General features: G+C 38.8%; 56 protein-coding genes (2 of these 56 only partly in view). 32 read left to right on the top strand and 24 right to left on the bottom strand.

Annotation, left to right across the window (positions count from 1 at the left end):
* On the top strand, positions 1-610 hold the final stretch of the coding sequence (locus tag DBR40_RS15150) for a sensor histidine kinase (protein WP_124560593.1). 1064 nt of this gene lie to the left of the window's left edge; 610 of the gene's 1674 nt are visible here — the last part of the coding sequence; its start codon lies beyond the left edge, outside the window; its stop codon occupies positions 608-610.
* 157 nt (positions 611-767) lie between these two features.
* Positions 768-1457, top strand: coding sequence for a response regulator transcription factor (locus DBR40_RS15145; protein ID WP_124560592.1), 690 nt, complete (start codon positions 768-770; stop codon positions 1455-1457).
* Between the two features lie 85 nt (positions 1458-1542).
* Here DBR40_RS15145 and DBR40_RS15140 read toward each other — a convergent pair whose 3' ends face one another.
* The 4 genes from DBR40_RS15140 to DBR40_RS15125 form a co-directional block, all read right to left on the bottom strand.
* Positions 1543-2799, bottom strand: coding sequence for a metallophosphoesterase (locus tag DBR40_RS15140; RefSeq protein ID WP_124560591.1), 1257 nt, complete (start codon positions 2797-2799; stop codon positions 1543-1545).
* 78 nt (positions 2800-2877) lie between these two features.
* Complete coding sequence (locus DBR40_RS15135; protein WP_124560590.1) at positions 2878-4365, bottom strand: sigma 54-interacting transcriptional regulator; 1488 nt, start codon at positions 4363-4365, stop codon at positions 2878-2880.
* A gap of 222 nt (positions 4366-4587) precedes the next feature.
* Positions 4588-5685: a vWA domain-containing protein gene (locus tag DBR40_RS15130; protein ID WP_124560589.1), complete on the bottom strand. Its 1098-nt coding sequence runs from the start codon at positions 5683-5685 to the stop codon at positions 4588-4590.
* A 122-nt stretch (positions 5686-5807) separates the two neighbouring features.
* Positions 5808-6686, bottom strand: coding sequence for a carbohydrate kinase family protein (locus tag DBR40_RS15125; RefSeq protein ID WP_124560588.1), 879 nt, complete (start codon positions 6684-6686; stop codon positions 5808-5810).
* A 94-nt stretch (positions 6687-6780) separates the two neighbouring features.
* Between DBR40_RS15125 and DBR40_RS15120 the strand changes: the two genes are divergently transcribed.
* A complete protein-coding gene (locus DBR40_RS15120; RefSeq protein ID WP_124560587.1) occupies positions 6781-7206 on the top strand; it encodes a YybH family protein in 426 nt (141 codons plus the stop codon).
* Between the two features lie 84 nt (positions 7207-7290).
* On the opposite strand, the gene DBR40_RS15115 is transcribed toward DBR40_RS15120, so the two are convergent.
* From DBR40_RS15115 to hemW, 6 genes are all read right to left on the bottom strand, one after another.
* Positions 7291-7905, bottom strand: coding sequence for a sugar O-acetyltransferase (locus DBR40_RS15115; protein WP_233603904.1), 615 nt, complete (start codon positions 7903-7905; stop codon positions 7291-7293).
* A gap of 94 nt (positions 7906-7999) precedes the next feature.
* Positions 8000-8878, bottom strand: coding sequence for a cupin-like domain-containing protein (locus DBR40_RS15110; protein ID WP_124560586.1), 879 nt, complete (start codon positions 8876-8878; stop codon positions 8000-8002).
* Between the two features lie 127 nt (positions 8879-9005).
* Positions 9006-9833 carry a DUF3050 domain-containing protein gene (locus DBR40_RS15105; RefSeq protein ID WP_317125531.1) on the bottom strand — a complete coding sequence of 276 codons (828 nt, stop codon included), beginning with the start codon at positions 9831-9833 and terminating at the stop codon, positions 9006-9008.
* A 387-nt stretch (positions 9834-10220) separates the two neighbouring features.
* Positions 10221-10772, bottom strand: coding sequence for a fasciclin domain-containing protein (locus tag DBR40_RS15100; RefSeq protein ID WP_124560585.1), 552 nt, complete (start codon positions 10770-10772; stop codon positions 10221-10223).
* A 241-nt stretch (positions 10773-11013) separates the two neighbouring features.
* Positions 11014-11796 (bottom strand): SDR family oxidoreductase, encoded by a 783-nt coding sequence (locus tag DBR40_RS15095; protein WP_124560584.1) that lies wholly within the window; start codon positions 11794-11796, stop codon positions 11014-11016.
* Between the two features lie 104 nt (positions 11797-11900).
* Positions 11901-13031: a radical SAM family heme chaperone HemW gene (gene hemW / locus DBR40_RS15090; RefSeq protein WP_124560583.1), complete on the bottom strand. Its 1131-nt coding sequence runs from the start codon at positions 13029-13031 to the stop codon at positions 11901-11903.
* A gap of 97 nt (positions 13032-13128) precedes the next feature.
* On the opposite strand from hemW, the gene DBR40_RS15085 reads away from it, so the two are divergent.
* The 6 genes from DBR40_RS15085 (at position 13129) to gldN (ending at position 19783) form a co-directional block, all read left to right on the top strand.
* Positions 13129-14106 (top strand): DUF4271 domain-containing protein, encoded by a 978-nt coding sequence (locus DBR40_RS15085; protein WP_124560582.1) that lies wholly within the window; start codon positions 13129-13131, stop codon positions 14104-14106.
* A gap of 14 nt (positions 14107-14120) precedes the next feature.
* Positions 14121-14891 carry a uroporphyrinogen-III synthase gene (locus DBR40_RS15080; protein ID WP_039471348.1) on the top strand — a complete coding sequence of 257 codons (771 nt, stop codon included), beginning with the start codon at positions 14121-14123 and terminating at the stop codon, positions 14889-14891.
* A gap of 226 nt (positions 14892-15117) precedes the next feature.
* Positions 15118-16443 (top strand): SUMF1/EgtB/PvdO family nonheme iron enzyme, encoded by a 1326-nt coding sequence (locus DBR40_RS15075; RefSeq protein ID WP_124560581.1) that lies wholly within the window; start codon positions 15118-15120, stop codon positions 16441-16443.
* 40 nt (positions 16444-16483) lie between these two features.
* Positions 16484-17290, top strand: coding sequence for a gliding motility protein GldL (gldL, locus tag DBR40_RS15070; RefSeq protein ID WP_124560580.1), 807 nt, complete (start codon positions 16484-16486; stop codon positions 17288-17290).
* 41 nt (positions 17291-17331) lie between these two features.
* A complete protein-coding gene (gene gldM / locus DBR40_RS15065; protein ID WP_124560579.1) occupies positions 17332-18864 on the top strand; it encodes a gliding motility protein GldM in 1533 nt (510 codons plus the stop codon).
* Between the two features lie 7 nt (positions 18865-18871).
* Complete coding sequence (gldN, locus tag DBR40_RS15060) at positions 18872-19783, top strand: gliding motility protein GldN (RefSeq protein WP_199748355.1); 912 nt, start codon at positions 18872-18874, stop codon at positions 19781-19783.
* Between the two features lie 276 nt (positions 19784-20059).
* On the opposite strand, the gene DBR40_RS15055 is transcribed toward gldN, so the two are convergent.
* From DBR40_RS15055 to DBR40_RS15035, 5 genes are all read right to left on the bottom strand, one after another.
* A complete protein-coding gene (locus tag DBR40_RS15055) occupies positions 20060-21430 on the bottom strand; it encodes a DNA/RNA non-specific endonuclease (protein WP_124560577.1) in 1371 nt (456 codons plus the stop codon).
* A gap of 38 nt (positions 21431-21468) precedes the next feature.
* A complete protein-coding gene (locus tag DBR40_RS15050; RefSeq protein WP_124560576.1) occupies positions 21469-21867 on the bottom strand; it encodes a nuclease A inhibitor family protein in 399 nt (132 codons plus the stop codon).
* Between the two features lie 133 nt (positions 21868-22000).
* Positions 22001-23803, bottom strand: a complete 1803-nt coding sequence (gene uvrC, locus DBR40_RS15045) for an excinuclease ABC subunit UvrC (protein WP_124560575.1) — start codon at positions 23801-23803, stop codon at positions 22001-22003.
* Between the two features lie 184 nt (positions 23804-23987).
* Positions 23988-26207, bottom strand: coding sequence for a transglycosylase domain-containing protein (locus tag DBR40_RS15040; RefSeq protein WP_124560574.1), 2220 nt, complete (start codon positions 26205-26207; stop codon positions 23988-23990).
* Positions 26208-26436: 229 nt separating this feature from the next.
* A complete protein-coding gene (locus DBR40_RS15035) occupies positions 26437-29127 on the bottom strand; it encodes a tetratricopeptide repeat protein (protein WP_233603903.1) in 2691 nt (896 codons plus the stop codon).
* Positions 29128-29304: 177 nt separating this feature from the next.
* On the opposite strand from DBR40_RS15035, the gene DBR40_RS15030 reads away from it, so the two are divergent.
* The 8 genes from DBR40_RS15030 (at position 29305) to atpG (ending at position 35485) form a co-directional block, all read left to right on the top strand.
* Complete coding sequence (locus tag DBR40_RS15030) at positions 29305-29529, top strand: AtpZ/AtpI family protein (protein WP_124560572.1); 225 nt, start codon at positions 29305-29307, stop codon at positions 29527-29529.
* A 298-nt stretch (positions 29530-29827) separates the two neighbouring features.
* A complete protein-coding gene (locus DBR40_RS15025; RefSeq protein WP_233603902.1) occupies positions 29828-30097 on the top strand; it encodes a hypothetical protein in 270 nt (89 codons plus the stop codon).
* 14 nt (positions 30098-30111) lie between these two features.
* Positions 30112-31281, top strand: coding sequence for a F0F1 ATP synthase subunit A (gene atpB, locus DBR40_RS15020; protein ID WP_124560571.1), 1170 nt, complete (start codon positions 30112-30114; stop codon positions 31279-31281).
* Positions 31282-31323: 42 nt separating this feature from the next.
* On the top strand, positions 31324-31536 hold the full coding sequence (gene atpE / locus DBR40_RS15015; protein WP_025144011.1) for an ATP synthase F0 subunit C: 213 nt from the start codon (positions 31324-31326) through the stop codon (positions 31534-31536).
* 90 nt (positions 31537-31626) lie between these two features.
* Positions 31627-32121 (top strand): F0F1 ATP synthase subunit B, encoded by a 495-nt coding sequence (locus tag DBR40_RS15010; RefSeq protein ID WP_090983248.1) that lies wholly within the window; start codon positions 31627-31629, stop codon positions 32119-32121.
* Between the two features lie 120 nt (positions 32122-32241).
* Entirely contained in the window at positions 32242-32781 is a 540-nt protein-coding gene (atpH, locus tag DBR40_RS15005; RefSeq protein ID WP_124560570.1) for an ATP synthase F1 subunit delta, read from the top strand.
* Positions 32782-32930: 149 nt separating this feature from the next.
* Entirely contained in the window at positions 32931-34505 is a 1575-nt protein-coding gene (gene atpA, locus DBR40_RS15000; protein ID WP_124560569.1) for a F0F1 ATP synthase subunit alpha, read from the top strand.
* Positions 34506-34591: 86 nt separating this feature from the next.
* A complete protein-coding gene (gene atpG / locus DBR40_RS14995) occupies positions 34592-35485 on the top strand; it encodes an ATP synthase F1 subunit gamma (protein WP_124560568.1) in 894 nt (297 codons plus the stop codon).
* 306 nt (positions 35486-35791) lie between these two features.
* On the opposite strand, the gene DBR40_RS14990 is transcribed toward atpG, so the two are convergent.
* Entirely contained in the window at positions 35792-36499 is a 708-nt protein-coding gene (locus DBR40_RS14990) for a hypothetical protein (protein WP_124560567.1), read from the bottom strand.
* Positions 36500-36641: 142 nt separating this feature from the next.
* On the opposite strand from DBR40_RS14990, the gene DBR40_RS14985 reads away from it, so the two are divergent.
* The 3 genes from DBR40_RS14985 to DBR40_RS14975 all read left to right on the top strand — a co-directional run bounded on the left by DBR40_RS14985 (position 36642) and on the right by DBR40_RS14975 (position 38874).
* Positions 36642-37406 (top strand): 5'-nucleotidase, lipoprotein e(P4) family, encoded by a 765-nt coding sequence (locus DBR40_RS14985; RefSeq protein WP_124560566.1) that lies wholly within the window; start codon positions 36642-36644, stop codon positions 37404-37406.
* Positions 37407-37464: 58 nt separating this feature from the next.
* On the top strand, positions 37465-37683 hold the full coding sequence (locus DBR40_RS14980) for a hypothetical protein (RefSeq protein WP_124560565.1): 219 nt from the start codon (positions 37465-37467) through the stop codon (positions 37681-37683).
* Between the two features lie 294 nt (positions 37684-37977).
* A complete protein-coding gene (locus tag DBR40_RS14975) occupies positions 37978-38874 on the top strand; it encodes a DUF4349 domain-containing protein (protein ID WP_233603901.1) in 897 nt (298 codons plus the stop codon).
* A 106-nt stretch (positions 38875-38980) separates the two neighbouring features.
* On the opposite strand, the gene ruvC is transcribed toward DBR40_RS14975, so the two are convergent.
* Positions 38981-39577 (bottom strand): crossover junction endodeoxyribonuclease RuvC, encoded by a 597-nt coding sequence (gene ruvC, locus DBR40_RS14970; RefSeq protein WP_124560564.1) that lies wholly within the window; start codon positions 39575-39577, stop codon positions 38981-38983.
* 41 nt (positions 39578-39618) lie between these two features.
* On the opposite strand from ruvC, the gene DBR40_RS14965 reads away from it, so the two are divergent.
* Genes DBR40_RS14965 through DBR40_RS14955 form a run of 3 tightly spaced genes read left to right on the top strand, consistent with a single transcriptional unit; the run spans position 39619 to position 42852 of the window.
* Complete coding sequence (locus DBR40_RS14965) at positions 39619-40596, top strand: lysylphosphatidylglycerol synthase domain-containing protein (protein ID WP_124560563.1); 978 nt, start codon at positions 39619-39621, stop codon at positions 40594-40596.
* On the top strand, positions 40574-41710 hold the full coding sequence (locus DBR40_RS14960) for a glycosyltransferase family 2 protein (RefSeq protein ID WP_124560562.1): 1137 nt from the start codon (positions 40574-40576) through the stop codon (positions 41708-41710). Before DBR40_RS14965 ends, DBR40_RS14960 begins: the two co-directional genes overlap by 23 nt.
* Positions 41710-42852, top strand: a complete 1143-nt coding sequence (locus DBR40_RS14955) for an ABC transporter permease (protein ID WP_124560561.1) — start codon at positions 41710-41712, stop codon at positions 42850-42852. Before DBR40_RS14960 ends, DBR40_RS14955 begins: the two co-directional genes overlap by 1 nt.
* 121 nt (positions 42853-42973) lie before the next feature.
* Here the strand turns inward: DBR40_RS14955 and DBR40_RS14950 are convergent, their stop codons facing one another.
* From DBR40_RS14950 to pgi, 5 genes are all read right to left on the bottom strand, one after another.
* Positions 42974-43426 carry a ubiquinol-cytochrome c reductase iron-sulfur subunit gene (locus DBR40_RS14950; RefSeq protein WP_124560560.1) on the bottom strand — a complete coding sequence of 151 codons (453 nt, stop codon included), beginning with the start codon at positions 43424-43426 and terminating at the stop codon, positions 42974-42976.
* A 54-nt stretch (positions 43427-43480) separates the two neighbouring features.
* On the bottom strand, positions 43481-44431 hold the full coding sequence (locus tag DBR40_RS14945; protein WP_124560559.1) for a DUF5777 family beta-barrel protein: 951 nt from the start codon (positions 44429-44431) through the stop codon (positions 43481-43483).
* 3 nt (positions 44432-44434) lie between these two features.
* The gene (locus DBR40_RS14940; RefSeq protein ID WP_124560558.1) at positions 44435-44977 is read right to left on the bottom strand and encodes a YceI family protein; all 543 of its coding nucleotides are present in this window, start codon (positions 44975-44977) and stop codon (positions 44435-44437) included.
* Between the two features lie 12 nt (positions 44978-44989).
* Positions 44990-45346, bottom strand: a complete 357-nt coding sequence (locus DBR40_RS14935; protein ID WP_124560557.1) for a hypothetical protein — start codon at positions 45344-45346, stop codon at positions 44990-44992.
* 255 nt (positions 45347-45601) lie between these two features.
* The gene (pgi, locus tag DBR40_RS14930) at positions 45602-47248 is read right to left on the bottom strand and encodes a glucose-6-phosphate isomerase (protein ID WP_124560556.1); all 1647 of its coding nucleotides are present in this window, start codon (positions 47246-47248) and stop codon (positions 45602-45604) included.
* 161 nt (positions 47249-47409) lie between these two features.
* Here pgi and DBR40_RS14925 point away from each other — a divergent pair, with 161 nt between their 5' ends.
* From DBR40_RS14925 to DBR40_RS14885, 9 genes are all read left to right on the top strand, one after another.
* Positions 47410-47928, top strand: coding sequence for a hypothetical protein (locus tag DBR40_RS14925; RefSeq protein WP_124560555.1), 519 nt, complete (start codon positions 47410-47412; stop codon positions 47926-47928).
* Between the two features lie 75 nt (positions 47929-48003).
* Entirely contained in the window at positions 48004-48606 is a 603-nt protein-coding gene (locus tag DBR40_RS14920; RefSeq protein ID WP_124560554.1) for a DUF5034 domain-containing protein, read from the top strand.
* A 120-nt stretch (positions 48607-48726) separates the two neighbouring features.
* A complete protein-coding gene (locus tag DBR40_RS14915) occupies positions 48727-50031 on the top strand; it encodes an amidohydrolase (protein WP_124560553.1) in 1305 nt (434 codons plus the stop codon).
* Positions 50032-50336: 305 nt separating this feature from the next.
* Positions 50337-51411 (top strand): peptide chain release factor 2 gene (gene prfB, locus DBR40_RS14910; RefSeq protein ID WP_124560552.1). Its coding sequence is split into 2 segments (ribosomal slippage): positions 50337-50396 and positions 50398-51411, totalling 1074 coding nucleotides; the frame shifts between segments, so codons are not numbered across the junction.
* Between the two features lie 61 nt (positions 51412-51472).
* Complete coding sequence (locus DBR40_RS14905) at positions 51473-52018, top strand: hypothetical protein (protein ID WP_124560551.1); 546 nt, start codon at positions 51473-51475, stop codon at positions 52016-52018.
* Between the two features lie 2 nt (positions 52019-52020).
* Entirely contained in the window at positions 52021-52932 is a 912-nt protein-coding gene (locus tag DBR40_RS14900; protein WP_124560550.1) for an alpha/beta hydrolase, read from the top strand.
* 39 nt (positions 52933-52971) lie between these two features.
* Entirely contained in the window at positions 52972-53811 is an 840-nt protein-coding gene (locus DBR40_RS14895) for a DUF4595 domain-containing protein (protein ID WP_124560549.1), read from the top strand.
* 402 nt (positions 53812-54213) lie between these two features.
* Positions 54214-55041, top strand: coding sequence for a glycoside hydrolase (locus DBR40_RS14890; protein ID WP_124560548.1), 828 nt, complete (start codon positions 54214-54216; stop codon positions 55039-55041).
* 67 nt (positions 55042-55108) lie between these two features.
* The gene (locus tag DBR40_RS14885; protein ID WP_124560547.1) at positions 55109-55591 is read left to right on the top strand and encodes a CAP domain-containing protein; all 483 of its coding nucleotides are present in this window, start codon (positions 55109-55111) and stop codon (positions 55589-55591) included.
* Positions 55592-55699: 108 nt separating this feature from the next.
* On the opposite strand, the gene DBR40_RS14880 is transcribed toward DBR40_RS14885, so the two are convergent.
* Both DBR40_RS14880 and DBR40_RS14875 read right to left on the bottom strand, forming a co-directional pair.
* Entirely contained in the window at positions 55700-56812 is a 1113-nt protein-coding gene (locus tag DBR40_RS14880; protein ID WP_233603900.1) for a glycoside hydrolase family 18 protein, read from the bottom strand.
* A 19-nt stretch (positions 56813-56831) separates the two neighbouring features.
* Positions 56832-57671, bottom strand: the 3' portion of a protein-coding gene (locus DBR40_RS14875; protein WP_124560546.1) for a transglutaminase-like domain-containing protein. The gene runs 24 nt beyond the window's last position; only the last 840 of its 864 coding nucleotides appear in the window; its start codon lies beyond the right edge, outside the window — the gene reads right to left on this strand; it ends in the stop codon at positions 56832-56834.

Below are 57671 nucleotides of genomic sequence, written 5' to 3'. Positions count from 1 at the left end.
GATTGCAGGTAACAACATTAAAAGCGCTACAGCTTTAAGTCAGCGTGAGCAACAGCTTTACGGCAAAATTCTGGATGAAGAGGCGGATAAGCTGAACGGTTTAATGAATAAACTGCTGGCTTTTACCCAGATTGAGAATAAGGCAATAAAATTAAACCAGGAGGAAGTTAATATTGTCGATTTTATTGAAAGCACAATAGAATCGCACACGCTTAAACATCCTGATTTTAAGATCACCTATGAAGTAATGGGCTTTAAAACCTTTATTACCGATCCGGTGTTGTTAGGGAGTTTGTTCGATAACCTGGCCGAGAATGCTTACAAATACTCTAAGCCTGATCAGAAGAAACTTCATATTAGTGCTAAATTGATTAAAGGTGTGCTGGTTTTCAGGTTTACCGATAAAGGAATTGGGATAGCGGCATCAGAATTAAACAATATATTTAAGAAATTTTTCCGAATCCAGAACGAATATAACCAAATGGGTAGTGTAGGCCTGGGTTTGGCATTTTGCAAAGAACTGGTTAACTTTATGGAAGGAGATATTTCTGTAAAAAGCAAAGTGGGCAGTGGTACAGAATTTAAAATTGTGCTGCCTTTTAATAGTTAGAGAAGGTTGGAATGTTGGAAGTTGAAAAGTTGGAATGTTGAGTTAACCTTCCAACATTAAAACAACAGATAAAACAATAAGTAAAAAGTTAAAGGTGGTAACGCTGAAACATTTCAACGTGGTAGCCTTTCAACATACAATGTAAACACATATATAAATGTCTAAAGAAGTAAAAATATTAATCGTAGAAGATGATGAAAATCTTCGCTTTCTTGTAGCCCATCGCTTAAAGGCCGAGGGATATACGGTGCTAGAGGCAAATGATGGTGATGCAGGTGAAAGGATGATTTTGGCTGATCAGCCTGATATTGTTTTATTGGACTGGATGATGCCGGGTAAACAAGGAGCCGAAGTTTGCGAGCACGTGCGTAAACAAGGTTTCGAAAACCTGATCATTATGATGACTGCCAAAGCGCAGGATGTAGATAAGATTGACGCCTATAATTTTGGTGCATCTGATTACATTACCAAACCTTTTAATATGGATGTTTTGGTAGCCATGCTAGAGAGCAAGGTGAAATTTATTGTGAATAAAGATACAGCAGAAATTCACCGTTTCGGTAATATGGAACACCATCCGAATATTCACACCTTGTTTAGAGATGGTAAGAAAATAGAATTAACCATATTAGAGAACCGTATTTTATTGTACTTCTTACGCAATCCGGGTAAGGTAATTAACCGCGACGAGCTGATGCTGGTAGTTTGGGGTTATAACTCTGATGTTAATACCAGAACACTTGATATGCACATTGTGCGCTTGCGTAAGAAAATAGAATTGAATCCCGATAATCCACAGTTATTGCAAACCGTAAGGGGAGTAGGTTACAGGTTTAATGCGGGGTAGGAGTAATTATTGAATGAATGAATTTCGAATGATTGAATGTTTTAGGCATAACGCCCATTCAATCATTCAAAATTCTATAATTAGTTTAGGCTCTTTTTAAAGTAAATATGGTAATCTCAGGCAATATTCCAACTCTGCCGGGATACCCTAAAAATCCATAGCCTACGTTAACATACAGCTGTTGGTGTTGTTCCTTGTATAAGCCGGCCCATTCTTTATAAATGTATTGTATAGGGCTCCATTGAATTTCTTTAAACCTTAAGCCAAACTGCATGCCGTGGGTATGACCGCTAAACATCGCATCAATTTGCGGGTATTTTTGCAGTACCTCGCCCCGCCAGTGTGATGGATCGTGACTCAGTAATAATTTCACAGGTAAATCATCGGTGTTTTTAACGGCGAGTTCCATCTTACCATATTTCGGAAAACGGCCCATTCCCCAGTTTTCAACACCTAATATCCCGATTTCTTCGCCATCAACCTTTAACCTGCGGTTATCGTTCATCAACAGGTCGTAACCCATAATCTTGTGCACATCAACCATGTCTTTCAGGTTTTTTACCTTGGCTGGCGATGATTCCTTGCCAAAAAAATAGTCGCCATAATCGTGGTTTCCGAGCGATGAATAAACACCCAGCGGTGCTTTTACTTTCGAGAAAATATCCTGATAATCGCGTACTTCGTTGGTTAGGTTGTTTACCAAATCGCCTGTGAAAAAGATGAAATCAGGTTTTTCGCCCAACAGCATTTCTACACCGCCTTTTACAGCAGTTTTATTATAGAAACTTCCCGAATGGATATCTGAAATCTGGCCCATAGTAATGCCATCGAAAGCTTTGGGTAGGTTGGGTAATATTAAGTTTACCCTTCTTACCTGATAATCGTATGCGCCAGAAATAATACCCCAGCTTAACGACGTTAAGGGAACGGCAGCAGTAACCAGTCCAGCCTTAACCAAAAATGCTGAACGCGAAATTTTATCGTCTTCATGGGGGCTTGTAGCTGAGGCAGGCATGGCGCTGCTCACTTTTTTTCTACTTAGTTTAATCCATAATCTGCGCAAATCATCCAGCACGAGGAATGGCAGCATGGCTAGTTTGCAAGCCACAGTTAAAAAGAAAGAAACCAGAATGATGGCACGTAGCGTAAGAAACAAATTGAGGTAAATGCCACAGAAAACGCCAAAAATCAATAAGGCACTATAACCCCAGTATGCAATGGCAAATACTTTTTTAGTATTAGTTTTCCATTTCTTAAAAACCGAGATAATGGCTTTGAAACAATAGATATCAAAAGCGATAATAAAAATGCAGGCGGCAATGATAAAAGGTAATCTTCCCATTTCTGGTGAGTTGAGTAATTTATTAAACAAAAAGGCAGGAATTTCGCCTGCCTAAATTAAAGAAATTATAATGTTTTATTATCTGAAATCGTCTTCATCTTCTTCCTCGTCAAATTCGGCGTTAAATAAACTGCCAAACATATCGCTAAAGCCAAAGCCGCCGGTTAAGTAATTTTTACTCAGCTGCGAGTATTCGGCCAAGCCATGCAATACAAACTCCATCAACAATAAAGTTTGGTTTTCGCTTAACTTGGGGTGAAACTTTTTAACTGTGTCATATAGGCCTGGTACCAGCATCAATGCTTTTTTATATTGTACGCTGGTTAAAAGGTCAGTTAAATCAACATTATTGCCTTCGGTAAACCATTCGGTTATTTCGGTGTAAGGATTGGCTGTTTTGCTTTTTTTAGCTTTTTCAGGATCGGGGAAATAACGTGCAAATAAAGTTTTAACTGCTTTGCCGATTAAGGTAGTGGCCACATGTGCCGGTCCTTCAAGCTCGCCTTCGTAAACCAGCTCTATTTTACCGGTTATGGCCGGGATAATGCCCGCTAAATCTGATAAACGTACAAAAGTATTTTTTTCGCCTGAGATCAACATCCTTCTTTCGGCTGTGCTGATTAAATTTTCATAAGCCGAAATGGTTAATCTGGCCGATACCCCCGATTTCTGGTCGATATACTCACTTTTACGTGCTTCGAAAGCAATTTGCTCAATCAAATCTTTTAGCAAACCATCGGCCTCTATACTGGCTTTTTGTTCGGCAGTTAATTTGGCTTCCTGGAAAGTAATTTTGCGCGAAATTTCAATGCTTTTTGGGTAGTGGGTTAAAATCTGACTTTCTATCCTGTCTTTCAAAGGGGTAACAATGCTTCCGCGGTTGGTGTAATCTTCGGGGTTTGCAGTAAATACAAACTGGATATCCAGCGGCAAACGCAATTTAAAACCGCGAATCTGAATATCTTTTTCCTGCAGCATGTTAAATAATGCCACCTGGATACGTGCCTGTAAATCAGGAAGTTCGTTAATAACGAAAATGCTGCGGTGTGCGCGTGGAATTAAACCAAAGTGGATAACCCTTTCATCATTGTACGTTAGTTTCAGCGTGGCTGCCTTTATAGGGTCAATATCGCCAATTAAATCGGCTACGGTAACATCAGGGGTAGCCAATTTTTCGGTATAACGCTCGCTGCGGTGTAACCAGGCAATTTCAGTTGCATCACCGTTGATGGCAATTTCGTTTTTTGCATACCATGAAATCGGGTTCAGCGGATCGTCGAAAATTTCGCTTCCGGCTACGTAGGGCACATACTCATCCAATAAGTTAACCATTAAACGGGCAATGCGTGTTTTGGCTTGTCCGCGTAAGCCCAAAAGCAAAATGTTGTGGCGCGATAGAATGGCGGTTTGTAACTCAGGAATTACCGTTTCATCATACCCAATAATGCCTTCAAATTCGGTTTTCTTATCACGAAGAAACTTAATCAGGTTTTCCCTTAATTCTTCCTTAACGCTTCTTGATTTATAACTGGTAGCCTTTAACTGACCTAATGTAGTGTTTTGCATTTCTTGGTTTAAATGGGTTTAAGACATAGGGGTTAAGGTGTAAGGTTTGCAAAATACACAAACCAATTCCATAAATCTATTCCTTTTTTATGTTTTTATGGTTGATTTAAGTAGGATTGCTATGGGTTTTATCTTTCGCCTTTTACCATCAACCTTATTGTTTAAACTTCTAATTTTAGTAAATAATCTTCCGACTCCAGACTAAAGACTTCGGACTCCAAACTATTTCACTGTTTTTCTTCTATTTTTAATGTAATCTTCAAAAATGTATTCACCTAAGCCATTTAATGAGCTGTAAAAAGCCCGGCCGCCATTTATTTCGGTAAACTGACGTACAAACTGCTGTAGGTAAGGGTCTTTGGCAATCATAAAAGTGGTAATAGGGATTCTTAAGCGCTTGCACTGCGCGGCCATATTTAATGTTTTGTTAATCACCTTTCTATCCAGACCCATGCTGTTTTTATAGTACTTGCCATTTTCTTTCAAACAGGTAGGTTTACCATCGGTAATCATGAAAATCTGTTTGTTGTGCGTTTTCCTTCTACGGAGTAAATCTGCAGCGAGTTCTAAACCGGCATAGGTATTGGTGTGGTAGGGGCCAACCTGTAAATAAGGTAAATCTTTCACGGTAATTGGCCAGGCATCATTACCAAAAACAACAATGTCCAAAGTATCTTTAGGGTATTTCGTTTTAATTAGTTCGGCCAGCGCCATGGCTACTTTTTTTGCCGGGGTAATCCGGTCTTCACCGTACAAAATCATCGAGTGCGAAATATCAATCATCAATACGGTAGAAGTTAAGGTTTTGAAATCTTTTTCTTCTACTTCCAGATCGCGGTCAGTGAGTGTAAAATCGTTAATGCCATGGTTAATTTGTGCGTTTTGAATAGAAGCAGTCATATCGATCTGATCTAAACTATCACCAAAATTATATTCTCGTCTGTCGGCATTTTTTTCTTCGCCAATGCCCGATTGGTTGCTGTTGTGGTTACCCCGACCACTTTTTTTCAGTTTCCCGAAAATTTCATCAAGGGCCGATTTGCGAATGGTTTGTTCTGTTTTGGCAGTAATTTTAAATTCTCCCGATTGGTTATCTTCGGTCAGATAGCCTTTATCTTTCAAATCATCTATAAAATTACCAACACCATAATCGTTATTGGTGAGCTTATATTGCTTATCAAGTTCATTTAACCAGCTCAAGGCCTCGGCTGCATCACCTGCGGTATAATTCAGCAGTTCGCTAAATAATTTTAGCAACTCATCAAAACCGCCTTTTGGCGTATCGCCGGGCTTATAATCAGAAAAACGAAAACCTCTCATGTGCTTTTATAAACGGATTATCGAAGATAAAAGTTTCGCTTTGTATTAATTTAAGCGGGGTGTCATATTTGAGGGGCACAGATCTTATAGCTTTTAAAACCTATAAGGTCATAAAAAAGAACTTAAAGCGCCATGTGGTAAATCTTTTTATTATAGTCGGGGTTGGCTCCAACCTGCGAAGCAACAAAGGCCCCAACTTTACAGGCGTTATCCAGCGTAGTTTCCATGGGGTAGCCTTGGAGGTAACAGGCAATAAATGTAGCCAGAAAAGCATCGCCGGCACCAACGGTATCGGCCACCTGTACCTTATAGCCTACGTGCTTAAACAACTTCCCATCCTTTAAAACACAAGCGCCTTTATCGCCTAAGGTTAGGCAGATAATATCGATATTAAATTGATTGGCCAATTGTTTCAGTAACTGTTCGTCGGTATTACCAGTTAAGCTGAAAGTATCTTTTACCCAAACAATTTCGTCTTCGTTTATTTTTAAGATATCAGCATGGTTTAACAGGTCGCCGATTAAAGTTTTTTCGTAAAAGGGATTTCTCAGGTTGATATCGAAAATCTTAGTTTTAGCATTTTCTAATAAGCCCATGATGGTTTTTTTAGAACGTTCATCACGGCAGGTTAGGCTGCAATATACCAACGCATCAGCCAGTTTTACTGCTGAAATATTGTCGTCGGTTAGTTGGATGTCATCCCAGGCAACAGGTTGCTTGATGGTGTAGGTGGCCTGGTGGTTGGCATCGAGCTGCACCACTACGGTACTGGTTGATAATTCGGTATTTACCTGAATCAGTTTTGTTGCAAAATGATTGCTGCTTAAAAAATCCAGTAATTCGCGGCCATTATCGTCGTTACCAACTGCGCTGATAAAACTGCTTGTTATATTTTGTTTATGCAGGTTAAGCGCAACATTCATACTCGAACCGCCGGCTTTCTTTCCCTCTGGAAAAACATCCCAAAGTATTTCGCCAATTGTAATTACTTTATTTTGCATAGGTGATTTTATAAAAATGTAAAGAAACAATTTTTAGCGATGGAACAAAATAATTTGTTTCCTATCTTTAAGTTTTACCCAATTATCCTAAAACATGAAAAAAATACTTTTTGCTGTACTGCTGTTAATTTCGTTAGGAAGCTTTGCCCAAAATGCAAAAGATAAGCAGGCCATACTTAATTTACTGGAGAAACAGCGTACCGATTGGAATAAAGGCGATGTAGAAGCTTTTATGGAAGGCTACGAAAAGTCTGACAGCTTGCTCTTTGTAGGTAAAAGCGGGCCAACCTATGGCTGGCAAAAAACGCTCGATAATTACAAAAAGGGTTATCCCGATAAATCAGCCATGGGGTATTTGGTATTCGGCATTAAAAAAGTAGATTTTTTAAAACCTGATTTGGCTTTTGTATTAGGTAGCTGGAATGTGAAACGCGAAAAAGATGAACTGAAAGGTTACTTTACATTACTCATTAAAAAGATAAAAGGAGAATGGAAGGTTGTTGCAGATCATAGCAGCTAATGGATGGAAGATGGACGATGTATGATGGAAGAGGGGGATGTGATTTGATTTAGGGCGATAGAATCGCCCTTCACTCATTTCTATTTATTCGCCTAGTTTAAAATCTTTGTAATAGAAATCCTTGTCGGCATCTGTTAACTGGCGGATAACCCTGCAGGGATTGCCTGCTGCAAAAACATTATCGGGGATATCTCTCGTAACAATACTGCCTGAGCCAATTACCACATTCGAACCAATTTTTACACCCGGGTTAATTACCACATTGCCGCCAATCCAAACACTATTGCCAATGGTGATTTCCTGCGCCCATTCATATTCCTGATCGCGCAAATGCGCATGTATGGGGTGCCCGGCGGTATAAATGGCTACGTTTGGCGCTATAAACACGTTGTTGCCAATACTTACTTTGGCGCAATCTAAAATCACTAGGTTAAAGTTGGCGTAAAAGTTATCACCAATTTCAATATTATAACCATAATCGCAACGGAAAGGAGGTTCTAGGTAAAACATCTTTTCTGTTTTACCGAATAATCTTTTTAGCAGTTCTTTACGCTGTTTGATGAATTTTGGGGCAAGGTTGTTAAATTCGAAAACAATTTCCCTGGCTTTTAATCTTTCTTTTGCCAGTTCTGCGTCGCCTGCCTGATAGGCTTTTCCAGCCAGCATTTTTTGTTTTTCGGTAAGTATATTGGTTTCCATCTGATTCTGAATGATAATGAAAGTTTTGAATGCTATAATAACAAAAACGGGGCTATCGTAAACGATGCCCCGCTAGATTTTAATTTTTAGTACTTTATGGTCTGCCTTTGGCTAAAGCTCTTTCAGCAATTTTAACTGCCTTTTTCTCTCTCCAATGTGCATATTTTTCTTTGAAAGTCATTTTAATTAAGCTGTCTATTGCTCCGTGGGTAAACAAGCTCCAAACGCTGGCTACTTTACGGCTAATCGATTGATCCCATGCGCGTAAGCTTAAAGAGAACGATCCGTCAACATATTTCATCCAGTGCCACATGCCCGTTGGCATAAACAAAGTATCGCCATGTTCTAAGAAAACCTCGTATCCTTCAACGCCATTTAAAGCAGGGAATTTTTTGAAATCAGGGTTAGCAACATCATAATCTTCGAGAGCATAAGTGGCGTTTGGCAGGCAATATAACCTATCTTTCCACTTGTAATCGAATAGGATAATGTGCTTTCTGCCTCCAAAATGCGTATGAAAAATATGTGGCAAATCAATATCGTAGTGCAGGAATGTTACCGAATTTGAACCGCCAAAAAACATAGCAGGCATGCTTTCAATAAAACCGCCCATTAAATCTTTAGGGATTTTAATATCATTAATCAGGCTAGGCACTTTTTTAAACAGGTTGAAAAAGAAAATTCTCAACTCCGTTGGCTCACGCTTAATCAGATCAAGGTAATCGCCAAATTTCATATGTGCAGTAGCTGCATTAATTGGTTTCGATGGGTCAGCTTTAGAGTTATCGTAAAGCGGAACTTCCAGTTCGCCGCCAATTTCTTTTAAATATTCAGTTGTCCATTTTTCTCTAGCAGGCCAATCTTTAGTAAGGCCCCTGATCACTAACGGACGTTTAGTTTTCAGGTAATTTTTCTTAAAATCTTCGGGAGTAATGCTCTCAACGATGTCAACAGGTTTTAAAATGAAACTCATGCGCTTAAAATCGGTTATTTGTGCCGAACAACAAATGTGTAAATTTTATTTTAGAAAATTGATGTCCGCAAGTAAATGTGACTAAAATCACGTAATCTAAATTAGTAAATAGTTAACAATTTAATAACTAAGCTTCCACTTTCTGTTTAACTATTTCGGTATAGGCCGCATTCCAGAGATCGATTCTTTTCTGTAGGGCTTGTTTGGTTGTATCTTCTGCCTGTTCCCAAAAAGCTTCGTCTTTTTCGCATAACTTCTCGGTCATGGATAGGGCCAAATGGCTGTGGTGGTCGCCATCTACTTCGATATGACGTTCTAAATAGTATTTAAAAATAGATACCTGATCGGGCTGGGTGCTGTTCAAATCGTTAACCATGCTAAAAAACATGTTTGGAATCAGGTCCTCGCGGCCAAAGGTAAAACTTGCAGCCTGTAAATGTGTTTGGCCGCTGTTAATGGTTTCGAATGTTGCATTAACAAAATCTCTTGCTGCAACAGGTACTTCGGCAATTTCGAAAGCTTCATCAAAACTTTTACCGTTTTGTAATGCGCTTATAAAAGTGTTTATAGGTTTAGTATTGGCGCCACATTGTTCCATGGCATCTAAATAAAGCTCGAAATGACTTTTGATATGGCCATCAGCATCTACATCCGATTCTTCGCCAGCTACAATTTCATTAATCAACTGCCTGGTAACCGGATCGCCAACCGGAAACCATGGTAAGATTGTACAAGTTAAATTAATTTGTAAAGCTTTAAGCAGCGACATAAAATCCCAGACAGCAAAAATGTGGTGCTCCATAAAAATCTGCAGCTCTTCGAGCTCGCTTATGGCAGTGTACACTTTATGATTAATTATTTCCTGCCTTAAAGGCTCAATTTTTTCTTGTATTTTTATAATGTTTGGATGCATATGTGAATTGGTGTCCGGAGTTTTGAGTTTAAAGCTCATCATCCTGGTTTAGTCTTTTACTTTATTCTTTCTTTACTCTACTTAAAGCCTGCAAATTTACGCTGTAAGGTTAAGTTATACAAGCTTTTGCTGTAACCAGCCAGCGTTTTTTGGCAGAGCCCAGTCATATTTTAGCCATAATTTTCACACGTTAAATAGCGGTACTAACAAAACATAGCCTACATATTATCAAAACCAGGTGGGGTATAAAAAAACGCGCTTACTGTTATGCAAGAACGTTAGTTTAAAAATCACACAGCGTGTGAAACATCTTAATAAGGATACCTTTGGATTTAAACGATATACGTTAAATAAAGTAATGGTTTTTATACCAAAAACGATCTGACCGTGGCCAGATCGTTTTATGCTGATCATAAGGATTTATAAATATTATTTAGGCATTAAAACAGCGTCAACTACGTGGATAACACCATTTTTTTGATAAACATCGGCAATCGTTACTGTGCTCATACCGCCTTTTTCGTCTTTTAAAACCAATTTCTTGTTTTCCATCCATGCCCAAAGTTTACCACCCTGAACTGTTGTAAGCTCTGCTTTGCCTCCACCTGCTTTAATTGCTTTTGCAATGGCTTTACTATCCATTTTACTTGCAACAACGTGGTAAGTTAAAATGCTGGTAAGTGTTGCTTTGTTTTCTGGTTTTACTAAAGTTTCTACCGTTCCGGCAGGAAGTTTGTCAAACGCTGCATTTGTTGGGGCAAAAACAGTAAAAGGGCCAGCGCTTTTTAAAGTCTCTACCAAGCCAGCTGCTTTAACCGCTGCAACCAAGGTAGTGTGGTCTTTTGAATTCACCGCATTATCTACAATATCTTTAGTTGGGTACATTGCTGCTCCACCAACCATCGGATTTTTTTGAGCGTAAACCTGTGTTGTAAAAGCCATTGTAATAACGGCAAATACTGATAAGATTAAGTTTTTCATTATTTCTATTTTTTAAGTTTCTGTTGTTTGATTCCATTTACGTTGGCTTGCAGATACTTGGTTTTTAGAAATGAAAATAAAAGTTTAATCAATTGATTTTGAGTTGTTTAAAATTATTCTTTTAAGGGTTGAAGCGTTGTTTAAAAACCCAGTTACCTATAGAATTCATAAAGGTTGCACAGCCTAGAGAAACTTTTATGAAGACCTTAGCCAATCTTAAGCCTTATCGTTAATGCTATTCTTAATTTACTTTAGCTGTCTTTATTTTCTTTGAAAAAAACTTAGGGAAAAAGCGCTTTAATAATACGGCCTTCGTCTCTTTACCTCCAATGTAAACCTCTTCTTTTTTATTGGTAATGGCCTTTACAATCTGTACAGCACAATCAACAGGGCTCATCGCGTTTTCATGCGCATCGCCCATTTTATTCAAGGGTTGTCCATCAGCAGTAAGCGCATTGTAAGTAACCTGCGTTTTGATAAAGCCAGGGCAGATAATCGTAATATCGATGTTCTGATCATAAACTTCCGACCGGAGCGAATCGAAATAGCCATGCAACGCGTGTTTTGATGCAGCATAGGCAGACCGCAGTTTTGTGCCGAATTTACCAACCAGGCTACTGATAATCACAATTTGTCCGCCGCCATTAGCGATCATTAAAGGTAAAACTGCCTTACTCAGAACAACGGTTCCCCAAAAATTGGTGCTCATAATCTGTTGCTCGGTTTGAAGGCTCGTTTCTAAAGCTAAACTCCGCTGACTAACGCCTCCGCTGTTGATAAGCAGATCTATTTTTCCGAAAATGCGGATAGCATCTCCAGCTTTATTTTCCAGTGTTTCAGTTTCATTCAAATCGAAGGGCAACACGTGCACGTTAAAAGAATTTTGACAGTTTCCTTTTACGCGGAACAACTCATCACGGTTTCTGCCAGAGATAATCAGTTTATTGCCAGCTTTAAAATATTCGTAAGCCAGGGCTTCTCCAATACCGGATGAGGCACCCGTAATCCATACAATTTTCGACATATATTTTTAATTAATGAATGATCAAGTTATTGAATTAGAGATTGATTTACTGGTTGATAGGGTAATGTTTAGCATTCAATCATTCAAAATTTGGTCATTCTCTCTTAATTTTCTACTATAAATAATTCCGAAGCAATGTGGTCGGCAAAGAGCTTCCCTGTTTCAGTTAATCGGATTTTATCACCCTCTATAATCAGCCAATCTTTATCCTCGAAATTTTTAAGGTTGTATTTAGTTTCTTCTAAAAAAACTTTCCCAAAATCGGTACTTATTTTTTCGAGGTCTGTTCCCCACATGGTCCTTAATGAGGTCATCATGTATTCATTAAACCTATCGTTCAGGCTAAGTTCTTCTATTATTTCGGGAAGTTTGTTAGCGGCCAGAGTTTCAATAAACAAAGCATTGTTTGCAGGGTTCATGTAGCGGTTTTGTCCGTCAAAACCATGGGCCGAGGGGCCAATACCAATATAATCAACTCCTCTCCAGTAATTGGTGTTGTGCACCGCATAGTGGCCGGGTTTTGCAAAATTCGAAATCTCGTAATGTTCAAATCCGGCTTCAACCAGTTTTTCCATTAAAATTACAAATTGGGCAGCACTTTGGTTATCGCTTACGGGTGCCTGCTTTTTGTTTTTAATGGCGTGCGCCAAAGCAGTTCTTGGCTCAACGGTTAAGGCATAGGCAGAAATATGTGGAACTTCTAATTCAATTGCTTTTTGGATGTTGCTGGTCCATTTCTGGTCGGTTAAGAGCGGATAACCATAAATCAAATCGAGCGTTAGGTTTTCAAATCCTGCATCCTGGCTTCTCCTGATACAATCTTCAGCTTCCATGGCTTTGTGCGCACGATTCATCCAGATGAGATCTTCATCGAAAAACGATTGTATGCCTACACTAAAGCGGTTAACTGGCAGCTGTTTCAGTTCTTTTAGCTTCTGGCTGGTTAAATCATCGGGATTGGTTTCGATAGTGATTTCTGCACTAACATCAACCGAAAAAGTATGGTTAATGGTGTCAAAAATCTTTTGAAGTGCCTGTTGTGATAGGATAGAAGGCGTTCCTCCACCCAAATAAATGCTGCCTACCTGTCCGCTAATCCGATCCTTTTTTATTTTAATTTCCTTACAAATTGCTTCCACCATTTCATCGGCATACTTTAATGAAGTGCTGAAATGAAAGTCGCAATAGTGACAGGCCTTTTTACAAAAGGGAATATGAATATAGATACCAGACATTGCTGCAAAGATACAGCATATTCTAAATCCATTTATTTTCTTTAGGTAAACAATGATTATTCGACTACTTTTGCATTCTTAAGTTTTGATTTACAGCATGCCGAGATTCATTTTCATTTTGTTCGCGTTTTTATGTTCTGCAAATTTTCTTGCAGCGCAGCAAATTCCCTTGCAAACAGATAGCGCAGTTGTAGTTCCGGTTCAATATAAACGATACCGACCCGATTCAGCAACGCTGGCCAGGCAGAAATTTGTAACCGATTCAATTATGCGCCATACATGGGTACTGGCCGATAGTCAGATCAATAAAAATGCGCTGTTGGATACTATTGAGCGAGAATACCTTTCTACAAAGTTAGATTTACTGGCCTGGCAAAAAAAATACCAGCATTTAAAGAAAAAGGTAAACCCTTATCAACTCGGGACAAAAATACCTAAGGGAAATTTGGGCTTGCTGGGCTTTATTTTTGGCATGCTTATCATTTTTGCCGTTTTAAAAAATGCATTCTATAAGCAGTTATCTGCAATTGTTCAATCGTTTTTTAGCAACCGGATTTTAAATAACATCAATAAAGAAGATAACCTGTTCAGTTCGTGGCCATTTTTGCTGCTTTTTGTACAGTTTGGCTTTGTTTTTGGCATGTTCTTTTTTCTGGTAGCCCAGTGGAACGACATGTATCAGGCTAAAGATGGTTTTAAGTTTTTCTTCAGTATATCCATTACCATTATTGTTTTTTATGCATTGAAACTAATTATTCTGCGCTTTCTGGGGTATCTGTTTAATGTACAGAAGCCTGTAGGCGAATATATCTCCATTTTATACCTCAGTTATTTCAATGCATCGCTACTTTTTATCCCGCTGGTAATCGCATTTGCCCTTACGCCACTTAAATACGGCGAAGTGTATATTGGATTGGCATTCTTACTGTTAGGCATTATTTTTGCATTCCAACTGCTAAGGGCGGGTATAACGATACTTTCTAATAATAAGTTTTCTAGAATGCATTTAATTTTGTACTTTTGCGCCCTCGAAATATGTCCTATCCTAATACTAATTAAAACGATAGGGCTGTAGCAGGAAAAAGGAAAATGCAAGAAAAGAACGACTCTAGAATCCGCAAAGTAAAAAGTATTTTGGTTACTTTACCAAAACCTGAAACTGAAAAATCTCCTTATTACGATTTGGCTAAAAAGCACAACCTAAAAGTCGATTTTAGGTCATTCATCCATGTTGAAGGCGTACCCGCAAGAGACTTTAGGAAGGATAAAGTTAACCTGGCTGATTTTACTGCGGTTATTTTTACCAGCCGCAATGCAGCAGATCATTTTTTTAGAATTTGCGAAGAAATGCGTTACGAAGTGCCGGCAGAATTAAAATATTTCTGTCTTTCTGAAACCATTGCGTTATATCTTCAAAAGTATATTCAGTACAGAAAACGTAAGATCTTTTTTGGTAAGCAAACTGCTGCTGATTTAGCCGAAGTGCTTAAAAAACATGCAAACGAGAAGTTTTTGTACCCTTGTTCTGATGTAGCAACTGAGGATACGATGAAGTTTTTGGAGAAAAGTGGCTATAATTTCACTCCTGCTGTTCTGTTTAGAACTGTGGTTAGTGATTTGTCTGACCTGGCCGAGGTATTTTACGATGTAATCGCCTTTTTTAGCCCGTCAAGTATTCAGTCGTTGTTTAAAAATTTCCCAGATTTTAAGCAGAATAATACCCGTATCGCAGCCTTCGGAACCAACACCAGTAAAGCCTGTACGGATATGGATCTCATTGTAGATATTGCCGCACCAACTCCAGGTGTGCCATCTATGACTATGGCTATTGAGAACTATATCAAAATATCTAATAAATAATACGTTTAATAATTTATTTTAAGTCAATACAATAAATGCGTAACTTTGCTGTTATTAAGAGAGTTACGCATTTTTTGTGCAATAAGAATTAGGTGCGGGTAAACTGTTAATCTAACTTTAATTGCCTTAGCGCAATGATTTAATGTAAAATATTTGCTTTTGTTGATAATTTCAGTGATTTTTGATAAAATTGCTCCCTTATCGTGCTTTGCACACTATAAAAAATATGAAGAAAATTTACCTTCTAACTATTGTAGGTATATCATTAATGTTAGCGAGTTGTGGTCATGGTGGCCAGGGCGAACTGGTTGGTGCTTATAACCGGAAATTTAAAAACGATAGAATCCCGCTAGGAATGGTATATATCCCACCAGGGCATACCGTACTTGGCGCAGCGGATGAGGATATCACATTTTCTCAGAACTTGCCAGGTAGAATGACCACTATTAGTGCATTCTATATGGATCAGACCGAAATCTCCAATGCAGAATATCGCCAGTTTACCAATTGGGTACGCGATTCGATTGCGATTGCCATGATGGGTAACCCACAACAGTTTATGATGACACCGAGGGGAAATGCAGCTGCAGCCGTTGGTGGAGATAGATTTATCGACTGGAGAAAGGTTGGACCGAATGGTGCCAATATATGGAAAAACAGGGGAAGAGGTGGCGCAGGAGCACAAGCGAGCCAGTTGGATGGTATGTACTATTCAGGTTTAGATGCACTTCCGGGAAGGAAAGAATTTGATGTGCGTAAGTTTGAGTACACCTACGCAGAGTTAAATATGGAGAAAGCTGCTTTAGGCCACAAAGATCCAAACAGCAAACGTCAGGATTATATAGACCGTTTTACCGTTGCCATTTATCCTGATACCATGGTTTGGAAAACAGACTACTCTTACTCACAGAATGATCCAATGGTTCGTGGTTATTACAATCACCCTTCGTATGATGATTATCCGGTTGTAGGTGTAAGCTGGGAGCAGGCAAAAGCTTTCTCTCACTGGAGAACCAAATTGTATGATGGCGTAGCTACAGCCCGTAAATTGCCAGTAGGATCGCGCTCTGATTACAGATTACCAGCTGAAACTGAATTTGAATATGCGGCAAGAGGTGGTAACACCAAAACCAAATACCCTTGGGGTGGTCCGTATATCAGAAATACAAAAGGATGTTTACAAGCCAACTTTAAACCAGGCCGTGGCGATTACTCGAGCGATGGTGGTATTTATACTGTAGGTGTAAGATCTTATTTTCCTAACGATTATGGTCTTTACAACATGGCCGGAAACGTATCAGAATGGACCATTACCGCGTACAACAAAGGCGCTAGCCCATTATTGCACGATTTGAACCCTAACTTTACTTACGATGCAGGTGCTACCGACAGCAAATACAAAAAACGCAAAGTAGTAAAAGGTGGTTCGTGGAAAGATACAGGTTACTTTTTACAGAATGCCGTAGCAACATACGAATATCAGGATACCCAGAGATCATATATCGGTTTCAGATGCGTTTCATCTTACCCGGGTACCGACTTAAGACGTTAAACCAAACAAACTAAAAACTAAAGAAAAACATCAAAATTTTATGGCAGCAAAAAAACAACCAGGCTGGTTACACGTAGCGATTTCATGGGGAGCAAGTATTGTAATTATTGGAGCGTTATTTAAAATATTACACATTGGTGGAATATTTGGAAACTATATGATCGGTATTGGTCTTGGGGTTGAATCAATTCTATTCTTTTTAACCGGTTTCTTTCCGCCAGAACCAGAACCAGCATGGGAAAGAGTTTATCCAGAATTAAGATCTGATTTCGCTGGTGAATTGCCAAAAGCTTCAGCCAGACCAGTAGCTGCAGTAGGATCATCAAACACTGCTGCTTTAGATAAAATGTTATCTGATGCTAAAATTGGCCCTGAATTGATTGAAAGCTTAGGAACAGGCTTGCGTACATTTGGCGATAAAGTTGCCACCATTTCAAATGTTGCTGACGCTTCTACTGCTACCAACGAATTTACCGGTAAAATTAAAACTGCATCAGCGGGATTCGATAACTTAAGTGCATCTTTCGAAAAAGCTACCGCTAACTTAAAAGCCATGGGAGAAAGTAATGTTGATTCGCAAGCTTATCACGATCAGGTAAATAATTTAGCTAAAAACTTGTCGGCATTAAACGCAGTGTACGAACTTGAATTACAAGATTCGAGCGCGCATTTAAAATCGATGAATAAATTCTATTCGAACTTATCATTAACCATGCAGAACTTTAACGAATCGATGGAAGATTCGAAACAGTTTAAAGAAGAGGTGAACAAGTTAGCTAAAAACTTATCATCGCTTAATGCAATTTATGGCAATATGTTATCGGCTATGAACAGCCCACGTGTATAATTTGTTTAGTTTTTAATTTTTAAAGAAAAGCTACATCAAACATGGCAGGCGGAAAAGAAACAACAAGGCAGCGGATGATCAATATCATGTATTTGGTATTGTTAGCTATGCTTGCCTTAAACGTATCAGATACCATTTTAGATGCATTCAAAAATATCAATGATAGTTTGGATACCTCTAAAAATAACGTAAATACCAGCATTAACCAGTTATTTTCTGCTTTCGAAAATTCGAAATTGAAAGAAGAGCCAGCCCGTGCACAGCCTATTTATGAAAAGGCACAACAAGCTAAGGCAGCGGCCGATGAATTAAATAACTACATAGAAGGTATTAAAAAACAGTTTACACAAGCAGGCGATGGAATTGATCCGGAAACCGGCGACCTGGTAAACAGATCGAATCAGGATATTGCACAAAATATCATGATCAATAAAAAAGAGGCTGATAAATTGAAGGATAAGATTAACGCTACACGCGAGAAATTAATCTCTTTATTAGATCCTGCAGACAGAGCTGGTGTTGCTTTCTCTCTTGAAGCTAAAGATCCTGTAAGAAAAAGAAAAGGAAACTGGCAGGAAACCTACTTTGGTGAAGGTACCCCATTAACTGCTGCAATGACGATTTTAACCAAACTGCAAACAGATACTAAAAACGCTGAAGCAGAGGTTGTGAAAAAATTGTTCGGAAATATGGATAAAGCACAAGTAAACTTGGATCAGTTTGCGGCAGTTGCAGTAGCTCCTACCTCTTACGTAATTCAAGGCCAGCCCTATACTGCCGAAGTATTTTTAACAGCAAGCGATTCGAGATCAACTCCTGATATTACGGTTAACGGAAGTAAATTATCAGTTAAAGAGGGTAAAGGTACTTACACCGGCGGAACAAGCAGTGTAGGTCAGTTTACCTGGGTAGGTACTATCCGTGTTCGTCAAACTGATGGACAAGTAAAAGAATACAAAACGCAACCACAAACCTATCAGGTGGCAAAACCATCAGCATCTGTTACTTCTACCAAATTGAATGTAATTTATGCAGGTATTCCGAATCCATTTACGGTATCGGCGGCAGGTTTCCCGCTAGAAAGTATTAAAGCTTCTATTTCGGGTGGTTCAATGTCGGGTGGTAACGGAAACTTTAATGTTAACGTTCCGGGTAGCCTGGTTGGTTCAGAAGTATCAATCAACGTATCTGCAAATAATGCTGGTAAAACAGTTAGTTTAGGTGCTCAGAAATTCAGGGTTAAAGGTATTCCAACTCCTGTAGCTAAAGTTGGCGGCCGTGCAGGTGGAGATGTTGCTTCAGTACAATTGAAAAGCGAGACCGAGATTGAGGCGGATTTAGATGATTTCCCTTTTGATGTTAAGTTTAAAATACAGCGTTATAAAGTAACCATTATTAAACCACGTTCAGATGCGGTTACTATTGCCGGAAGTGGTGGCAGTTTTGCAGGTGCCGTAAAAGGTGCTATTAACTCGGTTACTCCAGGTACAAGAGTATTTTTTGAAGATATTGTTTCTATCGGTCCTGATGGCCGTCAGAAAATTTTACCTTCATTAGCATTTAGTGTTAAATAAGAAGAAGATGAAAAGGATTTTAAGTATTGCTATTTTAGTGTTGTTAACCACGTTTGCTTTTGCACAAAAAAAGCCAACTAAATTAGCACCTAAAAAGCCTGCGCCCGTGGCGGCTGCTCCTGTAGTAGATACGGTGAAAGCTCCTGTTAAAACAGTTAAAAAGAAACTTAAGGTTCCACCTAAGGACGGCTTCTATGCCCGTAAGGACATTGATAGTACCGAAATGGTACCTTTAGCAGATGTGAGAGAAGAAGATGTGTTTTATGCAAAGCGTATCTGGAGAGAAATTGATTTGCGTGATACTGTTAACTCTGCATTAAGATCACCAAAATCGAGGTTAATTGATGTTTTGGTTTCTGCTATTAAAACGGGAGAATTAACAGCTTATTCGCCGATTGATAGCGCCCTGAATGAGGATGATGCATTTAACAACCCTATGACTCCTGATTCGGCTGCAAAATCGGCTTTAGGAACAGCAGAGGTATCAAACAATAAAACAGGTACAGTTACAACGGTAGTGAACGATTTTAATCCCGAACTATTCTTAAAATTCAGAATTAAGGAAGATTGGATTTTTGATACCAAACGTTCTATTTTCGAACCACGTATTGTAGGTATAGCACCTTTAAAATTCAATGAGGTTTCTAAACAATGGCAACCTGTATTCTGGGTGTATTACACAGAAGCAAGAGAGCTTTTAACCAAGAAACGTTTAATTAACACCAATAATGATGCTTCTAACTTAAGTTTCGACGATTTCTTTATCCGTCGTTTATTTAGCAGCTATATTGTTAAGGAATCAAATCCTGGTGATAATAAAATCAGAGATATTATAACAGACCCAAGAGAAAGACTTTACGAATCTGAACGGATTAAAAAATCGGTTCTGGATTACGAACAAGGTCTTTGGGAATACTAATCTTATAAAAGCTCCGATGAAAATCGGAGCTTTTATGTTTGTGATGTGTGCCTTTCTCCTCAGCGTCAATTAGAGCGAAGTGCAACGTAGTCGAGAAATCTGTCACGAGATAGATCTCCCCATTCCACTGCCTTCTAGTCGAGATAACGACGCTTTTATTAACGATAGGGAACAGTAATGAGGCCGAGACGACTAGGATACACAAATTATATAAAGAACAAAAGCGGTAACCCAAACTGATGGATTACCGCTTTTATTGAAATAATTAAGCCTTATCTACTGATTGTCAGTAACTGCTTCTATTACATTTTGCACAGCTGTAGGTACATTTGATAAAATATCATAACCTGTTGCAGATTCTACTGCATTAACGGTAGTGCGATAAGTTTTCCAGTTGGTATTTAAACCGTTTGTATTTGGCATATTTACCGTAATAACCCTTGTTGCTGAAGTAACGCGACTTAAATCGTTATTGCCATTAGGAAGTACTACAATTACTTTCCAGGTGTTAGACGGAACGTTTATCCGACCATTATCAATGGTATAGGTAATGCCGCCGTTACTTCCGGTACCGCCCGAACCATAAGAGCCACAAATAACATAAACTTCGTTACCAGCCGTTACCAGTGAACGGGTGTAATTTTCAAGATCAGCCCATGGCCCCTGATTATTATTAGGTGCCTGTGGCATCATATTACTCATCAAAAAGGTAGACGAGTTTGCTGCAACTGATGCAGTTCTATCAGCCGAAGGACAGTTGTGTCCGCGGTCAAAACCTGACCCCGAATAGCTGCTGTTTGATACCTGGTACCAACCTGTGGGTAAAGTATTGTCTGCTCTGAAATCATCCTGACGAGGCGTTGAACCTAAATCAGATGAACCGATATGCCAGCTTACCCAGTTTGGAGTACCTCTGCTTTTGCTATAAGAGCTGCTGTAATAAGTACGCTCCATCAGGTAATTTTCAGGATAAGAAGTACTGGCAACAGCATTGCTTGGGTTACCCATTAGAAGGTGGCTATTATCGCCGGGCGTAGTTGGAGGCGTGGTTGTTCCATCTCCGGTAGAGATGCTGAAATCATCAATATTGATGCGTGCAGTACCACCACTTATTTTACGGATCTGGAAACGTACATTTCCGGAAATAGCAGTGTTAAAGGTTGCGGTTGATAATGTTGTGGCGCTACTGGTTATGGTGCTACCCGATTGTTGCCAGCTCGAACCACTGTTGGTAGAGTACCAGAGCTGCCAGGTACTATTGGCATCGGTACCGTATTTGGCATGGGCAATGGTTACCACATCAGCTCCGTTTACATCAAAATTCATGCTCAGGATACCTGTGTTACGGATGCGTACCGATTGACTACCGTTTTTTGCGTCAGCAGCAAGGTTACCGATTAAGGCATCATCAAGACTCCAGCTGCCGCTGCTTAAAGTAACCGATGCTACAGCATAGCTGCCTTTTGCTCCCGTCTCAAAATTTTCGGGGAAACCAGCCACTATGGTCTGGGTACCCGCCGTAGCTGCTTTGCTGTTTAGTTTCTGTTCAAAAAGGTTTGTTTCTGGTTGTGGCTGGTTTTCTTTTTTACAGGCAGCCAGACCAAGGCATAGCACTGCCAGTAAGCTTAATTTTTTTAATGCTTTCATGTTTAGTTTGGGATTATTTAATGGATGGGATTAATTTCTCAGGTTTCGACCGCAAATGTTTCGATTAAGATACAAGTGCCATCAGCTAAATAGCCGGTTATGAGTACAGGTATTCTGCTTGCTCCCTCTACTCTGATTACCTGTAGGTTGGAAAGGTTTTGCTTTAAAGTCGAATAAAATGCTTCTATTTTACGAGCATTTTCTACCGTAGGTGCATCAGCTGCATCTACCTTTGAAGTAAGATGGTTAAAAAATGCAGCGTGTTCCACCTGTTTTAAGTTTTGTGGGACTGAATGGTATTCTGCTGCAATTTTTTGCAATAGTTCTGCAGGAGTAATTTTGCCCCAGTTGGCCGCTTTAAAAGGGCTTTCTGATTCGGTAAAGTACAATACGCCCAATAAGAGTTTGGTAATTGTTGCCAGGATGCTGTTATTCATGTAAAATAGGGATAGATGTTTACTTGTATTAACACCCCTAATTTATTGAGAAAATATTTAAGCTATGCGCAATTCAGATTAATTTAGTGTTAATATTTTTACGTTATTGTCTTTCATCTTTTACAAGATGAATTTACGCTTCTTTAAAGTGTGCCAATAAGGTTTGCACTTGTTTTTTGTTCAGCACTTCGGCCAGTTGCTTTTCGGTAGCCTCTTTAATCTTTTTAACCGATTTAAAATGTGTAAGCAATTTATCAGCGGTGGTTTTGCCAATGCCTTCAATCTGCTCGAGTTCGGTTTTTAACGTTCCCTGATCGCGTTTTTTGCGGTGGAAAGTAATACCAAAACGGTGGGCTTCATCACGCAGCTGCTGAATCACTTTTAAGGTTTCCGATTTTTTATCCAGATATAGCGGATATGAATCGCCGGGATAGAATAATTCTTCCAGGCGTTTGGCAATACCAATTACAGTTACCCGGTTTTCGATGCCCAACAGTTTTAAACTCTTCACAGCCGATGATAGCTGGCCTTTACCGCCATCAATAATGATGAGTTGGGGCAAAGTTTGGTTTTCATCCAACATGCGCCTGTAGCGACGGAAAACAGCTTCTTCCATAGTAGCGAAATCGTTTGGCCCTTCCACCGTTTTTACATTAAAGTGCCGGTAGTCTTTTTTGGATGGTTTGGCATCTTTAAATACTACAATGGCCGAAACCGGATATTTCCCTTGAAAGTTGGAGTTATCAAAACACTCGATATGTTTGGGCAACTGCGTTAAACGCAAGTCCTTTTGCATGGTTGTTAAAATTCGGTCGGTACGTAAATCGGGGTTTAGCTTTTCGTATTGGTTTAGTTTTTCTTTTTTAAAGAAGAGGACGTTCTTTTGCGAAAGTTCTAAAAGCTTTTTCTTCTCGCCCAGTTTAGGTACAGTAAAACGCAGGCTTTCATCTTCAAGTGAAGGTTCAAATGGAACAATAATTTCTTTCGAGGTGCTGTTAAATTTGCTCCTGAAATCAAGCATAGCGAGCGTCATAATTTCATCGTCGCTCTCATCCAGTTGCTTTTTAACCTCAATCGTTTGCGTTTGGATAATGGTTCCATTCATCACCTTCAGGTAGTTCACAAAAGCGTAGCGTTCATCCGATGCAATACTCACCACATCCACATTGGTAATGGCGCTGTTTACTACAGTTGATTTGCTCTGGTATTTCTCTAAAACCTCTAATCTGCGAGCATATTGATGCGCCAGCTCAAAGTTTAAATCCTCTGCGGCCGATTTTATTGTCGATTTTACATCGCGGATTACATTGCCAATCTTCCCGTTTAGAATCTCCTTTATTTCAGCAATGTTTTTATCGTAATCGCTTTCCGTTTGATAGGCCTGACAAGGGCCTTTGCAATTGCCAATCTGATATTCGAGGCAAACTTTAAATTTCCCTTCGGCAATATTTTTATCATTTAAAGGCAAACTGCAGGTACGTAAAGCATAGGTTTCCTTAATAAGGTCCAGTATGGTGTGCATCATGCCTATTGAACCGTAGGGGCCAAAATAGGTCGATCCATCTTTAATTACTTTCCTTGTCCAGTAAATGCGGGGGTAGTTTTCATTTTTAATAATAATCCATGGATAAGTTTTATCATCCTTTAAATTAATATTGAATTTGGGCTGATGCTTTTTAATTAAGCTGTTTTCAAGTAACCAGGCATCAATCTCGGTATCAACAATGGTAAAGGTAATTTTGCGGATCTTCGAAACCAACACTCTGGTTTTTCCATTAAATTGGTTCCTGTCGCTATTAAAATAAGAACCTACCCGGTTACGCAGATCTTTTGCCTTGCCAATGTACATTAACTTGCCATCTGCATCCCAATATTGGTACACACCCGGCTTATGTGGTATAGCGGTTAATGCTGTTTTATGGTCGAAACTGCTCATTAATTACAAAAATAAGATTCAAAAGGAAAATCCTTACGTAAACGGGTATGATTTATGTTGTTTAAAAGAATTTGGGCGTGCCCCTAAGCTACGCAAATGGTCAGGTACAATCTTTTGTTGCCCTCCGCTACGCTCCATGTACAAAAGGATTTTTACTGCTATCCTTCACACAAACCCTAGTGTATTAAAACCCTAACTTCTTGTCAAGCTCTGTTGTGCCTTCTTCCTGTTGTTGGTATTGGTTACAATCGTAAGTGATCGATACGCCGCTTTTTGGTGCTTCAAAATCTGCCCGTCCAATTTTTAATGCCGGATTAGCATATACCCTTTTAATGAAGCCGGCAAAAATAGGCAAAGCAGTATTGGCGCCCTCGCCCTGACTGGTGCTGATGAAGTGGAAAGCCCTGTCTTCGCAGCCGGTCCATATACCAGTTACCAGTTGTGGGGTAATGGCCATAAACCAACCATCTGAGTTATTTTGGGTAGTACCGGTTTTTGCGCCGATAGGTGCATTTACCCCATATTTATAACTTAATCTCGATCCTGTTCCGTTAGCTACGACACCTTTAAGCATCCTGGTCATTACATAAGCTACTTCTTCGCTCATAATCGGTTTTGGTATTTCTTTTTGAGAAAACAGCACCACCCCATTTTTATCTTCGATCCTTAACAGGTAAATAGGCTTGGTGTAAGTACCTTTATTGGCGAAGGCACCGTAAGCGCCAACCATATTGTAAATCGACGAATCAAAAGTACCTAAACAAATAGATGGGAATGCGGGAACATTTGGAATGCCCATTTTAGTAGCCAGCGTAGATACGGCAACCGGACCTACCTGTTTCATTAAATAAGCAGTAACGTAGTTTTGCGAATAGGCGAGGGCCTTTTGTAAGGTAATGCTGCCTTCTAAAGGTTTTCCCGAGTTTCTAGGTGTCCACGGATCGCCATAACCTTCTATGGTAACCGGAACGTTTGGCACAGTATAACAAGGAGAATAGCCGTTTTCGATGGCTACCGCATAAGTAAATGGCTTAGCAGTTGAGCCTACCTGACGAGTACCCATTTTCACCTGGTCGTATTTAAAATGTTCGTAGTTTATACCGCCAACCCAGGCTTTTACGTGCCCGTTTGTTGGGTCCATGGTCATCATGGCGTTACGTAACAACATTTTGTAATAACGTACCGAGTCTATTGGCTTCATTACGGTATCGATATTACCTTTCCAGGTAAAAATGGTCATCTCCGTTTTGGTATTAAAATCTTCGGTAATCTCTTCGTCCGATTTTCCTTCCAGTTTTAAAGATTTGTAACGGTCTGATCTTTTAATTCCCTGTTCAATCTGCAAAGTTTTATCTTTAAACGGATTGCGGCCTTTCCAGCTTGCAATAAACTGTGCCTGCAAAATCTTCATGTATTCTTTTTGCGCTTCTTCTGCATATACCTGCATATCATAATTCAATGTGGTATAAATTTTCAGTCCGTCGCGGTCTAAGTCATAAGGTGTACCATCTGGTTTGGTAATCGATTGCTCCTGAAAAATAGTTTTAATATCGTTTTTAAGTACCGTGCGGAAATAAGGCGCAATACCATCGTTTACGGTTGCAGCATTGAAATGAAGGTTTAAAGGTTTGTCTTTTTGTGCTTCAAATTCCTCTTGGGTTAACAGATCCGATTTTACCATCATGGCCATTACCGTATTTCTGCGATCGCGCGAGCGTTCCGGGTGGCGCGTAGGCGAGTACATGGTAATCCCTTTTTGCATCCCCACTAAAGTAGCGGCTTCGGTTAAGGTCAATTTATCGGGTGTAGTGTTAAAATAAACCCGTGCAGCCGATTTGATACCGTAAGCCTGGTTACCAAAATCAACCGTGTTTAAATACATGGTAATAATTTCTTCTTTGGTGTAGTTCCGCTCTAATTTTACCGCAACAATCCATTCTTTAAATTTGGTGAGTACCAGTGAGAAGAAATTAAGGTTCGATTCGCGGGGGAAAAGATTTTTAGCCAATTGCTGGGTAATGGTACTGGCACCTTGTTTTTTGCCAATTAAATTGTACCCAATAATACTGAAAGTACGTTTAAAGTCAATACCTGAGTGCTCTTTAAAGCGGGTATCTTCGGTCGCAATTAATCCGTTAATTACATTTTCTGAAATTTCTTTATACGTAACATTCGATCTGTTCTGAACAAAATAGGTTCCGATGGGGCGACCATCTTCAGCAATAATTTCCGAAGCCTGATTGCTTTTCGGATGTTCAATATCCCTGAAAGAAGGCAATGCACCAAAAAGGCCAAAACCAATCATGGAGATGAAAATAGCAAAGAGGGCTATTCCACCAACCAATAATTTCCAGATGATTAAACTGTATCTTTTTGTTTCTTGTGCAGAAAGGGATTTATTCATTTTATTGTTGTTTTCCAAAACCACCACAAAAGGAGGTTTGGATGCAAATTTATTAATTTTTTATAGAATCAAATTTAAGCTTTGAACTTTGGCGATTCTACTACCTCAGACGCCTTAGAGCATCATAGCTTTTAGCTTTAGTCTTCCCACTTTTTTTTACCACCTCAACACCTAAGGGCATTATAGTTTTTGGCTATAGTCTTTCCGCTTTGGTCTTTCGTTTAGTCTTCTATTTATAATTGTCTTTTAAAAACTCCAGATATTCGTTAATGCGCTGCCTGTTGATTAATTTCTCAAAGTTTTCTTTACTAATGATAAAGCCTTTATACAGGTTAGCCGGTACTTTCATAATATTCTTTAATTGACCAATAATGCTTGATTCGTACAGTTTGGCATCTTCGAGATCGACAAAACTGGTTACGTAAATCAATTGATCGTTATCAAGCTCTACCAATTTATGTACCAAATCGTTGTCGGGATAGTTGCCGCGGTTAAATTGGCCTAAGCCAAAACGTGATGAACTTAGCGTTAGGGTAGCATCGGCAACATCGATTACATAATAATATTCTTCTGATTTTGCTGCACTGAAAATACTAGCTGGTTTGTTTACATCAGCAGGTTTAACCTCAACCGGTTTGGCTACTGTGGCATCTGCTACTTTTACCGGCGCATTTCCGGTTACTAAAGGTTTGTTTTCAACCGGTGTTGGGGTAGCCTGACTTACAAAACGAGGTGCATTTGGATCGAAATCGATCAGGGCAACAGGTCTTTGCTTAAACTCTTCGAGGTTAGCTTCAATATATTTCAGGTGATCGCGCACCAAAGGGGTAATAATTTTATCGTTTGGATAGAGGGTGTTAATCAGGTTAAACTGGGTGAGCAGAGAATCTACTTTAGCAGTACGGCCAATGGCAATGGCTTTTAAATAAGCATATTGTGGTGCAAAATCATTATCAGGAAATGCACTGATATTATCATTAACCTGTTTTACCAGGTTTGGATAGTCCTTTTTAGCATAGGTATCAAAAGCAACATTGTAGTTGTTTATGGCTATGTTTTCAAGCTGACTTTGTTTAGCTGAGTACGATGGATCTGAAATGGTTTTTGCAAAATTAGATTCCGGGAATTTTTTCAGCACCAATTGTTTGTATTCTTCCGATTTTGCCTCATTGGCACTTTTATTATTCAGGTATAAACTGTAGTAAATGGCTACCAGGTGATTATTCTCCGGAAATTTTTTCAGCAGCTCCGCATATATTTTATTTGCTTCAGCTTTGTCGCCCAGTTCCTGCTGATAAAAACTGGCTATTTCGAAATAAGCGTCGACAACCTTTTGATTAGAGGTAGCCAGCAATTCGGGCGTGGTAGGTAAACCGTCCATAAACTGCTTCTCTAAAGAAGTTTGATCGGCTGTTGCCTGATTACTGCCCCCATTTGCAGGCGTTATACCTGTGGCTACATTTCCTCCTGCAAGTACCGAATTGGTTTCCTGCGCCGATGAACGCACACTCTGTCTCCAGTTATCTTCCAGCTGTCTGTTGCCCCAGCGTTTTTTAAAATCGCCAAAACCTGCACTTATTGCTGCGTTATTGCTAAAATAAAAGGTATTACCACCGGCATTTTTGGGCGTATTTAAAGATTGATTCGGGAAATCTGGGTCATTTAAAAACTGGTTATTGATTACACCGCCTGTATTGGCAACCTCAACTTTAGGCGTTAAATAGGCTTTAACCTTTGCCTCGCGCTCACTTGCCGGAAGTTTGGCAATCGCCTGAGCAGTATCTTCTTTAGCGATAATGGTATATCTATCCGTTAAATACTGGAGGTTATTCGCTTTTTTAACATTCACATCATAATCAGGAAAGTTTTTAGGTAAAATTACCACCGTGCTATCGTAATAACGCTTTGCCTTTATATAATTGTTAAATTCTTTAAAGTTTAAATCAGCAATCCTTAAATAAGATAGTGCTTTTTGATTTTGGTTCCGGGTACTGGTTTGTACCGATTTGTTATAATATTCTGCTGCTTTTACAAAGTTGCCTTCGGCCGACAATAGCTCACCCACTTGATAATAAATCTGATCGGTATAATCGGTGTTTTTATCATCTTTTAACAAGGCCAAAAGCTGTTGTTCTTTGTTAAGTTTCTCGCCACTTAACAATGCTTTTAACTTAATGCGGTTTAAATTAGCATGGAAATACATCTCAAAGGGTGCATTACTTTTCTCTACTCTTGTAAAATTGGCGTAGGCATCGGTAATGTTTTTTTCTTTCTCCTGTAACTGGGCGAGAATAAACTGCCAGCGGATGCGTAATTGTTTTTCTTCCGCACGTTCAATGGCCGATTCGAGAAAAAGGATGGCTTCTTTGTTCCTTTTCTGATAAATGCGCATTTGCGCCGCAGTTGCTAATGGTTCTGCAATATCTTTTTTCAGCTCATCGGCAGCACGCAGCATCGTATCAATTATCTTATCGGCAAGCACCATGTTGTTCAGCTCCATCTGGCTACGGGCTTTCCAGTTCATGGCCATGATGAACGTTTTTAAATCGCTGCCGTAGGTTTTTGCCGTGTAATCAAAATATTCAGCGGCTATAAAATAATTTCCTTTCAGGTAATTGGCCTTACCCAGAAGCATATAGGCATCATCAATATAGTTACTAAAGCTTTTCTCGTTAATAATGGTCTGGCTTTTGGTAATTACCTCGTCCAATTGTTTATTGGCTACGCCAGGTGTTAAAACCAAATTTACCTGCGGTTCGGGATCGAGGTACACCGGTAGTATTTTTTCGTAGTTATCGGTATAACTTTGAAGTAAACTCTCGTTATATTCGGTTAATAAAACATTTGAGTTATAAATATAGTTATATCTTGCCGTTAGGTTCTGAAATCTTCGGTCAACGGCTGTATCCTTGTTTGCCACACAGCCATATATAAAAAACAGGCTGAAAATGAAGAGGAGAGAATTTAAGTTTCTGCTAGCGTAATTTTTCAAGTATGATAGGTATCTTTAGTATAACATATAAACAAATTGTAATCCAAATTATTATTGGTAGTCAATTTTAATTATTCAAAGTTAATTTAATTATTGCATTAAAAAATGGAAAATCCGAAAGAGGAAGATACAAAGAAAAAGGTAAATGCGGCCGCCAAATATTCGGCCATCGGCTTCCAGATGATTGCTACTATTGGCCTTTTAACTTTTATTGGCTACAAGATTGATGAACACAAGCAAAGCAAAACCAATTTAATAACGGCAGCTTTTGCCCTGGCAGGGGTAGGAATTGCACTTTACCAGGCCATCAGGCAGGTTACCAGGGATTAGTTTTCGGTTAGAAGTTCTCGGCTAACCGATTAACCAATTCAAACCGTTAATCAAAATCCAGCAATAGTAACCCTCATCTTGATTAACCCGGTTATACAATAATTATCTCCCACACTAGTTAGTTGATACTAAAAACCTTATCTTTGCCGAAGTTTTTATTTGCTAACAAATTATTCCATTGACTCTGGCCAAATTTACAAGTATCTATTTCATCTTCGTAGGCTTATTAATAGGCATTGTTGCCGTTTTACCCTTACTATTTCCTAATACCCAACTTTTTATTGATAATTTTTGGGTGATGTTCGGCTTTTTAACTGGCATTACTTACATCGCTTATTTGCTGGTTGATATTGGTATAAAACGCGATCCTGAGGTAGGTATTATGGCTATTATGGGATCGATAGCAGTGAAGATGATTTTTTGTATGGCTTTTGTCTTGATTTACAGTATAAAAGCAAAGGGAATTGGGCTTGTATTTCTGCTTAATTTTTTTTCTTTATATTTATTGTTTACGGCCTTTGAAATTTACTGTTTGTTACGTAACTTGCGCCACCAAAATTTAAAGTAAAAAACTGCCAATAAATGGATTGTAACCGAGTTTTTGTGTCTAAAGTTAAAAGGCTAACTATTGTTTTTACGCTTTTAATCGCGTTTTTATCTATCAAAATTGATACTTTCGCTCAAGTTGATAGCGCTGTTGTACCTGTTGATAGTGCTGTTGCCGAATCTGCTCATGTAGCTTCTGGAGAACACGGAGCATCAGCTGAACATGGCGAAGAAAAATTCGAGCCAACCAAAGTAATTATGGAGCACATTGCGGATTCGCACATGTGGCACCTATGGGGGCATACTTCATTGCCTCTTCCAGTAATTTTATATACAGCTAATGGTTTAGAGGTGTTCTCTTCAGCTCATTTTCATCATGGTGAAGAAGATTATCAAGGTAAATACAATAAATACCGTTTGGTAACGGGCTTAAAGCAGAGCATGTCGAAAGATATGTTTAATAAAAATATTAAAGTTGTTGGTGCAGACGGTCAGATTGATGAAAATGCATCTGATACAGTAATTGATTTATCTATTACGAAAAATATAGCAGCAATGTTTGTAGCTATATTCGTAATTGTAATTGTGTTTGCTACTGTAGCAAGAGCTTATAAAAAACGTGTAGGTAAAGCGCCAAAAGGTTTGCAGTCTTTCTTTGAGCCAATCATTATCTTTGTAAGAGATGATATTGCTAAGCCGAACATAGGTCATAAATACGCTAAATTTATGCCTTATTTGTTAACTACGTTTTTCTTTATCTTATTCAATAACTTATTAGGTTTAGTGCCAATTTTTCCAGGTGGTGCTAACGTAACCGGTAATATTGCTTTAACATTTGTGATGGCTTTAGGTACCATGATTATTGTTAACATTAACGGTAACAAATACTATTGGAAACACATCTTTTTGCCTAGCGTTCCATTTTGGTTATGGCCTTTAATGGTTGTTGTGGAAGTAATAGGTATTATTTCAAAGCCTTTTGCTTTAATGGTACGTTTATTCGCAAACATTACAGCTGGTCACATTATCGTATTAAGTTTAATATCGTTAATCTTTATTTTCGAAACATTGGCTATTGCTCCAGTTTCAGTTGCATTCGTATTGTTTATGGATGTGTTAGAATTGCTGGTAGCGTTTTTACAGGCCTTTATTTTTACATTACTAACTGCCTTGTTTATTGGTATGGCAGTAGAAGAACATCATTAATAGAAAACTATTTTTTACAAATTAATATAAATTAAATTAGTTATGGTAGGTTCAATCGCGGCAATTGGTGCCGGTTTAGCAGTAATCGGTGCAGGTATCGGTATCGGTCAAGTAGGTGGTAAAGCAATGGAAGGTATTGCTCGTCAACCAGAAGCTGCATCAAAAATTCAGACTGCAATGATTATCGCTGCTGCCCTTATTGAGGGTGCTGCTTTATTCGGTGTGGTAGTTGCATTATTAGGCTTAAACGGTTAATAATCACTGAAGAAATTAGGTAGGGTATTTAACGATTGGTTATTTACCCCACCTTATTAAAAAAGATTGTTTTTAAAAATTAGATAAAAAATGGAATTAGTAACCCCAAGCATAGGATTGGTTTTTTGGACTTCGTTAGCATTCATCTGCTTATTGATCTTACTTAGAAAATTTGCATGGAAACCGATTTTAGGTGCTATTCACGAACGTGAGCAAAGCATTGATGAGGCTTTAAACAAAGCTGAATTGGCAAAACAGGAAATGGCCCGTTTAACCAGCCAGAATCAGGATTTAATGCAACAGGCCCGTGCCGAACGCGACGAAATTTTGAAGGAAGCTAAAACCCTAAAAGATAGTATCTTAAACGAAGCTAAAAAACAAGCTCAGGTAGAAGGTGCTAAATTGATCGAGAAAGCTAAAATCGAAATCGAAAACCAAAAGAAAGCAGCTTTAGCAGAAGTTAAAGATCAGGTTTCTACTTTATCATTAGAAATTGCAGAACGTGTTTTACGTACTCAATTAGATGATAAAACTAAACAGGAAGCTTTAGTGGCTAACTTGTTAAAAGACGTTGAATTAAACTAGTTTTGAGAAAATAGATTTGAGATACTAGATATGAGATGTTAGATATGAGATAGGGTAATAGCTCTAAAATCTCAGATCTCAAATCTCAGGTCTCCCATCTCCGATCTCACACCTAAAAATATGTCAGAAATTAAAGTTGCAAGCAGATACGCCAAATCATTAATAGACCTAGCCGTTGAAAACAACGCTTTACAGGCCTCTTATAACGATATGGTTTTATTTGAAAAAGTGGTTGACGAGACCCCTGAACTGGAAGCGATATTAAATAACCCGATTGTACCTTTAGATAAAAAGACCGGTATTTTAAACGGTATCTTTGCTGATAAGGTAGGTGCCTTAACCATCACTTTTTTCAAAATTGTGGTTAACAAAGGCCGTTCGGCTATTTTATTTGCTACGGCAAAACAGTTTGTGCAACAATACAATCAGATTAAAGGTATCGTTACTGCTGATGTTACTTCTGCTACAGCTTTAAGCGCTGGAGCTAAAGAAGAGATTGTTGCCATTGTGAAAAAGGAATTAGGCGCTAATGAAGTAATCGTTAATGAAAAAATTAACGAGAAACTAATTGGTGGTTTTATATTAAAAGTTGGCGACAAACAATTTGATGCGAGTATTGCCAGCGGTTTAAGTAAACTTAAGAAAGAATTTGCGCAATAGCGCTAGCGCTAAGGGTTAGGCAAACGGCAGTAAACGCCAGGCGCCAAACGCTAAGCACAAAATAAAAATTGCGACAAGCGGATGGCGAATAAATGCCAGGCGCCATGCGCTAAGCACTAAACATTTATAAAAAGATATAAAGTAAAATTATGGTAGAGGTAAGACCAGACGAAGTATCGGCAATTATCAGACAGCAATTGGCGGGCTTCAAATCAGAAACCGAACTGGAAGAAGTTGGTACCGTGTTGCAAGTAGGCGACGGTATTGCCCGCGTTTACGGTTTAACTAAAGTTCAATCAGGAGAGTTGGTTGAATTTGCAAACGGACTTCAGGGTATCGTATTAAACCTTGAGGAAGATAACGTTGGTGTGGTACTTTTGGGTGCTTCAGACGAGATCAAAGAAGGTGATACCATTAAACGTACCAAAAAAATTGCCTCTATTAAAGTTGGTGAAGGTATGCTTGGCCGTGTAGTTAACACTTTAGGTGAGCCTTTAGATGGTAAAGGTCCGATTTTAGGTGAAACTTACGAGATGCCTTTAGAGCGTAAAGCACCAGGTGTAATTTACCGTCAGCCGGTAAATGAGCCTTTACAAACTGGTATTAAAGCAATCGATGCAATGATTCCAATCGGTCGTGGTCAACGTGAGTTAGTTATTGGCGATCGTCAGATTGGTAAAACTGCTGTTTGTATCGATACCATTATCAACCAAAAAGAATTTTATGAAGCAGGCCAGCCTGTGTTCTGTATTTACGTAGCTATTGGCCAGAAAAACTCTACTGTAGCTAACATTGTACGTACATTGGAAGAGAACGGTGCTTTACCATATACAGTTGTTGTTGCTGCTTCGGCTGCAGATCCTGCTCCAATGCAGTTTTATGCTCCGTTTGCAGGTGCTGCAATTGGTGAGTTTTTCCGCGATACTGGTAGACCAGCTTTAATTGTTTATGATGATTTATCTAAACAAGCTGTGGCTTACCGTGAGGTATCTTTATTACTTCGTCGTCCACCGGGCCGTGAGGCTTATCCAGGTGACGTTTTCTATTTACACAGTCGTTTGTTAGAAAGAGCTGCGAAAATCAACGCTAACGATGATATCGCTAAAAACATGAACGATTTACCTGAGTCGATCAGACACATCGTTAAAGGTGGTGGTTCATTAACAGCACTTCCAATTATCGAAACTCAGGCAGGTGACGTTTCTGCTTATATCCCGACTAACGTAATTTCGATTACTGATGGTCAGATCTTCTTAGAGTCGAACTTGTTCAACTCAGGTATCCGTCCGGCTATTAACGTAGGTATCTCGGTATCACGTGTAGGTGGTAATGCGCAAATCAAATCGATGAAAAAAGTTGCTGGTACTTTAAAGTTAGATCAGGCTCAATACCGCGAGTTAGAGGCTTTCTCTAAATTCGGTTCTGACTTAGATGCTGCAACTAAATCGGTACTTGATAAAGGTGCACGTAACGTGGAAATGTTGAAACAAGCGCAATTCTCTCCGTTCACTGTTGAGAAACAAGTTGCAATTGTTTACGCTGGTACTAAAAACTTAATGCGTAGCGTTCCGGTTAACAAAGTAAAAGAATTTGAAACTGAATTCTTAACTCAATTGGAACTGCGTCACCCTGAAACTTTATCGGCATTAAAAGCTGGTAAATTTGATGATAACATTACTGGTGTTTTAGATACAGTAGCAAAAGAGATTTCAAGTAAATATTAATAAGATTTGAGACATGAGTTTTGAGATTTGAGATTAGGACTTAACGTCTCAAATCTCATGTCTCAAAACTCACATCTAAATAAAGAATGGCTAATTTAAAAGAAGTAAGAAACCGGATTGCATCGGTACAGTCAACACAGCAAATCACCAAAGCTATGAAAATGGTTTCGGCGGCTAAGTTGAAACGTGCTACCAACGCAATTATCGCTTTACGTCCTTATGCAACTAAACTGAAAGAGATTTTAGGTAATCTGTCAGCAAGTTTAGAAGGCTCTTCATCACCTTTTATCCAGGAACGTGAGCCCAATAAGGTTTTAATTGTTACTGTATCATCAAACCGTGGTTTGGCAGGTGCTTTTAACATGAACGTAATTAAAGCGGCCAATAATTTAATTGCTGAGAAATATAGCGAACAGTTGAAAAACGGTAATGTAAGCATTATTTCTATCGGTAAAAAAACTCAGGATTTTTACGAGAAACGTAAATACAACGTTATCGGTAACAATAATGAAGTATTCTCTGCCTTAACTTTCGAAAACGTAACTAAAATTACGGATGCGATTATGGCAGGATTTGTTAAAGGTGAGTTTGATAAAGTAGAGGTGGTGTATAACCGTTTCAGAAATGCAGCTGTACAGTTTATCACTACCGAGCAGTTATTGCCTTTACCAAAAGCTGAACAGGCGGCAGAGCAAAAAGAAGAGAAGAAAACAACCAATGTTGATTATATCTTGGAGCCTTCTCAGGAAGAAATCGTTGAGCAGCTAATTCCTAAATCAATTAAAATCCAGTTGTACAAAGCAGTGCTAGATTCTCATGCATCTGAGCACGGTGCACGTATGACATCGATGGATAAAGCAACTGAGAATGCCGGTGAGTTATTGAAAGCGTTAAAACTTTCGTACAACCAGGCGCGCCAGGCAGCAATTACAACCGAGTTAACGGAGATTGTAAGTGGTGCAGCAGCATTGAATGGATAACATTATGTTTGAAGTTCAGCGTCCTTAGTTTGGAGCCTGAACAAGCAAAAAATATAAAACGCATTTCTTAATTGAGATGGGTTTTTTTGTTGGCCATAATTTTGTAAGTCAGCATTATTATGCCCTGAAAGGCCATTTAGCGAAGCATTTATTATTTTCTTACAAATGGTGTCAGATAAAACTTACTTTATTCGTTAAAGCAAAACAATGCGTACTTAAACATGCTAAAAATGAAGCCCATTCCTGTTAAGAAATGGGCTTTGTATTCTATGCTAAATGATTTAATTAGCTAACAGGCTTAAAATATTAGAAGTATAAGGATTCTGTATCTAATCTCAATCTTAAATAACCATTCTCAATTTTTTTAATGTTACTACCGTCTCCATGGTAAACAGAGGCGTTGAACTTAGCTTCAAGTAGGTATTTGCCTGATTTAAGCATTTGGAAATTTGTAATTTCAAATTTTGACTGGCTTTGTAGTTCTGCCTTAAGTGGAGCAAAATATAAAAGACTACTATATGAAAATGTTTGGAATCCATAATAATTTCCACTCAATTCTATGGCAATGCCATTCTGGGTATTTGTTTTTGAAAAATCTATAGCATATCTATGTTCTCCGATCGAGAACAAGTCAAGTTTGTTTAGCGGAACAAAAAATGCATTATTAGTTTCATTTTTTGTATATCTTTTTAAGAACATGATTGTTATCCCATTTTTACCGCCAGAGAATTTAAATGTTCGCCCGAACATTACTGCATCCTGATCTCCAGAGGAATACTCAACATAATTAACAACAGAGTCTAATTTCCTATTCGCTTTTGCATTTAGCATGCTTCTAACCGCTTTATCATTCAGAATAATTTTTTGACCTTCGATTATGTAGGAAATAGAATCTCCAAGTAATTCTAAGGAATTATTTTTTTCATCTATTGATTCTTTAATTGGCGATTCTTTTTTACAAGCAACAAAGAAAAATAAGATAATGGCAATGACCGAGAGCTTTTTATAATTCATGATAAATCAGATTTTGTTAGCATACTGCTAAAAATAAATAATTTATAGAACTAAAAAATTAAAAAAAGAATTACTACGACATATGATTTAATTGAATACTTCATTATTAGAGTTTATTATCTTTATATTATAATATTATAGTATGAAAAAACAAATACTGATTATCTTATCGCTCATCCCATTTATGGCTGCTGCCCAAAATCCTGCGCGTGATTATACCAATGCCGTGCTATGGCAACAAACATCGGGCGAATACCGAGCTTTATGCTTTCAGGCCTACAATTTTGCACATTTATCGCTAAAAGAGGCTGTATGGGCAGATACGAGCATCAAACCCAATTGCGTAATTGTGGATATTGATGAAACGGTGCTGGATAATTCAGCTTTTCAGGGGCATGAAATTAAAAAGGGTTTAAGTTATGCGCCAACCGATTGGACTGAGTGGACCAATTTAGCACAGGCCGATACTGTTCCGGGGGCACTGGCTTTTTTAAAGTTTGCTGAAAGCAAAAACATCGAAACTTTTTATGTAAGCAACCGCGATGAAAAGGATTATGGTGCAACTTTGAAAAATCTGCAGAAATTTGGTTTTCCATATGCTGATGATACACATTTGCTGGTTTCGAAAGGCACTTCTAACAAAGAGCCCCGAAGACAAAAAATAGCAGAAACGCATAACATTTTAATGCTCTGTGGCGATAATCTGAGCGATTTTTCGAATGTTTTTTACCGCGAAAATAAATATACAAACGAACAAGTGAACTTAAACCAGCAGCTTTTTGGTGTTAAATTTATAGTATTACCAAACCCTATGTATGGAGATTGGGAAAAGCCTTTGTATCAGGGTGAAAACCTATCAGACAAGGATAAAGCCAAACAACGTTTAGAACGATTAAAAAGTTACTAAGTTTATATAATTATTCAGCAATAAGTATTACTTTTGCTGCATCATAAAAATAAACATTATGGAGAACAACGAATTAAAGCACAATACAGAAAGTATGCAAACGGCTAACCAGCCAGGAATTTATAAATTAATGATTTTTGGTGTACTGGTTTGCATGGTGGGTACTTATGCGCGTTTCGCTTACGATTCATGGCAAGTATCATTGGCTTCTTGGATCGTTTTGTTTATCGGTGCAATTATCGCCATTAAAGGTGTATTCAAAATTTTAGATGCATAACATATTTTCTCTCTAAATAATAAAGCCTGTCTTGTTCATTCATGACAGGCTTTTTTGCTTTTATCCTTTTCAGAAAAAATATTTTTAAATTAAATCAGGCCTCAAAGTAGCAAATAGGTTAATTTTTGGCGTTAGCGAGAAACTCCGGGAACCCAACTCCCAATTATTCTGGGTTACCTTAAAGCAATTTTGGTATAAAGGGAAAACGCGGTATAAAAATAAAAGATGCCGCAACTTCACTGGCCAGAGAAGATAATTTCACACAAATGATTAACCCATTAGAACCACTAAATCATGAAAAGGATTATTATTGCTATGGCCGTAGCTGCATGTTTGTTCGGCTGCCAGAGTGCTGAAAAAAAATATGGATCAGTAGCCTCGACTGAGGAAATTAGTAGCGGAGAAAGTGCAGATAGCACCAGTACAGTTGCTCCCAAAATCATTAAAACTGCCGATATGCGGTTCCGCGTTAAAGATGTGCAGAATACCAAAGAAAAACTGAGTCAAACCGTCAAAGCACAGGGAGGCACTGTAGCGGAGTTCTCTATTCAGAGCGTTATCCAGGAAAGCCAGAAGGTTAAACAATCGATCGATTCGCTTAAAGAAATTACTTCATACCGTACCGAGGGTTACCTCGTAGCCAAAGTGCCATCAGAAAGGCTCGACGATTTTACCAATGCCATTGCTAAAATGGCGGTATTTGTCGATAACCAATCGATGAAAATGGACGACCAGAGTATTGCTTACCTGGCCAATAAACTCAAAGCCAACAACAGGGTAGAAGCTGTTGAGCGCATTAATAAAATGGCGACTAAAAAGAGCCCGAATGTAGAAACGTCGCTTTTTATCAAAGATGATTATGTTGACCGGAAAATTGAAAATCTGCTGATTGATAACCGCGTAAAATACAGTACCATTACACTCAATTTTTATCAGGATAATACGGTTAAAACCATGATTGTAGCAAATGATAATGTGTACGACTATAAACCGGGTTTCGCAGATCGTTTTTGGCTAGGCCTGGTAAACGGTTGGACTATTTTTAAAGAAATTATCCTTGCCCTTTCTAATTTATGGATGTTAATACTGGTTGGTGTTGCTGTATTTTTTGTAGCTAGGTACCTGATTAAAAAAAATAAGCTTGCAACTGATTTAGCTACTAAGAACCTGATAGATCGGGCCAGACAATAACTGTTATTTATAAGTCGTTCTCTAATGGTTCGTGTACTGCACGAACCATTTTAATTTATCTTTGGCGTAGGTGCCTAATTGTTTGTGTCTGCACAGACTATTTAAACTAACCTTTAAGCTTGCCTGTAGCCTTTTTTATTCCTGTAACCTTGGTTTTGTTGTCACTTACAAAAGATTCCCAGCCTGAGTAAGTTTTAGATTTGCCACCAGTGGTAATTTTTTGAAATGAATGGCAAACGGCGACGGCTAAACCATCTGTCGCATCTAAAAATTCGGGCGTTTCTTTAAAATTTAATAACCTTTGTAGCATGGCGGCAACCTGCTCTTTGGTAGCGTTTCCGCTGCCTGTAATCGATTGTTTGATCTTTCTGGGCGAATATTCTGTTACCGATATATTTCTGGATAAGGCAGCAGCAATAGCAGTTCCCTGTGCACGGCCCAATTTTAGCAATACCTGGATATTCTTGCCATAAAAAGGCGCCTCAATTGCAAGTACATCTGGTTTATACTGATCAATTAAAACAACGGTTTTTTCGAAAATGCGTTGAAGTTTAAGAAAAGGATCGTCGAGATGGGTCATTTTTACCACCCCCAAACTAATCAGCTCTGTTTTATTTCCCTTTTCTAAAATAACACCATAGCCCATCACCGCAGTGCCCGGGTCGATGCCCATAATAATCCGTTCCTTTTTTTCGTTCAACATTACAGCAATATTAAGCATATTTGCAATCTAAAAAGACAAGTTTGACAGGCAAGCACAAAAAAATATTATCACTGCTTATTAAAGCGGCCATTGTGCTGTTTGCCTTTTGGTTTATTTACCACAAGCTTGTTGCCAATAAAAACCTGAGCGATTTCGGTACCCTGCTAAAAGATATCGATCAGCTCGAGATTACTGCAGTAATTGGACTGGTAGTGCTCCTGATGTTTGTAAACTGGCTGCTGGAGGCGGCAAAGTGGAAATACTTAATGAGCCACATCGAAGCCATAAGTTTTTACCGCGCCATTGAATCTGTTTTTTGTGGTTTAACAATGGCTATTTTTACCCCAAACCGTTTGGGTGAATATGGAGGCAGGGTGTTCTTCCTTTCACCTAAAAGGCGGATTGTAGGCGTGGTAGCCATGAGCGTTGGCAGCATAGGGCAGCTGGTACTAACCAATGTTTTTGGGGCAATTGCTGCCTGTTTTTTCATCTACCGCTTTATTCCGATCGATCGTATACTGTTTATTGCTGTGGTTTTTCTTGCCGTATTCTTCTGTCTGTTTTTTATTGTTTTCTATTTCAATATCAAATGGTTAAATGGTATCCTGCTATCCTTTAAGTTTACCCGCAAATACAAAAAGTTTTACAGTATTTTAGGCCGGTACCGCAGAAAAGAACTGTTACGTATTATTGGTTATTGCATGGCCCGGTATCTGGTTTTCAGTTCGCAATATTTTATTTTGTTTATCTGGTTAATACCCGGTTTGCATTATGCCGATATTGTAATGATGACTTGCTTGTTGTTCCTGGTCCAATCGGCTTTACCTTCGTTAGATTTGTTCGATGTAGGCGTCAGAAGTGTTACCGCTGTCGAATTGTTTAAGCATGTAAGCGATCAGCATGTTGCTGTTATTGCATGTACAGCAAGTATCTGGCTCATAAATATTATAATTCCTGCTATATTAGGTGCTTATTTCGTTTTTAAACTCAACTTTTTTGGAAATCTTAAATCTAATTAGTCTATTATCCGCTGCATTAACGCTCATTTATGCTTTTCTGGTGCTTAGTTTTATCAGGGGGTGGCATAATTTAACTTATTTTATTCCCGAAAAGTCGGATCCACAAACCAAGGTTTCGATTATTGTAGCTGCTCGTGATGAGGAAGCTAATATTAATAAAACGATCGATGATTTGATTGCCCAGACATATCCAAAGGTGTTAACCGAAATTATCATCATCGACGATCATTCTACCGACCGTACTACAGAAATTGTACTGAGTTATGCCGGCAAAAATGTAAGGCTGATTAAACTTAACGAGGATAGGGCCTTAAATTCATATAAAAAGAAAGCCATACAAACGGCAATAGGTACCTGTGCCGGCGATTTAATTGTAACTACCGATGCCGATTGTAGAATAGGCGAAAACTGGCTGGCAACGATTGTACAATTGTTTGAGCAGAAAAAGTATAAAATGATTTCCTCTCCGGTGGCCTATTTCCAGGAAAAGAGCTTTTTTGAAAGGTTGCAATCACTTGAGTTTTTATATCTGATTGGTTTGGGGGCATCAACCATTGGTAATAAACAACCTTCTACCTGTAATGGTGCAAACCTGGCTTACGAGAAAACAACTTTTTATGAGGTTGGCGGTTTTCAGGGGATTGATGATTTGGCTTCGGGCGACGATGAATTGTTGTTGCACAAAATTGCCGCAAAATATCCCGATCGCATTGGTTTCCTTAAAAACAGGGATGCTATCGTATACACGCACGCCAAAGAAAATTTAAGCACTTTTATTCAACAGCGCCGACGTTGGGCTTCAAAAAGTACGCGGTATAAAAATAAAGGAATTATTGTGCTGGGCGTACTTATCTGGATTTTCAACCTCAGCATACTTTCAAACTTTATTACCGGATTGTTTATCCCTGGTTTTTTAACCATCACATTTTATCAATTGTTGGTTAAAATGGTTTTGGAAAGCTTATTTTTATGGGATGTAACAGGCTTTGCAAAAAGGCGGAGTTTGCTCATTTTAATTCCGGTGTTAAATGTGTTACACATTTTATATATGGTGTACATAGGCATTGCCGGAAACAGCGGAAAATATAATTGGAAAGGCAGAATGGTTAGATAATGGATAACAGCCCGTCAAAAAAAGTATGGTTAAAGTTTAAGCGGAATAAGTTTGCCTTTGCCGGACTGATTTTCATCTTACTGCTGATGGTGATGGGCATTTCGGGCTATTTGATTATGCCCGATGATTCTCCGGATGCGAACGTACAAACCTTACAGTTAAATAAAAAACAACCCGGAAGCTCCTTTACTTTTCTCATTACAGGTAGAAATCCAAAGGTAGAAAAGGTTAGTTTTTTCGAAAGAATGCTGTTTGGCCAAACACCAACTTTTAAAAGTATTCCAATTACGGGGTATAAAATAGCTGGGCAAACCGTTTTTGTTGAGGAGTATATCGGCGATGATGAAAAAGCAAAGGTAACCCAATACGCGCTGAGTGATTTATGCCCAGATTGTATTTTACCATCTAAAGTGGGTACACCACTATCTCTATTCGAAAAAAATAATATTTACAAGAAGACTTATATTTTAGGAACGGATATTTATGGCCGCGATTTACTAAGCCGGGTAATTTTAGGTATTCGCGTTTCGCTATCAGTGGGCTTAATGGCAGTACTCATCTCACTTTTTATTGGTGTGAGTTTGGGCGCTATAGCGGGCTATTTTGGCGGGCGCATTGATGCATCCATTAGTTGGTTTATGAATGTGGTGTGGTCTTTACCTTCACTTTTGCTGGTTATTGCTATATCTTTTGCTCTGGGGAAAGGTTTCTGGCAAATTTTTATCGCCGTTGGTTTATCCACTTGGGTAGATGTTGCCCGATTAGTACGCGGGCAGGTTATGGCGCTAAAAGAAGTTGAGTTTGTAGAGGCTGCAAGGGCGTTGGGTTTTAGTACCAGCAAAATCATTATCAAACATATATTACCCAATATAGCCGGTCCTATTTTGGTCGTCGCTTCATCTAATTTCGCCTCGGCAATATTACTAGAAACCGGTTTAAGCTTTTTGGGTTTTGGAGCGCAACCCCCCATGCCAAGCTGGGGTAGTATGATTAAAGAGCACTATGGTTATATTATTATGGATGCAGCGTACCTGGCCATTTTGCCGGGGTTAGCCATTATGTTTACGGTTTATGCCTTTAATGTGCTGGCTATAGGCCTGCGCGATGCTTTTGATGTTAAAGGTCAGAATGTATCTGTTTAACCCTAAAATATATAAGAAAAAGCTATGTTGAGCCTGTCGAAAGATTAGCTTAATGGTATATTAAAGCGTTTCGATTGGCTCAACATGACAAACTTATATCTCCGGTTACACTAACAATCCTTTAAGCTGTTGCGCTAAGCGTATTGCCCGAAACCGTTAATGCATAAACTTTTAATGCACTTGTAGTACCACCATCGTTGGGTTGGGCTAAAATGCTTCCCGTTGTGGTGTATCTCGAACTATGCAAAGCGCATTGTATATAATTGCTGGCCTGAATAAAGCTCAATGCACCGCCCTGGTGTGGGCAGGCCGCTTGCGTAGCCACAAATGAAGTAGATGCATTTCCGCTTGCTGTTCTGATAAACAGGATGCCGCTTACCACAAGTGATGCGCCTACGGTGAGCAACTGTGTAGTTAGGTCAACACTGGCTGTTGTCCCGGGAGGAACCCCGCCACCATTTGGTTTGCTGGGTTCGGGCGAATCGCTCTTTTTACCACAGGCAGAAAAGCAGGCTCCGGTGCATACCATAGCAACACCCAAGCCTAAAGATTTGATAAATTCGTTACGTTCCATAATTTTTTCAGTTAGTTTATTTTAGATTAACAATGTTTATCAGTGGTATTGAAATTACTGAGCTTTCTCTTTTTTCTTATCGAATGAGAACCTGCGTGCAATACTAAAGCCCCATCGATATTGGCCTTTGGTCCATGAAGTATTGGTGTCGCTTATAAACTGCGATTCCTGTATGGCCGTTGCATTGGTGAAATTGAGGTGGAAAATATGCCCGCCGGTTTCGAATTCTAAACCTGCACCCAGTGTATTGTAATATTTGTTGCCCCATAGATTTTCGAGGTAAGCCTTTTTGGTATCATCTCTAAACGGTAAGGTATAATCGGCTACAAATGCCATGCGTTTGGTGATTTTAATACGACCACCTACCGAGATGGCTAATAGATCGTTCTGATCTCCAAAAACGGTAAAATTCCGGTGTATATATGACGGCATGATTAACATCGAAAAACTGGGACTGAACTTACGCGCAATTACACCTTGCACTACGTAGACAAGCCGGTCTTGAAAGTCGCTGAACGCAATAGCCGAAGTAGGATCGGTACTGGCTTTTACTGCCGATACAGTGGTACTACCAAAAAGCGTAATGCTTACCGGTATTTTTTCATCGTTGGTTTGTCTTAGCAATCTGTATTTAAGATTGCCCTCATATAACTGAGTAGCCGGACCGGCACCTTTTGCCCTAGCAATGCCAACAGAAAGGTCGTCGCTGATTCCATATTCAAAACCAATGCGGATATCGGTAGATTGATCCAATCCAAAGAAATTTTTAATGCCTCCGCTTTGACCTGCAATATCACCAAAGCGGTGATCTACCCTAAAATCGAGCTCGTTTTTAAATATGGTTTCGTTGGTTTGGATGTTAATCAACTTAGGCGATTTAAAAGTTGCGCTCACCCTGGTTTTTGTTGCTGGCATTTGCAATGCTTTTTCTAACGAATCTTGTGCAAAGACTGTTGAAGATAGGCCCAGGCCCATGATTAATAGTGTGCTGTAAATTTTCATCATGACTTAATTTTTTGTAGGATAAACGGCATTGATTTTGACATCAACTACTTCTGCAATTTTTGCAATTACAATTGTTGGTATTTTGATTTTGTGATCTTCGAGTTTAACCTTAAAAGCTGCATTTGCGGTAACAGCATCGGAGGTAACCGTAATTTTAGCCTGGGTTTGGTAGGTTTTGGTTACACCATGTATCTGTAAATTACCTTTTACCACTACATTGTATGTTCCTAGTTTAGAAAAGTCAACAGGGTCAATTATTTTTCCTTTAAATTCGGAAGTCGGGTAGGTATCACTCTCCATGTAATTCTCGTTAAAATGTTCCTGCATCAGTTTCTTTTTAAACTGGAAACTGTTGTTATTAATTTTAAAGATTATTTCACCGGTTTTAATATTGATGCCCGAAACCGCTGTTTTGCTAATCGCATCAATATCTTCCATTGGTGCTTTAGAGAAGAATGAAATGATTGCATCTTTGCTGATAAGCATTTGTGCATGTACGGCTGCAAAAGCAGAAACCAGAATAAGCGTGATCAGTAGTTTTTTCATGGCTTTTAATATTTAGTTTGCTGGCATTCCTCTATCGTACCAGGCGGTTAATAATTGCTTTTCTCTTGCTGTTAAGCTGCCGCCCACTGGCATGGTCATGGTTACAAGAGTGTTCGTTTTTACCCGGGGGTCAGCAATAACAGATTGAATTCCACTAAAGGCCCAGGATCCCCGTTGGACGCCGCCGGGGCCATGGCAGTTATTGCATTTTGTCGTTAAAAGAGCTCCTACGTAATTGTTATAGCTTACATTGTCGGTAGTTACGCCGTTTGGATTACTTTCAGTAAGCTCATCGGCTTGTTTCTTGGAGCAGGCAAAAAGCGTTAAATAGAACGCAGTAATGCATAAGTAAAGGGTTATTTTTCTCATAGTAATGATTTAGCAAGTAATCAATCTGTTTTCTTCGTCATGCCTCAATCAATTGGTTATTGATTAAAGCTGCTATAAGCGGAAGCTTCAATTACCGGATAAAGGGTTAATGGCACGTTTTGTTAATTAAGTTTCTTAATTGCATTACGGCGAGGATTTTGGAAAGGTTGCCCTAAACCCATATTTTTTGCAAAAAAAAAGTCCCCGATCGCTTTTATACGTCGGGGACTTCATCAAGAATGTTTTTTGTTTAGCCTATCTCCAGGTTTTATACTGGTTAATCAATCCGTTGGTAGAACTGTCATGGCTCGAAACTTTTTCATTTCCGTTTAGTTCAGGAAGGATTTTCTTGGCCAGTTGTTTACCCAGCTCAACTCCCCACTGATCGAAACTAAAGATGTTCCAGATAATGCCTTGTACAAATATTTTATGTTCGTAAATGGCAACTAAGCTACCTAAAGTATAAGGAGTTACTTTTTTTAATAAAATAGAGTTGGTTGGACGGTTACCTTCGAAAACTTTAAAAGGAGCAATTTTTTGGATCTCCGCTTCCGATTTACCTTCTTTTTTAAGCTCTGCAATAACTTCTTCTTCGGTTTTACCATTCATTAAAGCTTCTGTTTGTGCAAAAAAGTTAGATAAAAGGATCGGGTGATGATCACCAAGCGGATTTAAACTCTGTGCTGGTGCAATAAAATCGGCAGGGATAATCCGGGTGCCCTGGTGTATTAACTGGTAAAAAGCATGCTGACCGTTTGTACCTGGTTCGCCCCAGATAATTGGCCCGGTTTCATAATCCACTTCATTACCGTTTCTATCTACATGTTTACCGTTACTTTCCATATCGCCTTGCTGAAAGTAAGCTGCAAAACGGTGCATATATTGGTCGTAAGGTAAAATAACCTGTGTTTCGGCATTGTAAAAATTAATGTACCAAACGCCTAGTAATCCTAATATTACAGGCAAATTGCTTTCAAATTCGGCGTTTTTGAAATGATTATCGGCTGCATGTGCACCAGCAAGCAATTGTTTAAAATTATCGAAACCGATGCTCAATGAGATAGATAAACCAATGGCACTCCATAAAGAATAACGGCCGCCTACCCAATCCCAAAACTCGAACATGTTTGCGGTATCGATACCAAAAGCAGCTACATCTTTTGCATTGGTTGATAATGCTGCAAAGTGTTTGGCAATATCGCCTTCTTTAGCACCTTTTTCTAAAAACCAGGTACGTGCAGAATGTGCATTGGTCATGGTTTCTTGTGTGGTAAATGTTTTAGAAGCTACCAGGAATAAAGTAGTTTCGGCATTTAAACCAGCTAAAGTTTCGGCAATGTGTGTACCATCAATATTAGAAACAAAGTGAATATTTAGATGGTTTTTATAATGTTTTAAAGCTTCGGTAACCATTACAGGACCCAAATCTGAACCACCAATACCAATGTTTACAATATCGGTAATGGCTTTGCCGGTATAACCTTTCCATTCGCCGCTAATGATGCTGTTGCTAAATTTTTCCATTTTAGCCAGTACTGCATTAACATCGGGCATTACGTCTTTACCATCAACCAAAATTGGAGTGTTGCTCAGGTTACGTAAAGCAATGTGAAGTACCGAACGGTCTTCTGTTTCATTGATTTTATCGCCATTGTACATCGATTTAATGGCTTCATCGAGTTTACATTCGCGTGCTAATTGGATTAATAGTGCTAATGTTTTGTCGCTAATGCGGTTTTTACTGTAATCGAGTAAAATATCCTCAAAAAAAACAGAAAATTTATTGAAACGATCTGCATCTTCAGCAAAAAGATCTTTAATGCTTTTCTGATTAATATCTATAAAATGATCGGCTAAGTATTTGTAGGCCTCAGTTTCTGTGAAATTTACTTTAGGTAACATAATCTTGGGTTTTTTGTAAAAGTAATAAAGCAAAAATTTAAAATCGTCTTTTTAATGTTCAAAAATCATTAAGAATTTTAAATCTCAAATAAAGCGTGTAACTTTAATATCAACGTCCCTGTTAACTAACTATCTATTGTTTTACCATTAACTCTACCATTATGTTAGAAAATTTAAATGAAATGGTACGTGAAAACGTACAGGAAAGCGTTGTAAACAATGCCGCTATTCCGAATGAAAAAAATGAAGCGGTTATTCAGGCTGCTTCGGGTTCTATTTTTGATACTTTGAAAGATCAGCTATCATCAGGCAATATTGGTGCGATTACCGATATTTTTAACGGAAATAAGGCCGAAGGAACTCAGGTAGCCGAACAGGCCTCAGGTAGTTTTATAGATAAATTAAGCGGATTGGGCATTAACGCCGATACTGCAAAATCTTTAGCTGCGAGTATTATCCCTGGCCTGATTGCTAAGTTTACCCAAAAAACAAACGATCCAAACGATAGTTCATTTAACCTTAAAGATGTTTTGGGCAGTTTAGGAGGCGATGATGGCAAATTTGATGTGAGTGATGTGATTGGCATGTTTGGCGGTGGGCAGGCTCAGCAGCCCGGACAAGCCAATTCTGCTGATGGTGGCGGTGGTATTATGGATAAGCTAAAAGGCATGTTTAACTAAATTATAGAAAGTTTAAGGGCCATCCGAAGGGATGGCTTTTTTTATTAAATTTGAAATTGAAAATTTACGTTTCTCATGATTAAGAAGATATTTTTCGTTTTTGGATTAGCCTTAATAGCTCAACTTATTGTTGCATGTGTAAATTGCAATTGTCCGCCAACCAGAACAGTTTATTTTACCAATAAAGGGCTTTCACTAAAAAATATGGATTTGTCTTTGCCACAGCCCATGATTACCAGTGCAGGGACAATTTCCGGTGCTAATTATGGTATTCAGGTTTTGTTGCAAACAGCGTTGTTAACAATGAGCAAGCAGCACACAACCTGGGGATTAATGCAATCTGCCTACGCTTGCAGTTGCAATGAAGATGACTTTATAAGTAAGGAGGACATTTTATCACTAAAAATAGTTTCAAATAACGATTTCGACGCCAGTCATCCAAAAAATACCGATCTTAGTTTGTATTTCAAAGCAAGAAAAGGCGCTACTATAATTCCAATTGCTGATTATATTAAAATTTCCAATGATCTAAATTATGACACCATGTATGCTTTTTATGAGGGTATTTTTTTACAGGTAACACCAAATCTTAATAAGAAACATAAATTTAAACTTACAATTACCTTATCGGACGGTAGAATTTTGGAAGCGGAAACACCTGAAGTTGAATTGATTTAATGTTTTTCGTTAAATCATTTGATGGGGAATAGTTTGCCTTCAGTTTCGTTTTAAACGGCTCTTTTGAGGGCGATTACCTTCTTTAACTTATTGATCTTTATACTTAAACAAACTCCTTACATGAAAAAGATATACCTGATTGTTTTTTCACTAATTTCTATCCCTTCTTTTGCGCAGAAACCAGAAATAAGATCAACAGTTGCTAAAAAAGCTGATGGGCTTGAGCAGAAAGTGATAAACTGGCGACGTGATTTTCATGAACACCCTGAACTGGGCAATATGGAAGTACGAACAGCAGGTATTATTGCTAAACATCTGGAGTCTTTAGGCATTAAAGTAACAACTGGCATAGCCAAAACCGGTGTGGTGGGTATTTTGAAAGGCGGAAAACCAGGCCCGGTTGTAGCACTAAGGGCCGATATGGATGGGCTGCCTGTTACCGAACGGGTGGATGTACCTTTTGCATCAAAAGTGAAAACACAATATAACGGACAAGAGGTAGGCGTAATGCATGCCTGTGGGCACGACAGTCACATGGCTATTTTAATGGGTGTTGCCGAGGTTTTAGCTGGTATGCAAAAAGATATTCAGGGAACAGTGAAATTTATATTTCAGCCCGCAGAAGAGGGCGTACCCGAGGGAGATGAAGGAGGGGCAGCTCTAATGATTAAAGAAGGAGTTTTAGAAAGTCCAAAGGTGGATGTAATATTTGGTTTGCACATCAATTCGCAGACTGAAGTGGGTGATGTAACTTACCGCCCAGGTGGAACCATGGCCGCTGTAAACGATATGAAAATTACAGTTACGGGTAGGCAGGCGCATGGTGCATACCCATGGAGCAGTATCGACCCCGTGGTAATTTCGGCACAGATTATCAACAATCTGCAAACCATTGTAAGCCGCAATTTAAATGTTACCGAAAACCCAGGTGTAGTTACCATAGGTGCTATTAATGGCGGCTTACGCTCGAATATTATACCCGAAAAGGTAGAAATGCTGGGTACAGTGCGTAATTTCAGCAAAGAGGATGAAGCAATGTTTATTGAGCGGATTAAAACCATTGCTACTAAAACAGCTGAGGCTGGTGGGGCAACTGCTGTAGTAAAGATTCCTTATAGTAACCATTATCCGGTTACTTTTAATAACATCGCACTTACCGAAAAAATGCTACCAAGTATGCAGTTAACCGCAGGTAAAGAGCATGTAAAGTTGAAGCCACCTGTTACAGGTGCCGAAGATTTTTCTTTCTTTCAAGAAAAAGTACCGGGCTTGTTTGTGTTTTTAGGAGGTATGCCTAAAGGGAAAGATCCCTTAAAGGCGCCATCGCACCATACCCCTGATTTTTATCTCGATGAAAGTGGTTTTGTTTTAGGGGTAAAGTTGCTGGCTAACCTTACGCTTGATTATATGGGAATGAAGAAGTAGGAGGTTCATTAGTAACTGCAAACTGCATAGGGGTTAATCGGTTAATTGTTTAAACTGGTTAACTTGTTTCAAATGTTAAACACTTAACGTGATCGTCCTTTCGAGCGGAGTGCAACGCAATCGAGAAATCTGATTATAGAGAATCTCTAGCCATAACCTATCATTGGCAATTGCAAACTACTTTATCATTGTTTCATTATTAAATTGTCCAATTGTTACTTGCATATACCTAACAATTCAACAATGAAGCCATATAGCAATCTTTTACTACAAAAGAGAGATTAAAAAGTTGCTATATTTGTTTCATGACCAAAGAACAGATTCAGGATTTAAGGGACAGAGTAACGTCTCTAAGGAGGTATCTTTGACGTTGATGAGCTACTTTACGCCATTCGCGAAGAAGAAAAATTAACCATGGCGCCCGATTTCTGGGACGACCCTAAAAAAGCAGAGAAAATTCTGGCCGAAATAAGTGCAAAGAAAAAGTGGACTGACGGCTTTAACCAAACCCATAATGCGGTTGAGGATGGAGCGGTGATGTTCGATTTTTTCCAATCCGGAGATGCTTCGGAAGCCGAAATGAAAGACCAGTTCGAAATCAGTAAACAAGCTGTAGAAGATCTTGAACTTAAAAATATGCTGCGCAGTAAAGAAGATCAACTTTCGGCTGTAATGCAAATTACTGCTGGAGCCGGTGGTACTGAAAGTTGCGATTGGGCTTATATGCTGATGCGGATGTACCTGATGTGGGGTGAGAAAAACGGCTACAAAATTACCGAACAGGATAGTCAGGAAGGGGAGATTGCGGGTATTAAATCGGTAACACTTCAGTTTGATGGCGATTTCTCTTATGGCTACCTAAAAGGCGAAAACGGGGTTCACCGTTTGGTGCGGATATCTCCTTTCGATTCGAATGCGCGAAGACATACTTCGTTTGCATCAGTATATGTTTATCCCCTGGTTGATGATACCATCCAGATTGACATTAACCCGGCCGATATTGAGTTTGAAACCTTTAGGGCTGGTGGTGCCGGCGGACAAAATGTAAACAAGGTTGAAACTGCAGTACGTTTATACCACAAACCATCGGGCATTATTATTAAAAACCAGGAGTCTAGATCGCAGCTGCAGAATAAAGAAAATGCCATCCGCTTGCTTAAATCGCAGTTGTTCGAAATCGAAGAAAGAAAGCGTAACGAAGCTATAGCTGCCGTAGAAGGATCGAAGAAAAAGATAGAATGGGGCTCACAGATTAGGAGTTATGTTTTAGACGACAGGCGTGTGAAAGATCACCGTACCAATTATCAGACTTCAAATCCCGATGCGGTTTTAAATGGCGATATCAACGACTTTTTGAAAGCATATTTAATGGAGTTTTAATCGGATGAAAATTACTAATACTGAGATTTTATAATAATCGTATTAAGCCAGATCACTTACTATGAATATAAACATTGAAGATAATAATGTTAAGCAAAATATGCTTGAAGCAAGCCAACTGGTCTGGCGTGTCCACGGAAGAAAACTTTTAATTATTTCGTTGATATTTTTTGTCTTAGGTATTGTTTTTTATGGGTATTTCTACAATATGATTAAAAATACGCCAACAACCCAAGATTTGGACAGGGAAATTGATCTGGAAATATTATTTATCTGTTGGATGATATCCCTATTGTTTTTAATTAGATTTTTTAGAGTTAAACGTAATTTTTTTACCACGGTAAAGCGTGATTTAAATCAGGCTTTTAATCAGTCAAGCACCCGAAAAATTATCATTACTGATGAAGGAGTTGAAGGCATAACAGAGCATTACAGGTCATTTGCTAAATGGGAGATCATTACTAAGTTTAAAGTTTATGACAAATACATTAGCATCACAAATTTATTGAATCCCTCACCGTTTTTTATCCCAATCCATTTAATGGCTGAAGAGGAATATAAATCGCTATTGTTTTATCTTAGATCTACAAAAAAAGAAACCAAATAGATATGAAATTTAGTTTAACCCTGATAATTCTAGCCATTTTAGTGATTGATGTGAAAGCACAAGAAGTAATTCCTTTGTACACGGGCGATATTCCGGGTGCAAAAACTACACCGGCAACCTATGCCGAGCATACCGAAGTACGCAGCAATGGTACGCTAAGCATTACCAAAGTATCGGTACCTACCATGACAGTTTTTGTAGCTCCAAAAGAAATTGCAACCGGAACAGCTGTAATTATTTGCCCGGGCGGTGGTTACGGCGCTTTGGCTTTTAGTCATGAAGGAACCGATGTAGCCAAACGTTTTAATGCCATTGGTGTAACGGCTTTTGTATTGAAGTACCGTTTGCCGAGTGATGAAATTATGGTTGATAAAACCTATGGGCCACTACAGGATGCACAACAGGCCATTTACCTGGTAAAGAAAAATGCGAAAAAGTACGGAATTAAAGTCAGTAAGGTGGGGATAATGGGTTTTTCGGCTGGCGGACATTTTGCTTCTACGCTGGTAGCTCATTATAACGATCTTAAAATTGCCAATCCTGAAAAATTAAATTTAAAGCCCAGCTTTGCTGCCCTGATTTATCCGGTTATCAGCTTTGAGGAATCGGTGCATACAGGGACTATGAAAAACCTGTTAGGTGCTAATCCTAGTGATAATTTAAAGCACTATTTCTCGGCTAATAGGCATGTAAATAAGAAAACACCTCCGGTTTTCTTTGTGCATGCAAAAGATGATAAAACCGTTCCCTATGCCAATAGTGTTTTAATGAACGAAGCATTAAAGCAAAATAATGTCGATACCGACATTTATTTATACGAAAATGGTGGACACGGGTTTGGACTGATCAATAAAACTTCGGATGTAGATTGGTTTAACCTGTTGAGTAGCTGGATGAAGAAAGAGAAATTTTAATATCTTTGCTGATATTTTAACCTCTTAATTTAAAACACCATGCAAAAAACGGTGAAATACCTGATGGTATCTCTGATTGCTATTCTCGCTATAGCAAGTTGTAAAAAAGAAATTGACTGGAATGCCTTTCCCGATCCGAATGGAGGAAATGGTTGTAAACTTGCTACTTTAAAGGCTGATGTAGATTTTTTAGGAAGTTATACCATTGCATTTAACTACGATGCTCAGGGCCGGATTTCAAAGCTAACCAGCGGTGCTGAAACCAATACCTATGTTTACACTACCAATAAAATTACAGCTACTGATGAAACTGGTCAGGTGGCAGAAATTGTGCTCGAGAACGGAAGAGCGGTTTCAAGCGGTAGCGATGGTATAATTACTATTGGCGGGGTTTCTTATGATTATACCCGGAAATATACGTATAATGCCGAAGGCTACCTGATTCAGGTAAAAAACTATTTAAATAACGAATTAAGTACAACCGATAACTTAGCTTATGCAAATGGCAATTTGGTAAGTGCTGTTTCAATTGCTGCTCATGGCGGTTATAAGGAAACAATAACCTACAGCTACTCGAACGATATAGCTATGAATGTTTACGAAATATCCGATCCCCTTTCGTACCACGTTGATTATTTTCCGGGTGGATATTTTGGTAAGCAATCTAAAAACGTATTGATTAAAAGTGTATCAAAAACAATCGATCAGGATGGAGATCCTTTTAACGATGAAACCTTAGCCTATACTTATCAATACGATTCTAAAGGAAATGCTACTTCTTTAAACTATACCAATACCTCTACATTTTATCCTTCTGGTGGCCCGGCAGAGACGGAAACATACAAAGGGAAATTTATTTTAGATTATACCTGTAAATAAAAACCATGCATGATATTAAAGGCCTGATCATATTTTATGTTCGGGCCTTTGATTTTTATAGGCACTGTGTTAAATGAATAGATTAAGCTCAGCGCTAAGTAGGTTGATAACAAGTACAACTTAAAAGCTGCCGATTCTATAACCAGCAAAAACGCTCATTTTACCACTCTATTTTTACGATTTAACCCCTCATTTTTTAGTAGTAGTCTGTATAGATTTGCTTACAAGTACGTCGGTGGTAACGCTGATGCATTGCAAATGATCTAACCAAATTACTTAATTAAAGTACAAGCTGGTTTATAGTTGTTGGCTATAAATAGTGCTGTATTTCAGATTTTTATATGGTTATAGATCATGAACTAGTCTTTACAATTAACCAAATATTTACCTAATTCAAAAAAAATGAGAAAAGAAACAATGAAATGGTGCCTGCTATTGGCATGCCTGCTTACCGCGCTTTCATCCTGTAAAAAAGATAAGGCAGAAGTTCAACCAGAAAAAGCTCAGGTAAAAGCCTGGGAAACCTTAATTGATGGCAATTCTTTCGCCAGTTATGCTAATTTTGAGGCACAATGGAATTACAACTATCCCTGGGGTACCGATCATAACGGTTCGGCGCGCATGGTGGGCAGTACTTCAAACCATAATCAGATTTCGTTAAGTGGTGGTGTACTCACCATCAAGGCTACCCGCTTAGCCAGCTCTCCTGGTAATAGTACTGCTAACGGCTTTACCAATGTAGCTATCTGGTACAATTCGGGTGCCTGCCACGCCAAGCAACAGGTGGTAATTAACGATCAGTTTCCGAGTTATACCATATCTGGCGATTTTGCAGTACCAACTGTAAAAGGTACCTGGCCCGCTTTTTGGATTACAGGCGTTAACTCCTGGCCTCCTGAAAGCGATATTATGGAGTTTAAAGGGAGTAATACCAATTGGCAGAACACTTACGATGGTGGCTGGGAAAACAAACTTACTGCTGTTTCTAATGCGGGCTCTTACCACAATTACAAATGCTGGTATAACAAAGTGAGCGCAACTGATGTAGACTGCCATTATTACATTGATAATGTTTGGGTAGCCAAGCATACCATGAGCAACTCGGTAAATAAACCGATGTGGTTAATCATCAACATGCAAATGGAGGGCGATAGCGGGTCGCCAGGTCCGGGTGGTAATACCTTATATACCGCAAAAAATATTTACCTGGGCAGGGAAAGAGCCTTTTAATTTACTAAGTGAAAATTTATTTAGGGAGGAAGCTTTTAAGTTTCCTCCTTTGTTCCACAAAATCGAAATGAAAAACTGGTCAATTGTTTTTTGGTTTTTGCTGTCTGGTACTTTACTGATACAGTGTAAAAAGGATGAGGTCATTCAGCCAGGAAATGAGGTTATTCTGCTGGTTGATAAAATTAACTTATTGAGGCAAAGTGGTTGTAATTGTGGAGTAGAATACATGCCTCCTGTACCCAATCTGGCTATCAATAACCAATTGCAAAATGCTGCGGTAGCACATGCAAAAGATATGGCACAGAGAAACTATTTTGATCACCTGTCTCCAGAAGGCGTAAGCCCCGATGAAAGAGCGGTAAGTGCTGGCTATAAAGGTAATTTCATCGCTGAAAATTTAGCCAAAGGTTATAGTAGGACAGATGAGGTTGTAGCCGCATGGAAAAACAGCGTAAGCCATTGTAAAGCCATGATGGATGCCAAAAGTAAGGAAGCAGGGGCAGGCATGGCACAAAATTATTGGATAGTAACTTTTGGTGCTTCGCGCTAGCGGGCTAATGTTGAATTATAGAATGATTGGAGGATTGAATGATGGAAGGATTGAATTTTGAATATTTAGATTTTCTCATTCAAAACTCAATCATTCAAAATTTGAGACTTAGATCCCTTTTATCGTTTTATCAATAATATCAAGCAAACCATTGCTATAAGCATCATCGGTAAGCTCCCAGAACATAATGCCATTTAATTTTTTATCGATTACATATCTGGTTTTTAAATCAATCGATTTGGGATCGTCAAAAGTAACCAGTTGCATATTTTTAGCGTTGTAATAATAAGGCGATTTAGCTACCTCATCCCAATAATAGGTATAGCCATCAGCTTCGGTAAAGGTGGTTTTAAAGTTTTTAAAAGAAACACCACGGATAAATTTGGTGGGCTGGTAAAGGCCCTGGTTAGCATCGGTAGTGTTTTCGAAAATGCGGGCATAAAATGCAGCACCAAGTGCTATTTTATGTGCAGGTACACCCAAACCAATTAACGATTTTACGGCATAATCGGCCGATAACTGTTGCTTATCGGTAGAATATAAAGGTGTATGATGGCCACTTACCGTAGCATAACCGCTTACCAGATCGTAACTCATTACATTAACCCTGTTTACCAACGGCATTACTTTATCCCATTCAAAACAAGAATCGATACAGTTTTGTGTACCTCCGGCGGCAAAACTAATTTCGGCTTTTTTGCCAAGCTTGCTCCTTAATTCTTTAATCAATAAAGTAAAGTTATGTTTGTCATCAGGCGTGTACCTGTGCCCAGGGTAACCTAAAACGGCGGGGTATTCCCAATCGATATCTATACCATCGGCCTTAAAAAAATCTAAAAGTGCTTTGGTTGTTTTGGCAAATGTTTTGCGGCCATTTTTTCTGCTGAATACTTCCGAACAGTCTTTGCAGGCACTCCAGCCGCCCATGGCTATCATTACCTTTAAGTTGGGATTGCGCTTTTTTAAATCAACCATTTTCGAAATCAAGGCCGAATCTTTCGCCGATCTGATGTTTAAGCTATCGCCTTTTAAATGCCCAAAGCTGTAAATCAGGTGACTTATTTTCTCAATCGGAAAACTATCGATAACCGATCCTCCCTGACCAGTGTAGTATGCAATAACATTTGGTTTAACTGGTTTTTGTGCTTTTATGCTACCAACGAAGAGCATAAATGCTATAAACAGGCAAATTCTGGATAGGCTACCGTATTTTTTATACACAGGCTGAGGGATTTGTAAGCTATTTTTCTGCTAAGATATTTTGTAATTCGTTTAATTCGGCTACTTTTTCTGTTGCCCCTGCATTTTCGTAAGCAGAAATCAGGTTTCTGATTACACGGCGGATGATATCGGTATTGCTGCAAGGTTTATAATACTCTGGCAAAGCTTCCAGGTTAAGCTGACGCAGAAACTGATCTACATCGTGTTTGCCAAAAATGTTACCGCGGTTAAAAGCATTGATGTAGAAAAGAACACCATATTCGGTACCATCCTGCTTGCTATCGTCTATATAACCTAAAATAAAATGTTGCGGCAAATTGATTCCATACACAGGCAAATCTAACTTTTGGGCTAGTGTTGAATAAATAATCGCCAAAGAAATCTGGTTGCCTTTTTTGCTTTCCAGTACCTGGTTGAGGTATGAGTTCTGTGGGTCGTGATGGTTTTTTGTATTACCGCCGAAACCATATTCCTGGTATAAAACGTGGTTAATTAGTTTTACTTTTTCTACCGAGCTCATTTCGTACTGCAAGCCCAGCCAGATATCCCTTTTTATTTCTTCGATCTGGTTAATTACCTTTTGCTCATCTAAATCGGGGTATTGGTAACGGTTTATAATCAGTGCGCCTTGCAATAAATCGAAAGCACCACTTAAATACCAAAGGTTTAAATCTTCTTTAACGGTTTTAAACTGAATTTGATGAACAATGTTTTCGATGCGTTCCTGCATCAGGCCATCGAACGATTGTTCCCAGGCATTTTCTAAAAAATGGATTACCTCACCACCATATTCCAGCAGTTTTTTCTCTACATGGTGGTACACTTCCTCGTCCGGATCATCCAGCAATTTTACTAAAGC

The sequence above is a fragment of the Pedobacter sp. KBW01 genome (genome assembly GCF_003852395.1).
Taxonomy (GTDB): domain Bacteria; phylum Bacteroidota; class Bacteroidia; order Sphingobacteriales; family Sphingobacteriaceae; genus Pedobacter.
Note: the sequence above shows the minus strand (reverse complement) of the source record. Positions and strands in the feature narration are given on the sequence as shown.

What these genes read in the sequence shown, in the direction of transcription:
- DBR40_RS15145 (WP_124560592.1), top strand. Translation starts at nt 768, where the DNA reads ATGTCTAAAGAAGTAAAAATATTAATCGTAGAAGATGATGAAAATCTT.
- DBR40_RS15140 (WP_124560591.1), bottom strand. Translation starts at nt 2,799, where the DNA reads ATGGGAAGATTACCTTTTATCATTGCCGCCTGCATTTTTATTATCGCT.
- DBR40_RS15135 (WP_124560590.1), bottom strand. Translation starts at nt 4,365, where the DNA reads ATGCAAAACACTACATTAGGTCAGTTAAAGGCTACCAGTTATAAATCA.
- DBR40_RS15130 (WP_124560589.1), bottom strand. Translation starts at nt 5,685, where the DNA reads ATGAGAGGTTTTCGTTTTTCTGATTATAAGCCCGGCGATACGCCAAAA.
- DBR40_RS15125 (WP_124560588.1), bottom strand. Translation starts at nt 6,686, where the DNA reads ATGCAAAATAAAGTAATTACAATTGGCGAAATACTTTGGGATGTTTTT.
- DBR40_RS15120 (WP_124560587.1), top strand. Translation starts at nt 6,781, where the DNA reads ATGAAAAAAATACTTTTTGCTGTACTGCTGTTAATTTCGTTAGGAAGC.
- DBR40_RS15115 (WP_233603904.1), bottom strand. Translation starts at nt 7,905, where the DNA reads ATGGAAACCAATATACTTACCGAAAAACAAAAAATGCTGGCTGGAAAA.
- DBR40_RS15110 (WP_124560586.1), bottom strand. Translation starts at nt 8,878, where the DNA reads ATGAGTTTCATTTTAAAACCTGTTGACATCGTTGAGAGCATTACTCCC.
- DBR40_RS15105 (WP_317125531.1), bottom strand. Translation starts at nt 9,833, where the DNA reads ATGATGAGCTTTAAACTCAAAACTCCGGACACCAATTCACATATGCAT.
- DBR40_RS15100 (WP_124560585.1), bottom strand. Translation starts at nt 10,772, where the DNA reads ATGAAAAACTTAATCTTATCAGTATTTGCCGTTATTACAATGGCTTTT.
- DBR40_RS15095 (WP_124560584.1), bottom strand. Translation starts at nt 11,796, where the DNA reads ATGTCGAAAATTGTATGGATTACGGGTGCCTCATCCGGTATTGGAGAA.
- hemW (WP_124560583.1), bottom strand. Translation starts at nt 13,031, where the DNA reads ATGTCTGGTATCTATATTCATATTCCCTTTTGTAAAAAGGCCTGTCAC.
- DBR40_RS15085 (WP_124560582.1), top strand. Translation starts at nt 13,129, where the DNA reads ATGCCGAGATTCATTTTCATTTTGTTCGCGTTTTTATGTTCTGCAAAT.
- DBR40_RS15080 (WP_039471348.1), top strand. Translation starts at nt 14,121, where the DNA reads ATGCAAGAAAAGAACGACTCTAGAATCCGCAAAGTAAAAAGTATTTTG.
- DBR40_RS15075 (WP_124560581.1), top strand. Translation starts at nt 15,118, where the DNA reads ATGAAGAAAATTTACCTTCTAACTATTGTAGGTATATCATTAATGTTA.
- gldL (WP_124560580.1), top strand. Translation starts at nt 16,484, where the DNA reads ATGGCAGCAAAAAAACAACCAGGCTGGTTACACGTAGCGATTTCATGG.
- gldM (WP_124560579.1), top strand. Translation starts at nt 17,332, where the DNA reads ATGGCAGGCGGAAAAGAAACAACAAGGCAGCGGATGATCAATATCATG.
- gldN (WP_199748355.1), top strand. Translation starts at nt 18,872, where the DNA reads ATGAAAAGGATTTTAAGTATTGCTATTTTAGTGTTGTTAACCACGTTT.
- DBR40_RS15055 (WP_124560577.1), bottom strand. Translation starts at nt 21,430, where the DNA reads ATGAAAGCATTAAAAAAATTAAGCTTACTGGCAGTGCTATGCCTTGGT.
- DBR40_RS15050 (WP_124560576.1), bottom strand. Translation starts at nt 21,867, where the DNA reads ATGAATAACAGCATCCTGGCAACAATTACCAAACTCTTATTGGGCGTA.
- uvrC (WP_124560575.1), bottom strand. Translation starts at nt 23,803, where the DNA reads ATGAGCAGTTTCGACCATAAAACAGCATTAACCGCTATACCACATAAG.
- DBR40_RS15040 (WP_124560574.1), bottom strand. Translation starts at nt 26,207, where the DNA reads ATGAATAAATCCCTTTCTGCACAAGAAACAAAAAGATACAGTTTAATC.
- DBR40_RS15030 (WP_124560572.1), top strand. Translation starts at nt 29,305, where the DNA reads ATGGAAAATCCGAAAGAGGAAGATACAAAGAAAAAGGTAAATGCGGCC.
- DBR40_RS15025 (WP_233603902.1), top strand. Translation starts at nt 29,828, where the DNA reads ATGTTCGGCTTTTTAACTGGCATTACTTACATCGCTTATTTGCTGGTT.
- atpB (WP_124560571.1), top strand. Translation starts at nt 30,112, where the DNA reads ATGGATTGTAACCGAGTTTTTGTGTCTAAAGTTAAAAGGCTAACTATT.
- atpE (WP_025144011.1), top strand. Translation starts at nt 31,324, where the DNA reads ATGGTAGGTTCAATCGCGGCAATTGGTGCCGGTTTAGCAGTAATCGGT.
- DBR40_RS15010 (WP_090983248.1), top strand. Translation starts at nt 31,627, where the DNA reads ATGGAATTAGTAACCCCAAGCATAGGATTGGTTTTTTGGACTTCGTTA.
- atpH (WP_124560570.1), top strand. Translation starts at nt 32,242, where the DNA reads ATGTCAGAAATTAAAGTTGCAAGCAGATACGCCAAATCATTAATAGAC.
- atpA (WP_124560569.1), top strand. Translation starts at nt 32,931, where the DNA reads ATGGTAGAGGTAAGACCAGACGAAGTATCGGCAATTATCAGACAGCAA.
- atpG (WP_124560568.1), top strand. Translation starts at nt 34,592, where the DNA reads ATGGCTAATTTAAAAGAAGTAAGAAACCGGATTGCATCGGTACAGTCA.
- DBR40_RS14990 (WP_124560567.1), bottom strand. Translation starts at nt 36,499, where the DNA reads ATGAATTATAAAAAGCTCTCGGTCATTGCCATTATCTTATTTTTCTTT.
- DBR40_RS14985 (WP_124560566.1), top strand. Translation starts at nt 36,642, where the DNA reads ATGAAAAAACAAATACTGATTATCTTATCGCTCATCCCATTTATGGCT.
- DBR40_RS14980 (WP_124560565.1), top strand. Translation starts at nt 37,465, where the DNA reads ATGGAGAACAACGAATTAAAGCACAATACAGAAAGTATGCAAACGGCT.
- DBR40_RS14975 (WP_233603901.1), top strand. Translation starts at nt 37,978, where the DNA reads ATGAAAAGGATTATTATTGCTATGGCCGTAGCTGCATGTTTGTTCGGC.
- ruvC (WP_124560564.1), bottom strand. Translation starts at nt 39,577, where the DNA reads ATGTTGAACGAAAAAAAGGAACGGATTATTATGGGCATCGACCCGGGC.
- DBR40_RS14955 (WP_124560561.1), top strand. Translation starts at nt 41,710, where the DNA reads ATGGATAACAGCCCGTCAAAAAAAGTATGGTTAAAGTTTAAGCGGAAT.
- DBR40_RS14950 (WP_124560560.1), bottom strand. Translation starts at nt 43,426, where the DNA reads ATGGAACGTAACGAATTTATCAAATCTTTAGGCTTGGGTGTTGCTATG.
- DBR40_RS14945 (WP_124560559.1), bottom strand. Translation starts at nt 44,431, where the DNA reads ATGATGAAAATTTACAGCACACTATTAATCATGGGCCTGGGCCTATCT.
- DBR40_RS14940 (WP_124560558.1), bottom strand. Translation starts at nt 44,977, where the DNA reads ATGAAAAAACTACTGATCACGCTTATTCTGGTTTCTGCTTTTGCAGCC.
- DBR40_RS14935 (WP_124560557.1), bottom strand. Translation starts at nt 45,346, where the DNA reads ATGAGAAAAATAACCCTTTACTTATGCATTACTGCGTTCTATTTAACG.
- pgi (WP_124560556.1), bottom strand. Translation starts at nt 47,248, where the DNA reads ATGTTACCTAAAGTAAATTTCACAGAAACTGAGGCCTACAAATACTTA.
- DBR40_RS14925 (WP_124560555.1), top strand. Translation starts at nt 47,410, where the DNA reads ATGTTAGAAAATTTAAATGAAATGGTACGTGAAAACGTACAGGAAAGC.
- DBR40_RS14920 (WP_124560554.1), top strand. Translation starts at nt 48,004, where the DNA reads ATGATTAAGAAGATATTTTTCGTTTTTGGATTAGCCTTAATAGCTCAA.
- DBR40_RS14915 (WP_124560553.1), top strand. Translation starts at nt 48,727, where the DNA reads ATGAAAAAGATATACCTGATTGTTTTTTCACTAATTTCTATCCCTTCT.
- DBR40_RS14905 (WP_124560551.1), top strand. Translation starts at nt 51,473, where the DNA reads ATGAATATAAACATTGAAGATAATAATGTTAAGCAAAATATGCTTGAA.
- DBR40_RS14900 (WP_124560550.1), top strand. Translation starts at nt 52,021, where the DNA reads ATGAAATTTAGTTTAACCCTGATAATTCTAGCCATTTTAGTGATTGAT.
- DBR40_RS14895 (WP_124560549.1), top strand. Translation starts at nt 52,972, where the DNA reads ATGCAAAAAACGGTGAAATACCTGATGGTATCTCTGATTGCTATTCTC.
- DBR40_RS14890 (WP_124560548.1), top strand. Translation starts at nt 54,214, where the DNA reads ATGAGAAAAGAAACAATGAAATGGTGCCTGCTATTGGCATGCCTGCTT.
- DBR40_RS14885 (WP_124560547.1), top strand. Translation starts at nt 55,109, where the DNA reads ATGAAAAACTGGTCAATTGTTTTTTGGTTTTTGCTGTCTGGTACTTTA.